General features: G+C 70.7%; 52 protein-coding genes (1 of these 52 cut by a window edge). 27 read left to right on the top strand and 25 right to left on the bottom strand.

Annotated elements, in window-relative coordinates:
- Positions 1-934: acyltransferase family protein (locus tag ABN273_RS29805; RefSeq protein WP_349452367.1), on the top strand; the 934-nt coding region annotated here is incomplete at its 5' end.
- Positions 935-1014: 80 nt separating this feature from the next.
- Complete coding sequence (locus ABN273_RS29810) at positions 1015-2163, top strand: YbfB/YjiJ family MFS transporter (RefSeq protein WP_349452368.1); 1149 nt, start codon at positions 1015-1017, stop codon at positions 2161-2163.
- Between the two features lie 183 nt (positions 2164-2346).
- Here the strand turns inward: ABN273_RS29810 and ABN273_RS29815 are convergent, their stop codons facing one another.
- Positions 2347-4491, bottom strand: a complete 2145-nt coding sequence (locus ABN273_RS29815; RefSeq protein WP_349452369.1) for a BTAD domain-containing putative transcriptional regulator — start codon at positions 4489-4491, stop codon at positions 2347-2349.
- Positions 4492-4560: 69 nt separating this feature from the next.
- Between ABN273_RS29815 and ABN273_RS29820 the strand changes: the two genes are divergently transcribed.
- The 3 genes from ABN273_RS29820 (at position 4561) to ABN273_RS29830 (ending at position 6917) form a co-directional block, all read left to right on the top strand.
- A complete protein-coding gene (locus ABN273_RS29820) occupies positions 4561-5433 on the top strand; it encodes an alpha/beta fold hydrolase (RefSeq protein WP_349452370.1) in 873 nt (290 codons plus the stop codon).
- Between the two features lie 70 nt (positions 5434-5503).
- Positions 5504-6364 (top strand): SDR family NAD(P)-dependent oxidoreductase, encoded by an 861-nt coding sequence (locus ABN273_RS29825; RefSeq protein WP_349452371.1) that lies wholly within the window; start codon positions 5504-5506, stop codon positions 6362-6364.
- Between the two features lie 10 nt (positions 6365-6374).
- Positions 6375-6917 carry a MerR family transcriptional regulator gene (locus ABN273_RS29830; protein ID WP_349452372.1) on the top strand — a complete coding sequence of 181 codons (543 nt, stop codon included), beginning with the start codon at positions 6375-6377 and terminating at the stop codon, positions 6915-6917.
- 211 nt (positions 6918-7128) lie between these two features.
- On the opposite strand, the gene ABN273_RS29835 is transcribed toward ABN273_RS29830, so the two are convergent.
- From ABN273_RS29835 to ltnD, 7 genes are read right to left on the bottom strand one after another with little or no spacing between them, the layout of a single operon-like run.
- Positions 7129-7866, bottom strand: coding sequence for a FadR/GntR family transcriptional regulator (locus ABN273_RS29835; RefSeq protein WP_349452373.1), 738 nt, complete (start codon positions 7864-7866; stop codon positions 7129-7131).
- A gap of 22 nt (positions 7867-7888) precedes the next feature.
- Entirely contained in the window at positions 7889-8905 is a 1017-nt protein-coding gene (denD, locus tag ABN273_RS29840; protein WP_349452374.1) for a D-erythronate dehydrogenase, read from the bottom strand.
- Positions 8902-9693 carry a 2-oxo-tetronate isomerase gene (gene otnI / locus ABN273_RS29845; RefSeq protein WP_349452375.1) on the bottom strand — a complete coding sequence of 264 codons (792 nt, stop codon included), beginning with the start codon at positions 9691-9693 and terminating at the stop codon, positions 8902-8904. The genes denD and otnI overlap by 4 nt, the downstream gene beginning before the upstream one ends.
- A gap of 13 nt (positions 9694-9706) precedes the next feature.
- Entirely contained in the window at positions 9707-11005 is a 1299-nt protein-coding gene (locus ABN273_RS29850; RefSeq protein WP_349452376.1) for an MFS transporter, read from the bottom strand.
- A gap of 34 nt (positions 11006-11039) precedes the next feature.
- The gene (locus tag ABN273_RS29855) at positions 11040-11684 is read right to left on the bottom strand and encodes a class II aldolase/adducin family protein (RefSeq protein ID WP_349452377.1); all 645 of its coding nucleotides are present in this window, start codon (positions 11682-11684) and stop codon (positions 11040-11042) included.
- Positions 11681-12949, bottom strand: a complete 1269-nt coding sequence (gene otnK, locus ABN273_RS29860) for a 3-oxo-tetronate kinase (protein WP_349452378.1) — start codon at positions 12947-12949, stop codon at positions 11681-11683. The genes ABN273_RS29855 and otnK overlap by 4 nt, the downstream gene beginning before the upstream one ends.
- Before the next feature lies 1 nt (position 12950).
- Positions 12951-13868, bottom strand: a complete 918-nt coding sequence (gene ltnD / locus ABN273_RS29865; protein WP_349452379.1) for an L-threonate dehydrogenase — start codon at positions 13866-13868, stop codon at positions 12951-12953.
- 598 nt (positions 13869-14466) lie between these two features.
- Here ltnD and kstD point away from each other — a divergent pair.
- The 3 genes from kstD (at position 14467) to ABN273_RS29880 (ending at position 17365) form a co-directional block, all read left to right on the top strand.
- Positions 14467-16239 (top strand): 3-oxosteroid 1-dehydrogenase, encoded by a 1773-nt coding sequence (gene kstD / locus ABN273_RS29870; RefSeq protein ID WP_349452380.1) that lies wholly within the window; start codon positions 14467-14469, stop codon positions 16237-16239.
- Positions 16240-16280: 41 nt separating this feature from the next.
- Complete coding sequence (locus ABN273_RS29875) at positions 16281-17138, top strand: LLM class flavin-dependent oxidoreductase (RefSeq protein ID WP_349452381.1); 858 nt, start codon at positions 16281-16283, stop codon at positions 17136-17138.
- A 65-nt stretch (positions 17139-17203) separates the two neighbouring features.
- Positions 17204-17365: a hypothetical protein gene (locus ABN273_RS29880; RefSeq protein ID WP_349452382.1), complete on the top strand. Its 162-nt coding sequence runs from the start codon at positions 17204-17206 to the stop codon at positions 17363-17365.
- Positions 17366-17371: 6 nt separating this feature from the next.
- On the opposite strand, the gene ABN273_RS29885 is transcribed toward ABN273_RS29880, so the two are convergent.
- Both ABN273_RS29885 and ABN273_RS29890 read right to left on the bottom strand, forming a co-directional pair.
- The gene (locus ABN273_RS29885) at positions 17372-18259 is read right to left on the bottom strand and encodes a hypothetical protein (protein WP_349452383.1); all 888 of its coding nucleotides are present in this window, start codon (positions 18257-18259) and stop codon (positions 17372-17374) included.
- On the bottom strand, positions 18256-19017 hold the full coding sequence (locus ABN273_RS29890; protein ID WP_349452384.1) for a hypothetical protein: 762 nt from the start codon (positions 19015-19017) through the stop codon (positions 18256-18258). Before ABN273_RS29890 ends, ABN273_RS29885 begins: the two co-directional genes overlap by 4 nt.
- Before the next feature lie 254 nt (positions 19018-19271).
- Between ABN273_RS29890 and ABN273_RS29895 the strand changes: the two genes are divergently transcribed.
- On the top strand, positions 19272-19676 hold the full coding sequence (locus ABN273_RS29895; protein WP_349452385.1) for a hypothetical protein: 405 nt from the start codon (positions 19272-19274) through the stop codon (positions 19674-19676).
- A 3-nt stretch (positions 19677-19679) separates the two neighbouring features.
- A complete protein-coding gene (locus ABN273_RS29900; RefSeq protein WP_349452386.1) occupies positions 19680-20615 on the top strand; it encodes a hypothetical protein in 936 nt (311 codons plus the stop codon).
- A 51-nt stretch (positions 20616-20666) separates the two neighbouring features.
- Here ABN273_RS29900 and ABN273_RS29905 read toward each other — a convergent pair whose 3' ends face one another.
- A complete protein-coding gene (locus ABN273_RS29905; protein WP_349452387.1) occupies positions 20667-24128 on the bottom strand; it encodes a CHAT domain-containing protein in 3462 nt (1153 codons plus the stop codon).
- Between the two features lie 179 nt (positions 24129-24307).
- Here ABN273_RS29905 and ABN273_RS29910 point away from each other — a divergent pair, with 179 nt between their 5' ends.
- The 6 genes from ABN273_RS29910 (at position 24308) to ABN273_RS29935 (ending at position 29799) form a co-directional block, all read left to right on the top strand.
- Positions 24308-25156: a shikimate dehydrogenase gene (locus ABN273_RS29910; RefSeq protein WP_349452388.1), complete on the top strand. Its 849-nt coding sequence runs from the start codon at positions 24308-24310 to the stop codon at positions 25154-25156.
- Positions 25157-25165: 9 nt separating this feature from the next.
- Complete coding sequence (locus tag ABN273_RS29915) at positions 25166-26893, top strand: bifunctional sugar phosphate isomerase/epimerase/4-hydroxyphenylpyruvate dioxygenase family protein (RefSeq protein WP_349452389.1); 1728 nt, start codon at positions 25166-25168, stop codon at positions 26891-26893.
- Between the two features lie 9 nt (positions 26894-26902).
- On the top strand, positions 26903-27550 hold the full coding sequence (locus ABN273_RS29920) for a TetR family transcriptional regulator (RefSeq protein WP_349452390.1): 648 nt from the start codon (positions 26903-26905) through the stop codon (positions 27548-27550).
- Between the two features lie 143 nt (positions 27551-27693).
- Complete coding sequence (locus ABN273_RS29925) at positions 27694-28995, top strand: MFS transporter (protein WP_349452391.1); 1302 nt, start codon at positions 27694-27696, stop codon at positions 28993-28995.
- Positions 28992-29456, top strand: coding sequence for an MBL fold metallo-hydrolase (locus tag ABN273_RS29930; protein ID WP_349452392.1), 465 nt, complete (start codon positions 28992-28994; stop codon positions 29454-29456). Before ABN273_RS29925 ends, ABN273_RS29930 begins: the two co-directional genes overlap by 4 nt.
- A gap of 205 nt (positions 29457-29661) precedes the next feature.
- Positions 29662-29799, top strand: coding sequence for a hypothetical protein (locus ABN273_RS29935; RefSeq protein WP_349452393.1), 138 nt, complete (start codon positions 29662-29664; stop codon positions 29797-29799).
- A 6-nt stretch (positions 29800-29805) separates the two neighbouring features.
- Here the strand turns inward: ABN273_RS29935 and ABN273_RS29940 are convergent, their stop codons facing one another.
- The 4 genes from ABN273_RS29940 to ABN273_RS29955 are packed head-to-tail and all read right to left on the bottom strand — an operon-like array spanning position 29806 to position 34280.
- Positions 29806-30507 (bottom strand): ABC transporter ATP-binding protein, encoded by a 702-nt coding sequence (locus tag ABN273_RS29940; RefSeq protein ID WP_349452394.1) that lies wholly within the window; start codon positions 30505-30507, stop codon positions 29806-29808.
- Positions 30504-32279 carry a branched-chain amino acid ABC transporter ATP-binding protein/permease gene (locus ABN273_RS29945; RefSeq protein WP_349452395.1) on the bottom strand — a complete coding sequence of 592 codons (1776 nt, stop codon included), beginning with the start codon at positions 32277-32279 and terminating at the stop codon, positions 30504-30506. The genes ABN273_RS29940 and ABN273_RS29945 overlap by 4 nt, the downstream gene beginning before the upstream one ends.
- On the bottom strand, positions 32276-33145 hold the full coding sequence (locus ABN273_RS29950) for a branched-chain amino acid ABC transporter permease (protein ID WP_349452396.1): 870 nt from the start codon (positions 33143-33145) through the stop codon (positions 32276-32278). Before ABN273_RS29950 ends, ABN273_RS29945 begins: the two co-directional genes overlap by 4 nt.
- A gap of 1 nt (position 33146) precedes the next feature.
- A complete protein-coding gene (locus ABN273_RS29955) occupies positions 33147-34280 on the bottom strand; it encodes an ABC transporter substrate-binding protein (RefSeq protein ID WP_349452397.1) in 1134 nt (377 codons plus the stop codon).
- A 242-nt stretch (positions 34281-34522) separates the two neighbouring features.
- Here ABN273_RS29955 and ABN273_RS29960 point away from each other — a divergent pair, with 242 nt between their 5' ends.
- Positions 34523-34975: a MarR family winged helix-turn-helix transcriptional regulator gene (locus ABN273_RS29960; RefSeq protein WP_349452398.1), complete on the top strand. Its 453-nt coding sequence runs from the start codon at positions 34523-34525 to the stop codon at positions 34973-34975.
- Between the two features lie 82 nt (positions 34976-35057).
- Here the strand turns inward: ABN273_RS29960 and ABN273_RS29965 are convergent, their stop codons facing one another.
- A complete protein-coding gene (locus tag ABN273_RS29965; protein ID WP_349452399.1) occupies positions 35058-35453 on the bottom strand; it encodes a tautomerase family protein in 396 nt (131 codons plus the stop codon).
- A gap of 21 nt (positions 35454-35474) precedes the next feature.
- The gene (locus tag ABN273_RS29970; RefSeq protein WP_349452549.1) at positions 35475-36032 is read right to left on the bottom strand and encodes a TetR/AcrR family transcriptional regulator; all 558 of its coding nucleotides are present in this window, start codon (positions 36030-36032) and stop codon (positions 35475-35477) included.
- Between the two features lie 135 nt (positions 36033-36167).
- Here ABN273_RS29970 and ABN273_RS29975 point away from each other — a divergent pair, with 135 nt between their 5' ends.
- Positions 36168-37166 carry a zinc-dependent alcohol dehydrogenase family protein gene (locus ABN273_RS29975; RefSeq protein ID WP_349452400.1) on the top strand — a complete coding sequence of 333 codons (999 nt, stop codon included), beginning with the start codon at positions 36168-36170 and terminating at the stop codon, positions 37164-37166.
- 9 nt (positions 37167-37175) lie between these two features.
- Here ABN273_RS29975 and ABN273_RS29980 read toward each other — a convergent pair whose 3' ends face one another.
- Positions 37176-37721 carry a GrpB family protein gene (locus tag ABN273_RS29980; protein WP_349452401.1) on the bottom strand — a complete coding sequence of 182 codons (546 nt, stop codon included), beginning with the start codon at positions 37719-37721 and terminating at the stop codon, positions 37176-37178.
- A gap of 12 nt (positions 37722-37733) precedes the next feature.
- On the bottom strand, positions 37734-38513 hold the full coding sequence (locus ABN273_RS29985; protein ID WP_349452402.1) for a class I SAM-dependent methyltransferase: 780 nt from the start codon (positions 38511-38513) through the stop codon (positions 37734-37736).
- 149 nt (positions 38514-38662) lie between these two features.
- On the opposite strand from ABN273_RS29985, the gene ABN273_RS29990 reads away from it, so the two are divergent.
- Positions 38663-39592: a helix-turn-helix transcriptional regulator gene (locus tag ABN273_RS29990; protein WP_349452403.1), complete on the top strand. Its 930-nt coding sequence runs from the start codon at positions 38663-38665 to the stop codon at positions 39590-39592.
- A 432-nt stretch (positions 39593-40024) separates the two neighbouring features.
- Here ABN273_RS29990 and ABN273_RS29995 read toward each other — a convergent pair whose 3' ends face one another.
- Positions 40025-40399 (bottom strand): aminotransferase class IV, encoded by a 375-nt coding sequence (locus tag ABN273_RS29995; protein WP_349452404.1) that lies wholly within the window; start codon positions 40397-40399, stop codon positions 40025-40027.
- A 38-nt stretch (positions 40400-40437) separates the two neighbouring features.
- Between ABN273_RS29995 and ABN273_RS30000 the strand changes: the two genes are divergently transcribed.
- From ABN273_RS30000 to ABN273_RS30010, 3 genes are all read left to right on the top strand, one after another.
- Positions 40438-40995 carry an aminotransferase class I/II-fold pyridoxal phosphate-dependent enzyme gene (locus ABN273_RS30000; RefSeq protein ID WP_349452405.1) on the top strand — a complete coding sequence of 186 codons (558 nt, stop codon included), beginning with the start codon at positions 40438-40440 and terminating at the stop codon, positions 40993-40995.
- A complete protein-coding gene (locus tag ABN273_RS30005; protein WP_349452406.1) occupies positions 40988-41311 on the top strand; it encodes an aminotransferase class I/II-fold pyridoxal phosphate-dependent enzyme in 324 nt (107 codons plus the stop codon). Before ABN273_RS30000 ends, ABN273_RS30005 begins: the two co-directional genes overlap by 8 nt.
- Positions 41312-41568: 257 nt before the next feature.
- Positions 41569-42276, top strand: a complete 708-nt coding sequence (locus ABN273_RS30010; RefSeq protein WP_349452407.1) for a carbonic anhydrase — start codon at positions 41569-41571, stop codon at positions 42274-42276.
- A 344-nt stretch (positions 42277-42620) separates the two neighbouring features.
- Here ABN273_RS30010 and ABN273_RS30015 read toward each other — a convergent pair whose 3' ends face one another.
- The gene (locus ABN273_RS30015) at positions 42621-43229 is read right to left on the bottom strand and encodes a TetR/AcrR family transcriptional regulator (RefSeq protein WP_349452408.1); all 609 of its coding nucleotides are present in this window, start codon (positions 43227-43229) and stop codon (positions 42621-42623) included.
- Positions 43230-43288: 59 nt separating this feature from the next.
- On the opposite strand from ABN273_RS30015, the gene ABN273_RS30020 reads away from it, so the two are divergent.
- Together ABN273_RS30020 and ABN273_RS30025 are read left to right on the top strand one after the other, a co-directional pair.
- Positions 43289-44434: an FAD-dependent monooxygenase gene (locus ABN273_RS30020; RefSeq protein WP_349452409.1), complete on the top strand. Its 1146-nt coding sequence runs from the start codon at positions 43289-43291 to the stop codon at positions 44432-44434.
- Between the two features lie 212 nt (positions 44435-44646).
- On the top strand, positions 44647-45939 hold the full coding sequence (locus ABN273_RS30025) for a cytochrome P450 family protein (protein WP_349452410.1): 1293 nt from the start codon (positions 44647-44649) through the stop codon (positions 45937-45939).
- A gap of 250 nt (positions 45940-46189) precedes the next feature.
- On the opposite strand, the gene ABN273_RS30030 is transcribed toward ABN273_RS30025, so the two are convergent.
- The gene (locus ABN273_RS30030; protein ID WP_349452411.1) at positions 46190-47413 is read right to left on the bottom strand and encodes an FAD-dependent monooxygenase; all 1224 of its coding nucleotides are present in this window, start codon (positions 47411-47413) and stop codon (positions 46190-46192) included.
- A 123-nt stretch (positions 47414-47536) separates the two neighbouring features.
- On the opposite strand from ABN273_RS30030, the gene ABN273_RS30035 reads away from it, so the two are divergent.
- A complete protein-coding gene (locus ABN273_RS30035) occupies positions 47537-47665 on the top strand; it encodes a hypothetical protein (RefSeq protein ID WP_349452412.1) in 129 nt (42 codons plus the stop codon).
- 51 nt (positions 47666-47716) lie between these two features.
- On the opposite strand, the gene ABN273_RS30040 is transcribed toward ABN273_RS30035, so the two are convergent.
- The gene (locus ABN273_RS30040; RefSeq protein WP_349452413.1) at positions 47717-48247 is read right to left on the bottom strand and encodes a MauE/DoxX family redox-associated membrane protein; all 531 of its coding nucleotides are present in this window, start codon (positions 48245-48247) and stop codon (positions 47717-47719) included.
- Between the two features lie 212 nt (positions 48248-48459).
- Between ABN273_RS30040 and ABN273_RS30045 the strand changes: the two genes are divergently transcribed.
- Positions 48460-48738 (top strand): BTAD domain-containing putative transcriptional regulator, encoded by a 279-nt coding sequence (locus ABN273_RS30045; protein WP_349452414.1) that lies wholly within the window; start codon positions 48460-48462, stop codon positions 48736-48738.
- 12 nt (positions 48739-48750) lie between these two features.
- Complete coding sequence (locus ABN273_RS30050) at positions 48751-49125, top strand: SDR family NAD(P)-dependent oxidoreductase (protein ID WP_349452415.1); 375 nt, start codon at positions 48751-48753, stop codon at positions 49123-49125.
- On the opposite strand, the gene ABN273_RS30055 is transcribed toward ABN273_RS30050, so the two are convergent.
- Both ABN273_RS30055 and ABN273_RS30060 read right to left on the bottom strand, forming a co-directional pair.
- Positions 49110-52391 (bottom strand): Tc toxin subunit A-related protein, encoded by a 3282-nt coding sequence (locus ABN273_RS30055; RefSeq protein WP_349452416.1) that lies wholly within the window; start codon positions 52389-52391, stop codon positions 49110-49112. The genes ABN273_RS30050 and ABN273_RS30055 overlap by 16 nt on opposite strands.
- Positions 52388-57442, bottom strand: the 3' portion of a protein-coding gene (locus tag ABN273_RS30060; RefSeq protein ID WP_349452417.1) for a neuraminidase-like domain-containing protein. The gene runs 1629 nt beyond the window's last position; the window shows 5055 of its 6684 coding nt (coding positions 1630-6684); its start codon lies off the right edge, out of view; the stop codon is at positions 52388-52390. The genes ABN273_RS30055 and ABN273_RS30060 overlap by 4 nt, the downstream gene beginning before the upstream one ends.

Here is a 57442-nt window from a genome sequence, read left to right on the forward strand (position 1 = left end):
CGACCTCGCCCCCGCCTCGTGGATCGTCCAGACCATGGCCGTCTTCGTCCTCGTGGGCGGGCAGATGGCCGCCACAAGCCACACCCGTGCCCACGCCCGCGGGCTCACCTACGTGCAATGGCTCGGCGCCCGCATGTCCCGCCTGTTCCGGCCGGCCGCCGCCGTGCTGGCGGTGTGGGCCGTGGCGGCGAGCGCGATGCTGGCCCTCGGGGCCGACCCGCAGACGGTGAACGCGCTGGCCAAGCTGGTGTGGTCGCCGCTGTGGTTCCTGCTGATCTTCTCGGCGCTGACGGCGGCGACCCCGCTGGTCGCCAGCCTCCACCCGGTGTGGCCGCTCGCCACGGTCGCCGTCATCGACCTCGTCAGGTTCGGGATGGGCGGGCCCGGCTGGGCCGGCTGGGTCAACCTCGCCGCCGGCTGGCTGGTGCCGTACTGCCTGGGCACGGCCTGGGGCCGTGGCCGCCTGCGCAGCCGGGTGACCGGGTGGACGCTGCTGATCGGCGGCGCCGCGGCCGCCGCCGCCCTCGTCCTGTGGGCCGGCTACCCGGCGTCCATGGTGGGCGTGCCCGGCGCCCGCATCTCCAACCAGTCGCCGCCCACCCTCGCGGCCGTCGCCTTCGGCCTCGCCCAGTGCGGGGCGGCGCTGCTGCTGCTCGGGCCGCTGCGCCGGGCGCTTGCCCGCCCCGCCGCCTGGGCGGCCGTGGCCGTGGCCAACCCGTCCGCCATGACGATCTACCTCTGGCATCAGACCGCCATGATCGCGGTCACCGCGCTCGGCCTGCTCGCCGACCGGCCGCTGCCCGGCCTGCACACCGTCCCCGACACCCCGGCCTGGGTCCTCGCCCGGCTGGCCTGGCTGCCGGCGTTCGCGCTGGCCCTGCTGGCCTGTTGCGCCGCCTTCCGCGCCCACGAACGGCGACAGCCCATGTCCTGATCAGGAGATGGTACCGGCCGGTTCGATGAGGTGTTAGCCTATGGCGGATCGTACCGAGCGGTTCTATCTTGGGAGGCGGCATGGCGCAGGACGGCGCGTGGCAGGCGGCGCGGCTGGCGCTCGGCACCGCCTCGGCGCTCGGGCTGGCGCGGTTCGCGTACGGGCTGCTGCTGCCCGCCATGCGCGACGACCTGCACTGGACGCTGGCACAGGCCGGGGCGATGAGCGCCGCCAACGGGCTCGGCTACCTCCTCGGCGCCCTGTTGAGCGCGCCCGCCGCCCGCCGCTGGGGGACCGCGGCCGCCTTCCGCTGGGGGATGGTCCTGACCGCCGTGTCGCTGGGTGCCACCGCCGTGGGGGAGGCGTACGCGGCGTTGCTGCTGGCGCGGTTCGCGGCCGGGGTGGCGGGGGCGGTGGTGTTCATCACCGGCGGGGTGATCGCCTCGCGCGTGGCCGCCCGCACCGGCTCCGGCCTGCCCATCACCGTGTTCTTCGCGGGGACCGGGCTGGGCATCGTGCTCAGCGGCGTGTCGGTCCCGGCGGCGGGCGATCACTGGCGGCCGGCCTGGGTCGGGCTCAGCCTCGCGGCGGGGCTGGCGACGCTGGCCGGCTGGGGCGCCGCGCGAGTGGACGAGCCGGCGCGGGCGGCCGCCGTCGGGCGGGCGCGGGTGGGGCCGCTGTGGGGGGTCGCGCTCGCGTACCTGCTGTTCGCCGCCGGGTACATCACCTACATCACGTTCCTGTCGGCGTACCTGGACGAGCAGAACGCCCCCGCCTGGCAGGTGGCGCTCACCTGGGCGGCGCTGGGCGCGGCGGTCGTGGTGGCGCCCGCGCTGTGGAGCCGGCCCATCGGCCGCTGGCCCGGCACGCGGGCGCTGGCCGTGCTGCTCGGCGTGCTGGCGGGCGGGGCGGGCCTGGCGCTGGTGGCCCCCGCTCCGCCGCTGATCGTCGCCTCGGCGATCGTGTACGGCGCCACGTTCATGAGCGTTCCCGCGGCCGTCACCGCCCTGATCAAGGCCGGCACGCCGCCCGCCGACTGGACGGCCACGCTGGCGGCCTTCACCACGGTGTTCGCCGTCGGCCAGACCGCCGGCCCCTGGCTCGCCGGCCTGGTCGCCGATCGCACCTCGACCGACGCCGTCCTGGCCTGGACCGCGATCCTGTGCGCCGCGGCGGCCCTGATCGCCGCCATCACAGGACGTTCCGGCCGCGTCCCCGTGCCCCGCTGACGATCACCAGGCGCCGGGGAACGCCGCCTGGCCACCGGCCCAGGGCGCCTTGGGCGGTGGCGAGGTCGTGTCTCGGTGCTGCGTCGGGCGGTGGCGAGGGCGCGTCTCGGCGGTGCGTCGGGCGGCAGCGGATGCGCGCTTGCCCTCACCCCCGGCGACGTGGATCAACCGACGGGCCGGATATCAGCGCCGCAGGGCGGCGGCGAGGTCGTCGAGGTAGCGGGCGACCGGTCCCAGGGTGAGCAGGCCGCTGCCCGCCCCGGCCAGCTCCGCCGCCGCGGGCACGAGCGCGGCATGGGCCCGCTCCATCGCCGCCCGGTCGCCGACCGCGACGGCGGCCCGCGCGACCAGGCACCACATGGCCTCCAGCAGCAGGTCACGAGGCGGGTCGGGGATGTGGCGCAGCTTAGCTACGGCCTCATCGCGGCGGCCCTGGGCGAGCAGCACCACGGGACGTGCCCACAACTCGCAGGGTCCGAAGTCGGCGTCCTCGAAAGCCGATCCGGCTTCAGGAGGCGGAGCGGGTCGGGTGTGCAGGCGCAGACACAGCAGCGCGAGGGGCAACAGCCCGTGCTCCAGCCCCGGCATGCCGGCACCGTCGAGCCGCGCGGCGGCGGCCCGATAAGCCGACTCGACCTCCTCCACCGGGGCCCGCCCGGTCGCGTCGAGCCGCAGCGCTCGGTACCACTCGGTGAAGACGCCCACCAACGGCAGCTCGTGCCGCTCGGCCAGGCGGTCGGCGGCGCAGGCGTGGGCGTCGGCTCCGGAGAAGTCCGCAAGTGCGCAGCGGGCTTGCAGGCGGATGAGATGCCCGAGGACCTCGTAGGTGGCCAAGCCGTGCCGCGCCGACAGGGCGACCAGCTCGGCGCCGATCGCATCCCGCCGCGAGGCCAGCCCCGCCCGGTGGAACGTCTGCATGAACACGGCGTTGAGCGCGAACGCCAGCAGCCTCGGATCGTCCAGGCGGCGCGCCAGCCGTTCCGCCTCCCGGGCGGCCTGCGGGCCGCGCGGCGAGCGGGTGCCCCGGGACTCCAGGCCGATTGTGGCCAGCAGCCGAGCCCGCGCCGCATCATGCGCCCCCGATGGGAGGGCGGCGGCGGTGCTGTGCACGCCCGGTACGAGTGCGGCGGCGGTACTGTGCACGCCCGGTAGGAGTGCGGTCAGGGCGCGCTCGGCTGCCGCGATCACGTGCGCCGCCTGGTCCGGGTCGTCGAGGCGGGTCCAGATCGCCGGAACGTCGTAGGCGCCGATGACGCGGGCCGTCAGCTCCGCGTCGCCCAGTTCCTCCGCCGCCGCGATGGCCGCCACCCGGTGCTCGCGAGCCGCCTGAAGGCCGCCGCCCCCGGTCACCGCCAGCCCGCGCATCAGTGCCACCGTCGACTCCAGCCGGGCCCGCGCGCCCGGCGGCGCACTGCGATCGTAGGCGGCGGCCGCCCGCGCCCACACAGTCTCCGCCGCACCCGTCCCGGTCGCACCCGATCCGGCCGCACTTGTCTCAGTCCCACCCGGTCCGGTCGGAGCCGTCCCGGTCGCGGCCTGGGTGAGGTGGTCGGCGTGATGGAGGATGTCGCTCTCCAGGCGGCGCAGCGCCGGTCCCGGGTCCACGCCCAGGTGCTCGGCCAGCAGCGTACGTGCCCGGCGCAGCACGGCGAGCGCGTCGCCCTGGCGGCCGGTACGGTACAGCGCCAGGGCCAGCAGCCGCCAGCCCTCCTCCCGCCACGGATGATCGGCCACGTGCGCGTCCAGATCCGGCACCGCCGCCGCGGCGAGGCCCAGGGCCAGCCGGGCCTCGGCCTGGCGTTCGAGGGCGTGCAGCCGCAGCTCCGTCAGCCGGGAGCGCTCCACACGGGCCCAGGGTTCGTCGGCGAAGTCGGCGTAGGCGGGCCCCCGCCACCACCCCAGCGCCTCCGTCAATCGCTCGAGATCCCCCTCGGGCGGTCCCGCGGCGGCCACCGCCTGTTCGAAGCGCCAGGCGTCCACCGCCTGAGTCTCGGCGCGCAACGCGTACCCCGGCCCCTCGGTGACCAGCAGCCGGGACGGGACGCGCGGCGGGCGCTCCGGCTCCAGCGCCCGGCGCAGCGCCGCCACGAACGTGCGCACCGAGCCGACCGCGCCGGCAGGGGGATCCTCCTCCCACAGGTCCGCCACCAGGAGGGCGACCGGGACCATCCGCCGCCGGGCGACGACCAGCCGGGCCAGCACCGCACGATGCCGCGGCCCCTTCAAGCCGATCGAACGCCCGGCGCCGTCCCAGGCCGCCACCGGCCCCAGCACCCCGAACCCCACCCGCACGTCTCGGTCACCCCCAGGCCACGGTAGCGCGCTCATCGGATGCTCATTCGCGCCCGGCACGCTGGACGCCGACCCCCAACGGACCCCAACGGAAAGAGCGCCATCATGGTCATCGAGGGCTTCACCTACCATCGCGTCCCCGTCGGCGACGGCGTGTCGCTCAGCGCGGCCGTCGCGGGCGAGGGCAGCCCGATCGTGCTGCTGCACGGCTTCCCGCAGACCCACCTCATGTGGCGGCACGTCGCCTCCGAGCTGGCGGCGGACCACACCGTCATCTGCCCCGACCTACGCGGGTACGGCGCCAGCGACAAACCGGCCGAGACCGGTCCCGGCACCTACGCCAAGCGCACCATGGCCGCCGACATCCTCGCCCTGGCCCACGCGCTGGGCCACGAGCGCTTCGCCCTGGCCGGGCACGACCGCGGCGCCCTGGTCGCCTTCCGCGCCGCGCTCGACCATCCCGCGGCGGTCACCCACCTGGCCTGCCTGGACGTGCTGCCCACCCTGGACATGTGGGGGGCGATGCACGGCGCCGCCGCGGCCGTCGGATTCCACCTCTACCTCATGGCCCAGCCGCCCGGCCTGCCCGAGCGGCTGATCGGGGCGGACCCGGACGCCTTCTTCGGCCACTTCCTCGACGCCTGGACCGGCGATCCGCAGGCGATCCCCGCCGGCGTCCGCGCCGCGTACCTGCAGGCCTGCCGCCACGCGATCCCCTCGATCGTCGCCGACTACCGCGCCTCGGCCGGCATCGACATCGAGCACGATCAGGCAGACCGGGACGCCGCGAATCGCCTGCGGATGCCGGTGACGGTGCTCCAGCAGGACTGGGGCGCCGCCCTCGGTTTCGACGCGGCGGCGCTGTGGCGGGACTGGGCCCCCGACCTCCGGCATGTCACCGTCGGCTTCGGCCACTTCATGGCTGAGGAAGCCCCGGCCGACATCGCCAAGGCCCTACGGGAGCTGCTCGAGCGCTGAAAGTGATCTTCCGTGTTCGTGGTTGCGCGGGTTTGCGTTCGAGCGCGCTCGAAGCCATAGCGTCTCCGCCATGACGACACAGACCTGGATCATCACCGGCGCGTCCCGCGGCTTCGGGCGCGCACTGGCGGAGTCGGCGCTCGCGGCAGGCGACAACGTGGTGGCGGCGGTGCGCCGGCCCGAGAGCCTGGCCGACCTGGCGGCCGAGTACCCGGACAACTGCCTGATCGCGAAGTTCGACGCCCGGGACATCGCCGCGGCCGCGGACCTCGTACGGGACACGCTCGACCGCTTCGGTCAGCTCGACGTGCTCGTCAACAACGCGGGCCGGGCCGTGGTCGGAGCGGTCGAGGAGGTCGGTGACGCCCAGTTGCGTGAGCTGATGGATCTGCACCTGTTCGGCCCGGCCGCGCTCGTGCGCGCGGCGCTGCCCGCGATGCGCGCGCGGGGCACCGGGACGATCGTGCAGATGAGCAGCCAGGGCGGGCGGATGTCGTTCCCCGGCGTGTCGACGTACTCCGCGTCGAAGTTCGCCCTCGAAGGCTGGTCCGAGGCCCTGGCCGGGGAGGTCGCGCCGTTCGGGATCCGCGTGATGATCGTCGAGCCCAGCCGGTTCAGGACCGACTTCAACGCGGCCGACGTGCTCGAGTTCGCCGCGGCGTCCGAGACCTACCGCGACCTGCTCGCCCGCGTCCGCGCGGACATGGCCGGAGCCGACGGCCGCCAGGAAGGCGACCCGGTGCGGGCGGCCGAGATCATCGTGTCCCTCGCGCACGGTGACGAGGTGCCGCTGCGGCTGCCGCTCGGGCGCGAGGCGGTCGAGCGTATCTCGGGTGCGTACCGGCGGGGCCTGGACGAGGTCGAGCGGTGGGCCGAGACCGCCCGCAGCGCCGACTTCGAGGGCGTCCCGGCGTCGGTCCGGCCGATCTAAGCTGGCTGTCATGGCCACCGACGATCTGATGACCAGGGCGCTCGAAACGCTCGGGGACGACGGTCCGCTGTCGGTTGAGGCGATCCACCGCCTCACCGACCTGGCCGACGTGCCCGAGTCGATGATGATCAATGAGGTCGCCGACCTCCTCGACATCTCGCCCCACACGCTGCGCTACTACGAGCGGGCCGGGCTGGTCGAGGTGGCCCGCGACAGCAACGGTCATCGCGTCTACGACGCCGAAGCGGTGCGGCGCCTGGTGTTCCTCACCCGGATGCGGCTGTCCGGGATGCCGATGCGCGACCTGCAGCACTACATCTCGCTCGTCGACGCAGGGGAGCAGACGGTGCCCGAGCGGCTCGACATGCTGCTCGAACATCGCGACACCATCCGCCGCCGGATCCGTGAGCTGACCCTTTCCCTCGCGGCGACCGAGTACAAGATCGCCACGTACGGGGGCTCGACCGGGCCGGACGTTCAGGACCTCGACACCGCCACCGACCGCACGACGCTGCCGCACGAGCCGCTGCGACCGGCACTACGCACAAGGTGAGGGACACCGACGCTCGCCGGACCGCCATCGGTGACCCGGCCCGGCGAGCACAGGACGGAGTGCCCTTCCTCCCGTTCTCCAGCGAAAGGCGCCGAGAGCGAAGGACACTCCTCCTGCGGGGGATCTCACCGACACCGTCAGTGGGCAACGACATCCCAGAAGTGATCAACTCTCCCGGCCGACCGGCGAGGAGCGCTGTAGCCAACACTGATCAGGTATCGCTCAGGTCCACGTCGAGATCCTCTGTCTCGGTCCAGAACTCCTTGCCCGCGTCGTGGAGCCGGACTGCGGCATGCGTCATGTGGAGGTGTGCGGCGGCGCGCGCCGCGTCGGCATCGCGGGCCTCGATGGCGGCCAGGATGGCATGGTGCTCCTGCCGCACTGCCTCGGCGAAGTCCCGTCGTCGCGCCTCGTTCGCGCGCGTGACGCGGATGCCGCCGCGTAGCACCTCGCCGAGGTAGCGCACCGTCGCAGCCATCACGGGGTTCCCGGTCGATTCGGCGATCGATCGGTGGAAGGCGAGATCCTCTGTCACTCCGTCGCCGCCGGCCGCGACCGCCGCGTCGATCGCGGCCAGGGCCTGACGGATCCGGGCCAGGTCTGCGGGCGTGGCGCGGATGGCCGCGCGATAGGCCGCCTCGCCCTCTATGGCGCTGCGGACCTCCACGATCTGCAGCACCTTGGACATGGTGTCGCCGACCTCGGCCTCGAGGTCGAGCGGGCGTGTGCGTCGCGGCATGACGAACACGCCGCGGCCTTGACGTGGCTCGACCAGGCCCGCGCTGCGCAGCCTCGACACGGCCTCGCGCACCACCGTGCGGCTGACGCCCAGCTGCTTGACCAGCTCCACCTCGGTGGGCAGCTTGTCGCCCTCGGCCAGCCGCCCGGACTCGATCTCTTCCGAGAGCATCGCGGCGACCTGATCCGCGAGCCGAACGGGACTGTTCACCCTGGGAAACATGGCCTCCAGCCTATCGGTGTGGGTCCGGGGGCACGCCTGCGTAGTTGTCCGCGTACTCCCGCACCACCGATTCGAAGTTCGGATCGGGCTCCAGCCCGAGCGCGGCGGCGCGCGCGTTGTCGAAGACGGCGGGCCATGAGCCCACGATGGCCTCGACGTCATGATCGGGCGCGATCGTCACGAGGTCGGCGACGGCGTCGCCGGCCACCCGCCGCAGGGTGGCCAGCATCGTGGCGACCGAGACCGTGAGTGCAGGAAGATTGACCGGCAACGCGCCGTCGAGCCGGCCGGGTCCGGCGCCGCGTTCTGCCTCCGCGACGCGGAGGATTCCCTCGACCGTGCGCCGCGGCGAGGCCAGGGCCACGCGCAGGTCGGGACGGACGGGGCAGGTCGCAGGGAGTCCGGCGAGCGGCTCGCGGATGATGCCGGACAGGAAGCCGGAGGCCGCCGCGTTCGGCTTGCCCGGCCGCACCGACACGGTCATCAGCCGGGCGACGCGTCCGTCGATGAAGCCTCGGCGGGTGTAGTCGGCGATCATCTGCTCGCAGACCAGCTTCTGTGTCCCGTAGCTCGACCGCGGTGTCGGCAGGGTCGATTCGCTGACCGCCGGCGGCAGCGGCAGTGCCGGGTCGGAACCGTAGACCGCGACGCTGCTGGAGAACGCCATCCGCGGCGTCGGCCCGCCGGCAGCCGACTGTGCCCGGGCAGCTTCGAGCAGCGCGCGGGTGGTGTCGACGTTGGCTCTCATGCCGAGATCGAAGTCGGACTCGCACTCGGCCGAGACTGCGGAGGCGAGGTGGATCAGCGTGTCCACCGATTCGGCGAACACCTCGTCGAGGCGGTCGATCAGGTCGCCCTCCACGATGCTCACAAGTGGGTCGGCGGCCACCGGAGACTCAGGCCGCACGACCCGGTCGGCAAGCACCAATCGGCTGATCGGAGCACCGCGGAAAGTCCGCGTCTCGAGCAGTGCGCGGGCAACCTGCTGCCCGAGAAATCCGAAGCCACCCGTGATGACGATTCTCATGCGCTGTGTCCTCGCAAGTCGTTCAGCCAGCCCAGACCCTCGCTCGTGCCGGAGAGGGGGCGGTACTCGCAGCCGATCCACCCCTCGAAGCCCAACTCGTCGATGATGTCGAACAGGTAGCGGGCGTTGAGCTCGCCCAGATCGGGCTCGTGCCGATCTGGCACGCCCGCGACCTGCAGATGACCGACCCGGCCGGTGGGTATGTCGCGGCGCAGGGTCGCGGTGAGGTCGCCCTCGACGATCTGGCAGTGGTAGAGGTCGAGTTGCACCTTGAGATTGGCAGCTCCCACCTCCTGCACCACGGCGTGGCCATCAGCCTGACGTGTCAGGAAATATCCGGGCATGTCGCGGCTGTTGATCGGCTCGATCATGATCTCGACACCCATTGTGGCGGCCCGTTCGGCGGCCCAGGCGAGGTTGGCCAGGTAGGTGCCGCGACACCTGGCCTGCTCCGTCTGTGGCACCAGTCCGGCCATCACGTGCACTCGCGGGCAACCCAGCGCCGCGGCGTACTCCAGAGCCTGGTCGATCCCGGAACGCGCCTCTTGCTCGCGTCCGGGCAGCGCCGCGAGCCCTCGCTCTCCGGACTCCCACGTCCCTGCAGGCGCGTTGAACAGCACCTGCCGGAGACCGTGGTCGTCGAGCAGGCCACGCAGTACGGCGGCGCTGTACTCATAGGGAAAGAGGTACTCCACGGCCTCGAAGCCGTCGGCTGACGCCGCTGCGAAGCGGTCGAGGAAGTCGTGTTCCGTGTACATCATGGTCAGGTTCGCGGCGAACCTCGGCATGCTGACTCCTGTGTCAGTGGTTGACGACCTGTTTCTTGGTGGTGAGCACCGCTGCGGCGCCGACGATGAGGCAGAGCGCCAGGACGTACATCGGGATGGACGTCGAACCGGTGGCGTCCTTGATCGCTCCGATCATGTAGGGACTGGCGAAGCCGGCGAGATTGCCCACCGAGTTGATCACGGCGAGACCGGCCGCGGCGGCGGTGCCGCTGAGAAACGCGGTGGGGAGCGACCAGAACAGCGGCGCGCAGGTCAGCACCCCGGCCGCGGCGATGGACAGCGCGGCGAGAGACAGCGCTGTTGACCCGGTCCAGCTGGCGGCCAGCGTGAACCCGACGGTGCCCATGAGGGCTGGGACGACCAGGTGCCAGCGGCGCTCGCGGCGCTTGTCCGCCGAACGGCCGAACAGGTTCATCGCGACGAGTGCGGCAACGAACGGCACGGCGCTGAGCACTCCGATCGTGAGGTTGCCCTCGATGCCGGTGGACTTGATGAACGTGGGCATCCAGAAGGTCAGCGCGTACTGGCCCATCACGAAGCAGAAGTAAATGCCGCACATCAGCCATACCTTGGGCTCGCGGAAACCGTCCCAGGCCCGGCCGTGGACCTCCTGGTGTGCGGTGTCCGCAGCGACCGCCCGCTCGACGACCGTCTTCTCCTCCTCGGTGAGCCATTTCGCGCTGCGCACACTGTTGTCGAGGTAGAACAGCGTGATCACGCCGATGAGCAGCGCGGGGATCGCCTCGAGCAGGAACATCCACTGCCAGCCCTGCCAGCCGTTGACGCCCTGGAACGTGTCCATGATCCAGCCGGAGAGCGGGTTGCCGAAGATGCCGGCCACCGGGATCGCCGACATGAACATCGCGATCACCCTGGCGCGACGGTGCGCAGGGAACCAGTAGGTGCAGTAGAGGATCACACCTGGATAGAACCCCGCCTCCGCGGCGCCGAGGAGGAACCTCAGCACGTAGAAGATCGTCTCGTTGGTGACGAACATGAATGACGCTGAGACCAGTCCCCAGCTGATCATGATCCGGGCGATCCAGGTGCGGGCGCCGATGCGTTGCAGCATCAGGTTGGAGGGGACCTCGAAGAAGAAGTAGCCGACGAAGAACAGGCCGGCGCCGAGGCCATACACCCCCTCGCTGAACCCGAGGTCGTCGGACATCTGCAGCTTCGCGAAGCCGACGTTGACCCGATCCAGATAGGAGACGATGTAGCAGAGGACGAGGAAGGGGATGATGCGCCGTACGACCTTGCGGAAGACGGTGTTCTCACGGGCGACGTCTGTCGCCGTGCTGGAAACGGACATGGCAAATACCTTCTTGCGACTCAGGGGGGTTGGGTCACCACGCGGCGCCGAATGTGGACGTCAGTTCGCCCAGGGCGTGCGCGGGGAGTGGCTCGGGTCGACGATCGGTCAGGAGCCAGAGGCGTGCCGTCTCCTCGAGTTCTTCGAGTACGGCGAGTGCGGTGGCCGCGTCCGGACCCCAGACGACAGGGCCGAGCCGATCGAGCAGGACAGCCCTGATCGGCGTGCGGCTCTCGGCGATCCGGGCGGTCACCAGGTCGGCCACGCGGGGGTCACCCGGCCGGTGGTAGGGGATGAGCGGGACGTGCCCGACCTTCATCACGTAGTAGGGGGTGATCGGCGGGAGCACGTCGTCCTGGCTCCACACGCCGGCCAGGGTGAGCGCGACCAGGTGCGTGGAGTGCGTGTGGATGATGAACCGGGCCGTGGGATCAGCGGCATAGATACGGCGATGCAGCGTCAGTGTCTTGCTGGCGCGGTCGCCCGCGATCTGCGCGCCACCGGCGTCGACCAGCGCGAGGCGGTGGGGTTCCAGGAAGCCCAGGGCGGCGTCCGTGGGAGTGATCAGATAGCTGTCGCCGACCTTGCTGCTGATGTTGCCGGCGCTGGCATGGACATAGCCTCGGGCGAACAGGCTCGTCCCCACCCGGACGGTCTCGTCGCGCGCCTCGTCGATCATGAGGCCTCCTCGAATGCGGCGGTGAAGAAGTCAGGGCTGCCGAAGTTGCCGGACTTGAGGGTGATGTGGAGCGTGTCCCCGTCAGGAAGGGCAGCCGCGCACCACGGCACGCCGGTTTCGATCTGCGGTCCGATCCGGAGCTCGGTAATGCCGAGCGCCTGAACGACGGCTCCCGAAGTCTCCCCGCCTGCGACGATGAGCCGGCGGACACCGTGGTCCACGAGCCCTCGTGCGACACGGGCCAGTGTCCGCTCCACGAGCTCACCGGCCTCCGCGGCGCCGAGCCGCCCCTGGACCGCCCGGACCGTGTCGGGCGCCTCGGTGGAATAGACCAGGACCGGCCCTTCCACCAGGTGCGACTCGGCGAAGGTCAGTGCCTGGGCAGCAACGTCCTCGCCGGCCGCGATGCGTACCGGGTCCACGTTGAACGCCGGCCGGCCGCTGCGCAGGAACTCCTGGACCTGGTGGTTCGTGGCGTCCGAGACCGATCCGGATACGATGGCCCGGTAGCCGCCGGTCGGTGGCAACTGCTCGGCGGCCCGGGACGGCGTGAGCCCCCAGTTCGCGGGCAGGCCGATCGCCAGGCCCGAGCCGGCGGTCACCAGGGGCAGCCCCTTGACCGCCGCGCCCAGGGTCAGCAGGTCGTCGTTGGAGACGGCGTCGACGATGGCGATTCCGGAACCCTCCTCGCGTAGCTCGTGAATGCGGGCCCGGATCGCCTCGACGCCGCCGGCGACGACCACGTGGTCGATCAGGCCGACCGGTCGCCTGGTCTGCGCGCCGAGGACGGAGACCAGATTGGGGTCGGTCATCGGCGTGAGCGGGTGGTGACGCATGCCGCTCTCGCTGAGCAGCACGTCGCCGACGAAGAGATGTCCCTTGAAGACCGTGCGTCCGTTGTCAGGGAACGCCGGGGTCGCGATCGTGAAGTCGGCGCCCACCGCCTCCATCAGAGCCTCGGTGACCGGCCCGATGTTGCCGGCGGGCGTCGAGTCGAAGGTGGAGCAGTACTTGAAGTAGATCTGCTCGGCGCCCGCGGACCGCAACCAGGCCAGCGCCCGGAGCGAAGCCTCAACAGCGTCGGCGGCCGGGACGGTCCGCGATTTGAGAGCGATGACCACGGCGTCGGCGTCCACCTGTCCGGCGGCGCCAAGCGGTGGAACGTCGATCAGCTGGACCACGCGCATGCCCGCACGCACCAGGTTGTTTCCCAGGTCTGTTGCACCTGTGGAGTCGTCGGCGATGCACCCGAGCCGGATTCCCACGTCAGATCCCCGCCGCCGTGGGGAGGTCGATTCCCGGGAAGATCTTGATGACCGCGCTGTCGTCCTCGGTGCCCAGCCCGGACGCCGATGCCTGGAGGAACATCTGGTGAGCGGTGGCGGCAAGGGGCAGCGGGAACCTCTCCAGCCGGCCGAAGTCGAGGACGAGCCCCAGGTCCTTGACGAAGATGTCGACCGCGGACAGGGGCGTGTAGTCACCGGCGAGCACGTGCGCCATCCGGTTTTCGAACATCCACGAGTTGCCGGCGCTGTGGGTGATGACGTCATAGAGCGCCTCAGCCGGAACCCCGGCCTTGATGCCCACTGCCATCGCCTCGGCTGCCGCGGCGATGTGCACGCCGGCGAGCAGTTGGTTCACCATCTTCACCGTTGAGCCGAGTCCGGCGCGGTCTCCCAGCCGGTAGACCGTGCTGCTCATCGCCTCGAGCACTGGATCGGCGACCGAGTACGCCGCGGCGGAGCCCGATGTCATCATGGTGAGCTCGCCGGCCGCCGCACGCGCGGCGCCGCCGGAGATGGGGGCGTCCAGGTAGAGCACACCCCTCTCTGCCAGGCGCCCCTCGATCTCGGCGGACCAGCCAGGGTCGACTGTGGAGCACATCACGAACACACCGCCTGGGCCGAGATGGTCGGCCGCCCCGTCCGCGCCGAACAGCACCGACTCGACCTGCGCCGCGTTGACCACCACACTGACCAGGACGTCCACCCTGGCCGCCAGGTCGCGGGCGCGGGCGAATGCCGTCCCGCCGTCGTGGGCGAAGGCCTCGGCCACCTCGGGCCGCAGGTCGTGGACCCCCACGTCGAAACCCGCGTTCCGCAGGCTGCCGGCCATGCCGAGACCCATGGCCCCGAGTCCCACCACGCCCACGCGCCGCCCGACTGAACTGTCCTGATCCTTCATACCCGTCCTTTTCTTCCGGGTCGCCTTGTCGTCGTGTCATATGATGACCTGAGAATGTGATCCAACACACTGTGATGTCCATCACAGTGTGCTTGAACTGGTGGACGCATGGATGAGCGAGCTGATCATCCAGGGTGGCCGTGCGGGCGACCACACCGAGCGGCCGGCGGAGGCGCATGCCGGCCAGGGGCGACCCCCTGGCCGGCACGCGCGCTGCTCAGAACCCGCTGCCCTGGATGCCGGCCGACGCGGCGGTCGCCACCGCCACCACCGTGAACAACGCGACGGTCAGCGCCAGAACGAATCGACGCCAAAGTGTCATGACACGCCTCCTTCCGTGTCGATGGATTGATCCACCTCGTATTCGCCGCACCGGCCCCGGCGGATCATCCCTCAGCGTGGCCGGACGCGGCTGAGCCATCAGTGGCCTCAGGCGTTGGCCCCCAGGCCGGTCAGGGTCTGGTCGAAGACGCATGGCAGCTCCTCCGGGCAAATGCTTGCTTGGTGCGGGCCGTACCGGTCATGGCGCCAGGCATCGGCGGTCGCGTCAATACTCCACGCATTGACAGGCAAAACAACCAAGCGCATGCTTGGCGGCATGGTCGAGTCGAGTAGATCCGCCGCCACGCTGACTCCCGCGGGTCAGAGCCGCCGTACCCTGCTCAAAGGGGCCGCCGTCGCTGGTGGCGCGCTGGTGGCGGGCGCGGCGCTGGGCAGCGCGCCCGCCCGCGCCGACGCCGAGTACGACGTCGTGGTCGTGGGCGCCGGGGCCGCCGGGATGACCGCGGCGCTGACGGCCGCCAAGCGCGGGCTGCGTACGGTCGTGCTCGAGAAGGCCCCGACGTTCGGCGGCTCGGCCGCCCGGTCGGGCGCGGGCATCTGGATCCCGTGCAACGAGGTCGTCCTCGCCGCCGGGGTGCCGGACACCCCGGCCAAGGCCGCCGCCTACCTCGCCCGCGTCGTCGGCGACACGGTGCCCGTCGAGCGGCAGCGGGCGTTCCTGGCCGCGGGACCGGCGATGATCTCGTTCGTGATGCGCAACAGCCCGCTGCGCTTCCGCTTCATGGAGGGCTACTCCGACTACTATCCGGAGTTCCCCGGCGGGATGCCGAACGGGCGCTCCATCGAGCCCGCCCAGCTCGACGGCAACCTCCTCGGCGCCGAACTGGCCCACCTCAACGGCTCCTACATGCCCACCCCGGCCGGCCTGGTGGTCTACAGCGCCGACTACAAGTGGTTGACGCTCGCCGCCGTCAACCCCAAGGGCCTCGCGGTGAGCGCCGCGTGCCTGGCGCGGGGCACCGAGGCCGCGCTGCGCGGCGAGCAGCCGCTCACCATGGGACAGGCCCTGGCCGGCGGCCTGCGCGCCGGGCTGCTCGCGGCCGGCGTCCCGGTGCTGCTGAACACCCCGCTCCTTGACCTGATCATCGAGTCCGGCCGGGTCACGGGCGTCCGCACGCCCGGCGGCGCGGTCAGGGCCCGGCGCGGGGTGATCGTCGGCTCCGGCGGGTTCGAGCACAGCGCGGCCATGCGCGCGGAGTTTCAGCGCCAGCCCATCGGCACGAGCTGGACCATCGGCGCCAAGGAGAACACGGGTGACGGCATCGAGGCCGGCGAGCGCGCCGGGGCCGCGCTCGACCTGATGGACGACGCCTGGTGGGGGCCGGTGATCCCGCTGCCCGACCAGCCGTACTTCTGCCTGGCCGAACGCACCCTGCCCGGCTGCGTCCTGGTCAACGGCAACGGCGTGCGCTTCGTCAACGAGGCCGCGCCCTACAGCGACGTCGTCCACGTCATGTACGACCGCAACACCCCGGCTGCGCCGCACATCCCCGCCTGGCTGATCGTCGACCAGAACTACCGCGACAAGTACCTGTTCCGGGACGTCGCGCCGCTGCTGCCGCTGCCGGACGCCTGGTTCGGCAGCGGCGCCGCGTACCAGGCGTGGACGATCGAGCAGCTGGCCCAGAAGATCGGCGTCCCGCAGGCCGCGCTGCGCGGCACGATCAACCGGTTCAACGGGTTCGCGGCGACCGGCAAGGACCTCGACTTCCACCGCGGCGACAGCGCCTACGACCGCTACTACGCCGACCCGCTGGTCAAGCCGAACCCGTGCCTGGCGCCGCTGTGGTTGCCGCCGTTCTACGCGTTCAAGATCGTCCCTGGGGACCTCGGCACCAAGGGCGGGATGCGCACGGACGCCCGCGCGCGGGTGCTGCGGGCGGACGGCTCGGTCATCCCCGGCCTGTACGCCGCCGGCAACGCCAGCGGAGCCGTCATGGGCCACAGCTACGCCGGCTCCGGCTCCACTCTCGGGCCCGCCATGACCTTCGGCTACGTCGCCGCCAACGATATCGCCGACACCCTCTAAAGCGATTGCCGTGGCTGGCCGCGGCCGAGCACCATGGCGGGATGCGCTTCTCGATCAACATCCCGAACTTCGGGGACTTCGCCGACCCCAGGACCGTCGCCTCGCTGGCCGTGGCGGCGGAGCAGGCGGGCTGGGACGCCCTGTTCGTCTGGGATCACGTCGTCCACGTCAAGAGCCGGCGGCGCGCGTTCGGCGACCCCTGGATGCTGCTCACGGCGGCGGCCATGGCGACCACCCGGATCAAGCTCGGCACCCTGGTCACCCCGGTCGCCCGGCGGCGGCCACAGCAGCTCGCCCGCCAGGTCGCCACGCTCGACGTGCTCAGCGGCGGGCGGGTGATCTTCGGTGCGGGGCTGGGCGGGCCGATCGAGGACGAGTACGGCAGCTTCGGCGAGCCCACCGACCCGGTGGAGCTCTCGGAGCGCCTCGACGAGGGGCTGGACCTGCTGGCCCGCTACTGGACCGGCGAGCCGGTCACCCACCACGGACGGCACTACCGGGCCGAGGACGTCGCCCTGCTGCCCCCGACCGTGCAGCGCCCCCGCCCGCCGGTCTGGATCGCCGGGTTCTGGCCGAACCGCAAGCCGATGCGCCGGGCCGCCCGCTGGGACGGCGCCGTCCCGCTGTTCGGCCCGGGCTCGCACGGCTACGGCCCGCCCGCCGACCAGGTCCGCGAGCTGGTGTCGTACGTCCGTGAGCATCGCCAGGACGACAGCCCCTTCGAGATCGTCGTCGGCGGCGCCAGCCCCGCCGGCGGCGCCAAGGCCCGCGACCTGCTCGGGCCGCTGCAGGAGGCCGGGGCCACCTGGTGGGACGAGCGGCAGCCCATCGACAGCCCCGACAACGAACGGCTCACACCCGTGCTGCGCCGCGTCGAGCAGGGCCCGCCGGCGGTCTAGGAAGTCTCAGCGGTCTGCCATGATTCAAGCGCAGTTAGTGATCACCGCTTGAAGGAGCTCCCCCCTTGGACCGCAGGCGCTTCCGCGGCGAGCTGCCGCCGCAGGCCTGCCCGGTGGCGGCCGCGCCTGACGAGGTGGCCGAGCTGGCCTGGCTCACCCTCGAGGAGGCCGAAGCGCACCCCGTCTGCCCGCCGTGGGTGCTGCGGAGCCTGCGACGCATGGCTTGACGCCCTCTACGGGCAGTCCGGCTCTGGATGGACGATGGCGAACTCGAGCCTGAGCGAATCGTCGGCGGGGAGGGCGATCGCCCGGGCCTCCGGGTTCGTCGCCCAGCAGTCGGGCAGCAGGAAGTAGCGCCGGTTCGAATGAAGCAGCAGGCGCAGGCCGAAGTACCGGTAACGGAACGTCGCGTTCGGGTCCGGCAGGGTGGTCTCGGTGATCCCCGGGCCCTCCAGGTAAAGACGCCGCGGCGCATAGACCACCGTGCTCGGCAGCATCCCCGGGTCCGCCCTGTACTGGTCGGCCACCTCTTGTCCCCGGCGCTGCGCGAAGTCGGCGACCGCCCACAACAGCAGGACCAGGAGAAGTGTCACGCAGACCGTGCGCTGGAGGATCTGGCCCGCGGGGGAGATGGTTTGCCGCGGGTTGAACCTGACGTACAGAGAGAAGGCGTACACCAGCACGAAGACGCCGAGTCCCAGGCAGATGGGCATGAAGATGGGCGGCAGTTCCCTCCAGCCGGCGATCCACATGATGCCTGCCCCGGCACAGGCGGCTCCGAGCACGGCCATCACCACAAGCGTCCGGGTCGTGGCGGTGCGATGACCGGCGAAGAAGCGGACCAGCCCCGCGTGCACCCAGGGCGCGACCAGGACCGCAAGCAGGACCCACACCAGCGGTTCGATGGCCAAGGAGGGGCTGCTCTGCACGTAGTCCTGGACGGACAGGCCCAGCATGCTCTGGTGCACGCCGAGGCGCCCGTACAGGGTGTTCCGGTACACCGCGCCGAAATACATCATGATCGCCGCGACGAGCGTGGTCGGCGCCACGATCTGGGCGAGGATGCCCCACACGCGAGCGAGGTCCTGACCGGCCTCGCCACCGTCGCCCGCGGATCTCACGACTCTCTCGAGGTGGGACCGCCGTTTTCCGGGTCCGGCGGCTCGGAGGTCCCTTCGTCAGGTGACCCGGTGGAGGTGCTGTCCTCCGTCGGCTTGGTGCCGGACTCCTCGGGCTGAGGCGTGGGTGTCTCCTGCTCGCCCGGCGGGGACCCGGTCGTGGTGGCCGTCGCGCACTCCGGGAGAGCACCGGGGTCGGGCGCCACCGCGCACGCGTCCCTGATGTAGTCGCTCGGAACGTGCCCGAGCTCCGTGAGGTGGTCAAGGGCCTCTCGCGCCCTGCTGGTGTCGCCTACGGCCATGGCGCTGACGAACTCCGTGTGGTACAGGAGATCCAGTGTTGGCGCGCGCAGCTCGGGGGGAAGAGCGTCGATCTCGCCCTTCGCCTCGTCCGTGAGACCGAGCGCCTTGCGGTGCCTTCCCAAGTTCGCGGTGGCCGCCGCCTCGCAGACCCGCGCGATGGCTCTTTCGCCGTCCGTGCTGCCGCGGTCGGACGCCACTTTCCCCATCTTGCCGGCTGCGGACTCGAATTGGCGGTTTCTGAGCATCGTCTGGCAGTCCACGCCCACCCGAGCCTCAGCCTTGGGGAAGTCCCCGCTGCCCTCGGTCTTGAGTGGCTGCATCGTGATGTCCGGGTTCGCCGGCGAGGCCGTCCTCGGGCCCGGCCCGACCTGGCCGGAGCCGGACCCGCCGGGTCCGCCGCTGCAACCGCCCGCCAGCGCCGCGGCGGCCGTGAGCACCGCCACCAAGGCCCTCGCCACCGGCTCCCCCCGATCCCTCGCTGGGGTCGTCATACCGCGCCGGGGCCCGCCCCACTCCGGGGCAACCTACGGATCACCGTGACCTGGCGAATTCTTGCCCGGGACGCGCCAGGGTGCTGACGCCGCACCGTGCCGAACTGCTCCAGCCGGTCGGCAAGCGACACCACCACACCGCCCTCGACGCACTCTCGCTAGACTCTCCTTCTCTTCGGAGCCAGGCAGCTGGAATCTCAGACGGCATGGGAGGGCAGAGCATGGCCGTGGCACCGGACGACGCCGCAGAGCGCGCCGCCGAAGGGCTGGCCATCGTGTGCGCGCACGTGGAGGAGATCCGCGCCGACCTCCGGAGCGGTTCACGCGGGGACGACGCCCCGCTGGAGCGCGTGCTGGCCACCGCACGGGCCGGCGAGGACATCGCCGGTCCACTCGACGCCCTGCACCTCGCCCTCCGAGCCGACGGAGACGCACTCGGCCTCAACGGGTACGACGAGGGCGGGACGCGCGCCATCCAGGCGGCCGGCATCACCGTCACCGACCCGGGCGAGGTGGTGTACCTGTGCCCGGACGGGCGGTGCGTCCGATACTGGTGGCCGGCGGGCGGCACGCCCGTTCCCCGGTGCACGATCAGTGGCGACGCCCTGCGCCGGGATCGGCTGTAGCAGGTGGTCGCCGACTTCCTGTCCGAGTTCGGCAAGAAGCTGGCCGAGCGGTGGTTCTCCCTGCTCGTGCTGCCCGGCGCGCTGTTCCTGGCCGTCGCCGTCGCGGCCCGCACCCTCGGCCACGCCCACGCCACCGACCTGCCCCGCTTGGCCGGCCAGGTCACCGCCTGGGCCGCCGGCCCGGCCGCCGGCGGCTGGCGCCAGGTCGTGCTGCTGGCCGCCATCCTGGCGGCCGCCGCGATGGCCGGGCTCGCCGCGCAGGGGCTGGGCGCCCTGGTCGAGCGGCTCACCTTGGCGGCCGGATGGCACAACTGGCCGGCTCCCTTACGGCTTTGCGCCGCCCGCCTCGTCGCCCGGCGCCTGCGCCGTTGGAACGCCGCCGCCACGCGGTGGCACCGCCTGCGGGAGGAGGCCGCCCGAGCGCGGGCACGAGGCCGGCGCGCCGACCCGGCCGCGCGCCGCGCCGCTCGCCGGGCCATGACGCGGGTCGCGCTCGAGCCGCCCGACCGGCCCACCTGGTGCGGCGACCGGCTCAACGCCGTGGCCGTCCGCCTGGAACGGGATCTGCACGTCGATGCGTCCGTCTGCTGGCCCCACCTGTGGCTGATCCTGCCGGACGCCACCCGCGCGGAGATCACCACCGCCCGCCAGGCACTCACCCGCGCCACCACGCTCACGGCCTGGGCCGCGCTGTACCTGACGCTGACCTGGTGGTGGTGGCCGGCCGCGGCGATCGGCGGCGTCCTCGCTCTCGCCGGCTGGCGCCGCGCCCGCGCCGCGGCCGACGCCTACGCCGTGCTGCTGGAGGCCGCCGCCCGTCTCCACATCCGCGACCTCGCCAACCAGCTCGGCCTGGACGCCGCCGCCTCGCCCGCGGACGCCGGCGAGGCACTCACCCGCTTCCTGGAGTCACCGCCACCCGCCGCCGGGAAGCCGTGAGGGACCGGCGCCCAGGCACGTGACGGGACAGGCCCCCGAGGACGACGCCGCTCATGGACCGGTGTGTACGAAGGGCGCCCACAGGCTGGGCCGGGCGCGATCCCTGTCCCGCAGTGCGCGTACGGCGTGGTGCAGTGCCAGCGCGGCCGTGTCAGGGCTGAAGGCGCCGTCGGTGAGCTGGTGCTGGCGGCTGTAGAAGTTCCTGGTGATGTCCGCCGCCGCGGCGTCCCACACCGCCCACAGCGTGCCGATGACGTGCCGCCAGCCGGCGTGGTGCAGCGCGGCGACCGTGGATATCGCTTCGTCGACGAGCGCGACGCCGCCCACGGCCGTCCAGCAGGCGGACACGAAGGCGAACTCGCCGTGGCCGGTGTGCTCCTGACCCAGCTCCGCGATCGTGAGAAACCCGTCCGCCAGGAGGAGCCCGCCCCGGAAGGGGTCCGTCAGATCCTGGGTGCCATGGCAGGCGACGTGCGCCCATCGGCAGGAGCCGAGCGCGTCGCGCACCGCCCGGCGCGACGCCTCCCTGCTCTGCAGGACGGTGAGCGCCTCCGCGCCGAACAGCCGCGCCAGCAGGTCGCGCTCCCGCAGGACGTGCGGCAGCGGCGCCTGGCCCGGCGTCGTGGGCATGGCCACCATCAGCAGGCCGTCGACCGCCGGTCGCGCCTGGGACGGGCGGGCGGCGCGGGCCCGCGTGAGCGCCCGGAGGGTCGGGGCGTACGACGAGACGACCCGGTCCATCACGCTGCAGACCGCGCCCGCATCGCCGCGATCGTGGTAGCCGGCCGCGTGCAGCGGCAGGAACGCCAGCGGGCCGGTCGGGCTCCACCACACCCGCGGCCAGTCTTCTCCTTCGGCCGGCGCGTGGGTGTGCCCCAGCGCGGTGAGGACCGGTTCGGCGACGGCGTCCCACAGCCACTCCAACGTGGCGGTGATGGTCCGCTCGAACTCCGCCCGCGCGGCCCGGTCCTGGTGCGCCTGCTCATGGCGCCGCAACGCCGTCAAGTAGCCGTTGGCTCGTTCGACCGTGTCCTCGGCGGTGAGCGAGGGCAGCGGAACGACACGAACGCCCTCGGCGGTGACGGCCAGCGCGTCGCAGCGCCACGGGCTCACGTTGATCACCACTACCGGCCCGTCCGACCCGGCGGCGGGGAGCCGGTCCGCGCCGCGGTGCCGGAGGAAGTCCTCGGACCCGGGCAGCGTCCGGGCCTGGGCCACCAGGTCCTCCCACTCCTGGGCCAGGGCCAGTTGCCGGTCGACCGCCCGGTCCGACCACGCCGGGGCCACGCCGGCGACGCCGGCTCCATCCCCGAACCGGTCAGCGACGCCCGCTCCGTCCCCGAACCTGCCGGCGGCGCCGGCAGGGGCGTCCAGCGCTGCTCTGACCTCTTGAAGCCGCCGGGCGAGGTCCGGAACGCTCGTGGCCAGCGCCGACAGGTCGGTGTGCGTCTGCAGCAGCTGCGACCACAGCACCCCACGGCCCTGTTCCAGCAGATCGAGGGCCTGCTGGGGCTGTCCGGCGGCGATCGCGCAGGCGGCCGCCGCGCTGCCCAGCCCGTTCCACTCGGCCAGGAAGTGCTCCCGGTCGGTGCGGCCCGCCCCGCGCCAGGCCACCAGCGGCAGCAGTTCCACGGCCGTCGAGTGGGCGGCCAGCGCCTCGGGCCAGCGTTCCAGCGAGGCCGCGAACGTGCCCCAGTTGCCGGCCGCCGCGATCCGGTCCGACAAGGGGGCCACGCCCGCGCAGGCGACCTCGCGCCACAAGCTGATCGCCGCTTCGGCGTCGGCGGGGACGTCGGTGCGCCGGAACCGGATGGCCAGCGCTTCCCCCAGGAGGCCCCGGGCCGGCGCCCAGTGCGGCGTGCCTTCCCGCGCCAGCCGCGCCGCCTCCTCGAGGATCCGGACGGCTTCGTCGCAGCGGTCCGGAGCGTCGTCGAACTGCAGCCCCCGTATCAGCGCTCCGGCGAGATTGGCCAGCATCACGACACGCTCGGCGTGGTCGGCAGGGCAGGCGGCGATCGCCTGCCGGAGAAGGTCGATGGCGCGCTCGAGATCGGCCCGGTCGCGGCGGTGGTCGAACCGCGTCAGCAGGGTGGAGGCGAGGTGCTGCTGGTAGATCATCCGCTTCGGGCGGTCGGCGATGACCCGCAACGACTCCAGCGCGGTCACCAGCGCCTCATCCAGATCCTCCGCTCGCCTGGCCAGGCGAAACCGGGCGACCAGTGCGATGGAGAGGTTGTGCAGGAAATCAACCTTGGCGGCGTTGGCGTCCGGCGTGGTGTGCACCGCCTGCCGCAGGGCGTCGATCGCCTCGTCCAGGTCGGCCGACGCGCCCGTCCTGGAGAGCCGGCCGGCGGTGTGGTCGAACCGGCTGCGCAGCGCGTTGGCCAGGTCGGACAGGTACCGGGGTTTGCCCGGATGGTCGTCCTCGATGTCGTCGAGGGCCGCGCGCAGTTCCTGGATGGCCTCGTTCAGGTCGTCCAGCTCTTCTGCCCATATGAAGCGGTGGCGCAGCGCGTTCCCCAGGTTCCGGCGCGCTTCCATGCGTGGGAATTCTTCGGAGTCGGTCGCCACGGCCGCCCGAGCGGCGGCTACGGCGTCGTTCATGTCCGCTTCGACGCCGAGCCGCTCGAACCGCCGGGTCAGCGCGTAGCTCAGGTTGTACGACAGCACGCACCGCTCGGGATGCCCGGTTGGAATGATCGCCGACGCCTCCTGGAGCAGGCCGACGGCCTGCTCGAGATCTTCCAGATCGTCGAGCCAGTCGTAGCGGCGGTTGAGGAACAAGGCGAGGTTGCTCTGCATGAAGGCCCGTTGGACGTCGTCCCTGGAGGCCCGCACCGCCTCTTCGGCGGTCCGCACGGCCAGGTGGAGGTCGTTGACGTCGCTGGAGACCTCGAAACGCACCGCCAGGTCGTTGCAGAGGCCGGCCAGGATGTCCGCGCGGTCCGGGTGTCCCTCCGGCATGGCCTGGACGACCAGTCGAAGGATCTCGATGGCCTCGCTCTGATGCGCCGTGTCGCCGGTGCGGATGCCCAGAGCGCGTAATGCGCGGCTGAGGCCGACAAGGAGTTCCGTGCGGCGCGGGTGGTCCGGCGGAAGGGCGGCCAGACCCTCGCGGCCGGCACGGACGCCCTGGTCCAGGTCGTCCAGGTCGTCGGTTCGCTCGAACCGCGTGAGCAGCGTCACATGGAGATTCAGCAGCACCCCCGGCCGGTCGGGATGGGCCGGCCGGACGGTCCGCGCCGCTTCTCCCGCCGCCCATACCGCCTGGTCCAGATCGTCGGCCTCACCGGTGTTCCCGAAACGGTGGAGCAGCAGGGTGCACAGGCCGGCCAGGATCTCGATGCGGTAGTCGTCACCGGGGGGAAGCCGGTCGACCTCGCGGCGCATCATGGTGATCACCGAGCCGAGGACCATCGGGTCCTTCAACTGCTCGGTGATGTCCGGCGGAAGCCCCGACTCTTGGACCTCCAACCGCGGGCGCTCCTTGTTCCTGGCACGTCGCCACCGCATGGGCACACCCCCGCTCCGGTCGAGTGGATACCGCAGTCAAGCACGGCGGATCGGCGTTCCGCAGGCGTCTCGCCCGATGTTCTGCGTCGACTCTCCGGACAGGCCCGTCTAGCCAGGTAACTCACTAGTACGTACATTAGAGGCGCGGCGCACCTGTCCCATCTGCTGGAGAGGAAGAAATGATGGCCTCGTTCCTGACCGGGCTGGTCGGCTCGGGCATCGGCCCCTCGCTCAGCCCGCCGCTGCACGAGCGGGAGGCCGTCCACCACGGGCTGCACTACGTCTACCGGCTGCTCGACATCGACCGGCTCGGGCTGGACGTGGGGGAGCTGGTACGCACCGCGCGCCGCCTCGGCTACGACGGGCTCAACATCACCCACCCGTGCAAGCAGACCGTCATCCCGCATTTGGACGACCTGTCGCCGGACGCCCGCATGCTCGGCGCGGTCAACACCGTCGTCTTCGACGGCGAGCGCGCCATCGGGCACAACACCGACTGGACGGGGTTCGCCGAGTCGTTCGCCCGCGGCCTGCCCGAAGCCCCCACCCGCCGGGTGGCGCAGCTCGGCGCGGGCGGCGCCGGCGCGGCTGTGGCGCACGCGCTGCTCACCCTGGGCGCCGACCGGGTCACGGTCGTCGACGCCGACCACGCCCGGGCGGTGCGGCTGGCGGCCGAGCTGGCCGCCCGCTTCGGCGCCGGGCGGGCGCGCGCCGCCACCCGCGACGACCTGCCGTCGCTGCTGGCCGAGGCCGACGGGCTGGTGCACGCCACGCCCACCGGCATGGCACACCATCCCGGGCTGCCGCTGCCCGCGTCGCTGCTGCATCCCGGTCTGTGGGTGGCGGACATCGTGTACCGGCCGCTGGAGACCGAGCTGCTCAAGCAGGCGCGGGCGCTGGGCTGCCGGACGCTGGACGGCGGCGGCATGGTCGTCTTCCAGGCTGCGCACGCCTTCCGCCTGTTCACCGGCCGCGAGCCCGACGCCGAACGCATGCTGGCCCACCTGACCGACCTGGTGACCGTCTGAGGAGGAGACGTGCGCAAGTCCATCGCCACCGTGTCGGTGAGCGGCACCCTGACCGAGAAGCTCGACGCCATCGCCGCCGCCGGGTTCGACGGCGTGGAGATCTTCGAGAACGACCTGCTCACCTGCCCGCTGCCACCCGAGGAGATCCGGGCCCGCGCCGCCGGCCTCGGGCTCGGCATCGACCTCTACCAGCCGTTCCGCGACTTCGAGGCGGTCCCGGCCGACCTGCTGGCACGCAACCTGCGCCGGGCCGAGCACAAGTTCCGCGTCATGGAGCGCCTCGGCGCCGACCTGCTGCTGGTCTGCTCCAACGTCTCGCCCCAGGCGATCGGCGACGACGAACTCGCGGCCGCCCAGTTGCGGCTGCTGGCCGAACGGGCCGCCGAGCACGGGATCCGCATCGCGTACGAGGCCCTGGCCTGGGGGCGGCACGTCAACGAGTACCTGCACGCCTGGCGCCTCGTCCGCATGGCCGACCACCCGAACCTGGGCACCTGCCTGGACAGCTTCCACATCCTCTCGCGCGGCTCCGACCCGATCGGCATCGAGGCCGTCCCCGGCGAGAAGATCTTCTTTCTCCAGCTCGCCGACGCGCCGCTGCTGGCCATGGACGTGCTGCAGTGGAGCCGCCACTACCGCTGCTTCCCCGGCCAGGGCAACTTCGACGTGGCCGGGCTGGTGCGCCACGCGCTGAACGCCGGCTACGCCGGGCCGCTGTCGCTGGAGGTGTTCAACGACCACTTCCGCCAGGCCGACACCGGGCGCACGGCCCGCGACGGCATGCGCTCGCTGCTCGCCCTGGAAGACACCCTGTACGGGGCCGCGCACCCGGCCGTGCCCACCGGCTTCGCCTTCGCCGAACTGGCCGACACCGGGGCACTTCCCGGCGTGCTGACCGCGCTCGGCTTCGCGCGTACCGGGACACATCCCACGAAACCGGTCGAGCTGTGGGAGCAGGGCGGTGCGCGGCTGCTGCTCAACGCCACCGGTGGGGACCCCGCGCTCGTCGCCATCGGGCTCGACAGCCCCGACCCCGGCGGGGCGGTCAAGCACGCCGAGTTGCTGCTGTCGCCCGTGCTGCCACGCGAGCGCGCCCCCAGGGAAGCGCGCCTGGACGCCGTCGCCGCCCCCGACGGCACCCAGATCTTCTTCTGCGACTCGGCCTGGCTCGACGACTTCGCCCCCTCGGGGCCGGTTCCCGGCGAGATCAACGGGATCGACCACGTGGCGCTGACCCAGCCGTGGCACCAGTTCGACGAGGCGGAGCTGTTCTACCGCAGCGTGCTCGGGCTGAGCCCGCAGGAGAGCCTGGAGGTGCCCGACCCGTACGGGCTGCTGCGCAGCAAGGCCATGTCCGACCCCGACGGGCGCGTACGGATGGTCATCAACCTCGCCCAGGTCGGCGCGAAAGACCTCCCCTGGCAGCACGTCGCGCTCGCCTGCGCCGACGTCGTGGCCATCGCCCGCCGCCTGCGCGCCGAGCACCCGGACCTGCTGCTGCCCATCCCCGCCAACTACTACGACGACCTGCAGGCCCGCCACGACGACGTCGATCCCGAGCTCAGAGAGCTGGGCGTGCTGTACGACCGCGACGAGCACGGCGAGTTCCTGCACCTGTACACCGTCACCGTGGGCCGCGTCTTCTTCGAGATCGTCCAGCGCACGGGCGGCTACCAGGGATACGGCGCCGCGAACGCCCCCATCCGCCTCGCCATCCAGCACGCCGGACCTCACTAAGATGACCGAATGACCTCCCAACCCGTCGCCTCGGAACGCCAGCGGGACGCCGACCGCACCAAGGCGGAGATCCTCAAGGTGGCTCAGCAGGAGTTCGCGCGGCACGGGTACGCGGGCGCGCGCGTGGACGAGATCGCCGCGCAGATGCGCACCACCAAGCGCATGATCTACTACTACTTCGGCAGCAAGGAACGCCTCTACATCGCGGTCCTGGAGAAGGCCTACACCGAGGTGCGCGCGATGGAGCGCACGATCGACGTCGAGCACCTGGCCCCGGTGGAGGCCATCCGCACCCTGGCCGAGCTGACCTTCGACCACCACGACGCGCACCGCGACTTCATCAAGCTCGTCGCCATCGAGAACGTCCACCAGGCCGAGCACATCCGCAAGTCCGAGGTCCTGGCCAACCTCGGCACGCCGGTGCTCGACGTCATCTCGCGCATCCTGGACGCCGGGCAGGCATCCGGGGAGTTCGTGACCGACGCGGACGCGATCGACGTGCACATGATGATCAGCTCGTTCTGCTTCTTCCGCGTGGCCAACCAGCACACCTTCGGCGCGCTGTTCGGGCGCGACATGACCGCGCCGGAGCACCGCGCCAGGCTGCGCCGGATGGTGGGGGAGATGATCGTCGCCTACCTGCGCGGCCCTGCCTGATTACCGGGCCTGACCATCGGGCCTGACCACTGGGCCTGGGCGCCGTCCTGCCGGTAACCGATTGGCAACGCCCTTGTAATGTACGAACCAGTGAGTTAGTTTCCTGCCACTGCTCTATCCCATTCCCCCGTGAGGAGCATATCGTGACGGTGCAGGGCAAACCTCGCAAAGCGGCCATTGCTGCCTGGATCGGCAGTGCCTTGGAGTACTACGACTTCTTCATCTACGGCACCGCCGCCGCCCTGGTGTTCAGCAAGATCTTCTTCCCGTCCAGCTCGCCGGCCACGGGGACGCTGCTGGCGCTGGCCACCTTCGGCGTCGGCTACCTGGCCAGGCCGGTCGGAGCCTTCGTCCTCGGGCACGTGGGCGACAAGTTCGGCCGCAAGAAGGTCCTGGTCGCCACGCTCGTCATGATGGGCGCCTCGACGTTCCTGGTGGGCTGCCTGCCCACGTACGACCAGGTCGGCCTGCTCGCGCCGGTCCTGCTCGTGGTCCTTCGCCTGATGCAGGGCTTCTCGGTCTCCGGCGAGCAGGCGGGCGCGAACTCCATGACGCTCGAGCACGCCCCCGAGACCCGCCGGGCCTACTACACCAGCTTCACGCTCAACGGCACCCAGGCCGGGCAGATCATCGCCACCGCGATCTTCCTCCCGATCGCCGCGCTGCCCGAGGAGCAGCTGCTGAGCTGGGGCTGGCGGGTGCCGTTCTGGCTGAGCATCGTGGTGGCCGCGGTGGGGCTGGTCATCCGGCGCACGCTCGAGGAGACGCCCGCCTTCGAGCAGGAGGTGGCGACCAACAACGTGGCCAGGATGCCGCTGGCCGTGCTCTTCCGCGAGCAGTGGCGGGATGTGCTGCGGGTGGTCGTGGCCGCGGTCATCGCCTCGGTCAGCACGATCTTCACCGTCCACGCCCTGTCGTACGCCGTCAACACCATGCACCTGGAGCGCGGGCCGATGCTCTGGGTGGGCGTGCTGGCCAACGTCGCCGCCGTGATCACCATCCCGTTGTGGGGTTCCCTGTCGGACCGGATCGGCCGCAAGCCGGTCTTCATCGGCGGCTCGCTGGGCTGCGCGGTGCTGATGTTCGGCTACCTGTGGTCGATCTCCATCGGCAGCTACGCCCTGATCTTCGTCGCGGGCATCCTGATGTTCGGCGTCGTGCACAGCGCCACCAGCGGCGTCTGGCCGTCCTTCTATGGCGAGATGTTCACCACCCGGGTCCGCCTGTCGGGCATGGCGATCGGCACCCAGATCGGCTTCGCCATCGCCGGCTTCGCGCCGACCGTGGCCACCGCGGTGGCGGGCACGGGCCCGGAGAGCTGGCTGGGCGTGTCGCTCATCACCGCCGTGCTGTGCCTGGTCAACGTGGCCGCCGTGGCGACTGCCCGGGAGACCTACCGGGTGCCCACCGAGCAGCTCGGGCTCAAGGACCGGGTGCCGGCGTGACCGGCTTCCGCGTGTACGCCCTGCGTTACGCCGAGCGCGACGCCCGGCGCGGCGAGCACTTCCACGGCCACGACACCAGGGGAGCGGAGCCGCATCCCACCGCCTACTACATCTGGCTGGCCGTCAACGACGAGCACACGGTCGTCATCGACACCGGCATCGCCCGGGCGCGGGCCGAGCGCGCCCCGGGACTGCGCTACCTGTCCTCGCCCGTGGCGGCGCTGGCCCGGCTGGACGTGGCCCCGGACGCCGTCGACCACGTGGTACTCACCCACCTGCACTACGACCACACCGGCACCGCCAAGGAGTTCACCTCGGCCCGCTACGTGCTCCAGCGCGCCGAGCTCGACTACTGGACGGGCCCCTGGGCCGAGCGCATCGAGGGTGCCTTTGACCGTAACTTCTTGCACTCACTCGGCCACTGTGGGTATGGTTCGAGTGATCGAACGGGAAGGCGATAGCCAAGCCCATCGGGAGATCGTGTCCTTGTCGGTACAGCTAGGCCGCCGGAACGGCGGTGACAGCGCGTGGAGACTCGGGGTTGCCCGGGTCGGTGAAGCGCGAACCCCCGCACTTCAGGGTGACGGGAAGAACCTCCACTGTTAACGGTGGAGAGGAGTTCAAGAGAACATCGAGGGCGACCGCCCCTTCCCGATCCTGCACAGCATGACCGGCATGTACGGCGCGTTCGACCGGATCAAGGAGCTGGCCGACGGCCCTGACCTGGTGGTCGCCGGCCACGACCCGGAGGTGCTCAAGCGCTTCCCCCTGCTGGAGCCCGGCATCGCGGTGATCGCCGGCTGACGCCCCTCACAGGCCGAGGTAGATGTGCCGGACCTGGGGATCGTCGCGGAGCTCGGCCGAGGTGCCGGTGGCGGCGATCTCGCCGTTCTCCATCACCAGGCAGGTCGTGGTGACATCGAACGTCAGCTTGGCGTTCTGCTCGACCAGCAGGATGGCCAGCCCGTCGGCGTTGAGCCGCTTGAGCACGCCGGCGATCTCGGCCACGAGGATCGGCGACAGGCCCATCGAGGGCTCGTCAAGCAGCATCACCTTGGGACGGCACATCAGCGCCCGCCCCACGGCCAGCATCTGCTGCTGGCCGCCGGACAGCGCGCCGGCCAGCCGCCGGCGCATCTCGCGCAGCACCGGGAAGACCTCGTACACCTCGTCGAGGGGCGTGCGCTTCCAATGAGTGGTGTACGCGCCGAGCAGCAGGTTCTTCTCCACGCTCAGACCGGGGAAGATGTGCCGCCCCTCGGGCACGTAGCCGATGCCGTGCCGCACCAGGGTGTGGGCGGGTGCGCGCAGGAGGTCGTGCTCGCCGAAGCGGATGGCGCCGGCCTGCCTGGGCGCGAGGCCCATGATGGCCTTGAGCGTGGAGGTCTTGCCCGCGCCGTTGGCGCCGATGACGCCGAGCGACTGGCCCGGTTCGACGGTGAAGGAGACGTTGTGGGCGGCCCGTACGCCGCCGTAGTGGACCGAGAGGTTCTCGACGGTGAGCGTGCTCATCGGGAGGCCTCCTCAGCGGTGGGGGCGGTCATCGAGTCGCCGAGGTAGGCGGCGACGACGTCGGGGTGCACGGCCACGTCGGCCGGCGGGCCGTCGGCGATGACGCGGCCCCCTGACAGGACGGTGACCTGTTCGCACAGCGACATGACCAGGCCCATGTTGTGTTCGATGATCACGACGGTCACTCCGGAGTCCCTGATGGAGCGGACGATCTCGCCCAGCCGGCGCACCTCCTCGCCGTTGAGCCCGGCGGCCGGCTCGTCCAGCAGGAGCAGGTTCGGGGCCATGGCCATGGCCCGGGCCAGCTCGATGCGCCGCTGGATGCCGTACGGCAGCGAGCGCGGCTCGGCGTCGGCGACCTCGGCGAGCCCGAACCGATCGACGATCTCCTCGGCCCGGGCGCGCAGCGCCCGCTCGTAGCCCAGCACCTTCCAGGGCAGGCCGGGGTAGCGCCAGATCCAGGCGGTCGGGGTGCGGTCCAGGCCGACGAGGAGGTTCTCGCGCACGCTGAGGTCTTCGAAGAGGCGCAGGTTCTGAAAGGTTCTCGCCACGCCGAGCTGCGACAGCCGGTACGGCGCCGCCCCCGTCACATCGTGCCCCCGCAGCCGCACCGAGCCCTGGGTGGGCGGGTAGAAGCCGCTGATCACGTTGAACAGCGTGGTCTTGCCCGAGCCGTTGGGCCCCACGATGCCGCGGATCTGCCCGGCCGGCACGGTCAGCGACACCCCGTCGAGCGCGACCAGCCCCTTGAAGCGCCTGGTGACCTCCCGGACCTCCAGCACGTCCCCCTCCGACGCGACAGCCGCGGCCTCGTACGGGCGGAAGGCGCCGAGCTGGGCACGCGAGCCGTCACGCCGCCGCCGCAGGAGCTGCCGGGGCAGGCCCGCCAGGCCCTTGGGCGCGAACACCACCACGAGCACGACCACCAGGCCGTAGCCGAGCTGGGCGTAGGCGGAGGCGTCCAGCAGCGCCTCCCTGACCAGGGCGAGCGCGACCGCGCCGACGACGCAGCCGAGGATGCTGCTGCGGCCGCCGATGATCACCATGGCCAGGAGGAGGAACATGTTGGCGATGTTGAACGACTCGGGCGCGACGAAGCGGATGAGCCCGGCGTACAGGACGCCCGCGACGCCGCCGTACAGGCCGGACAGCACGAAGGCGGTCATGCGCAGCAGCGGGATCTCCGCGCCCAGCGCGCCGGCGGCCAGGTCGTCGTCGCGCATGGCGCGTAGCCTGCGGCCCAGCGGCGAGTGGGTGACCAGCAGGGCGAAGGCCAGGGCGAGGGCGAAGACGATCAGTTCGACGTAGTAGAAGAGGTAGCCGCTGGACAGGTCGATGCCGAACATGGGCGGCACCGGGATGTCGCTGATGCCCTCGGCCCGGCCCGCGACGGTGGCGTTGGTGACCCAGTTGGTGAAGGCCAGCGCCAGGCCGAGCGTCACGATGCCCAGGTAGTGCGACTGCATGCGCAGTGCGGGAACCCCCACGAGCGCGCCGAACACCACGGCGGCCAGCACCGCCAGGAGCGCCGCGGTCCAGAAGCCGAGCCCGGCCTGCGTGGTGAGGATGGCGACGGTGTAGGCGCCGACGCCGAAGAAGGCGACCTGGGCCAGGTTGATCTGCCCGGCCACGCCCATGGTGAGCCCGAGGCCGATGGCCAGGATCGCGAAGATGATCGCCACGTCGGTGACGTGCATCGAGTAGCCGCCCAGGCCGTAGGGCAGCAGCCAGGCGGCCACGGCGACCGGGACGAGCCAGGCCAGACGTCTCATGCGCGGTTCACCGTCGCCTCTCCGAAGATGCCGGTCGGGCGGATCATCACCACGACGGCGAACACCAGGAACGTCACCAGCTCCGAATACTCCTGGAAGTTGCCCGCGGCGAAGGAGTCGAGCAGTCCGAAGGCCAGGCCGCCGACGATCGCGCCCGGCATGCTGCCGAAGCCGCCGAGCATGGCCGCGGCGAAGCCTTTGATGCCCAGGGTGCCGCCCATGGTCGGGTTGACGTACAGCATGGGCCCGACCAGGCTGCCGGCCAGCGCCGCCAGGCCGGCGCCGATGGCGAAGGCCATGGCGTTGCTGCGGCCGACGTGGATGCCGACCGCGGTGGCCGCCTCGTGGTCCATGGCGACCGCCTGCATGGCCGCGCCGCGCTTGGTGCGCTGCAGGAACAGCGCGAGCAGCCCGGTCGCGGCCGCCGCGACCGCGATCACCAGCACGTTGTAGGTGGGGATGCGGACGCCGGCCAGGTCGATCGGCTCGGTGGCGACGGGGGAGGGCACGGCGTGGCCGGTGGCGCCCCAGACGAGGACCGCCCCCGCCTCGAGCACGGCGCCGAAGCCGATCGTGCCGATGAGCATCAGCGTGAAGTCCTTGTTCTCCAGCGGGCGCAGGAAGCGCTCGATCACCAGGCCGATGAGCCCGGTGACCGCGATGGCCACGACGATCGCGACCGCGAAGGGCAGCTCGGTGGCCAGGTAGAAGGTGGAGGCGGCGTACGCGCCGATCATCACGACGCTGCCGTGGGCGAAGTTGACCAGGCCCATCGTGCGGTAGACGATCGAGAACCCCATCGCCACCAGCGCGTACACCGCTCCGAACGTGACCCCGCCGATCAGGGTCTGGAGGAATACCTGCACGTCAGCTCGCGGCCTCGGGCACGACCTTGCCGTCCTTGACCAGGCCGATCTTGGTGGTGTGGATGCCGACGCCGTTGGCGTCGTAGTCGTAGTCGCCCAGCAGCCCGGCGCGCTTGACGCCGCGGATGGCGTCGGCGAGCTTCTGCCCGCCCTGGCCGTCGGTCTGCTTGAGCGCCTCGATGAGGATCGACGCCCCGTCGTACGCCTTGGCGACGTGCATGCGGGCCTCCTCGTTGTAGGCGGCCTTGTACTTGGCGGCGAACGCCTTGATCGCGTCGCTGGCCTCGTTGCTCAGGTAGGGAGAGCTGACGACGGAGCCCTCGGCGTTCTTCGGCCCGGCCGTGGTGGCGTAGACGTCGGTGCCGATGGGGGCGCCGCCCGCGAAGACCGCCTTGAGTCCCAGCTCGCGGGCCTGCTTGGCGATCAGCCCCGACTGCACTTCCTCGGCGCCGATGAACAGCACCTCCGGGTCCTTCTCGCGGATCTTGGCGAGGTTGGCGTTGAAGTCCTTCTGGTCGGGGGTGACCACCTCGTCGGCCAGCGGGGTGACGTTCCTGGTCTTGAGGGCGTTGCGGAATGCGTCGTGCTCGCCGCTGCCGTACGCGCCGTTGTTGCTGATCAGCGCGATCTTCTTCTGCCCCTTGTCGTCGACGAGGTACTTGGCGAGCGTCTCGTCGAAGGTGACGCTGGTCGGCGCGTTGAGGAACAGGAACGGGCTCTTCAGCTCGGCGAGCTTGGGCGACTGGCCCGAGGTGATGTTCGGGATCTCGGCGTCCTTGAGTATGGGGGCCATGGCCAGGGTGACGGCGCTCTCCGCGGTGCCGAGCATGGCGAGGTAGCCCTCGCCGGCGATCTTCCTGGCCAGGTTGGTGCCGACGGTGGGGTCGCCCTGGCTGTCGAACAGGTCGAGCTGGATCTGCCGCCCGTTGACGCCGCCGGCCTTGTTGGCCTCGTCGATGGCCAGCTTCACGCCCTTGTGCTCCCACTGGCCGAGCGAGCTGAGCTGGCCGCTCTGGGCGTTGACGTTCGCGATCTTGAAGGGGCCCGTGGCGCCTGCTCCGGATTCGGCCTGCTGTCCGGGCGGGGCACAGGCGGCGAGCAGGATGAACGCGGCCGCGACGGCGGGAAATCGCACGATTCACCTCGGGGGGTAGGTGAGAGTTAATTCACGGACTAGTACGTTCGTTATAGCCCCCCGCCGGTGGCCGAGGAAATACCGAACGCACAACGTTTTCAGTCGGAGAACAGCCCCTGATGGATGTCCTTGATGTTCCAGTGCCCGGGGTCGGCACCGGTTCGTTCACCATCGGGACGTCGATGACGGTGGGCCGCCGATGCCCATAAGCATCTTATATAAGTCGCGATATAATTCGCGGAGTGAACGACATCCCTGACGAGCTGGACGTGGACGCCTTCGCCACGGCGATCGAGAACTTCAACCGCTTCTACATCCGCCTCCCGACACTGGAGAAGTTGTCGTTCACGACGCTGTCGGTGCTGGACACCCTCGCCTCCGGCGGCAGCCCGATGCGGCTGACCGACCTGACCAAGACCGAGCAGGTCAGCCAGCCCGCCATCACCCAGCTGGTCACCCGGCTGGAGCGGGACGGGCTGGTGGAGCGCCGCCCCGACCCGAGCGACGGGCGCGCCGTCCTCATCCACATCACCGAGGCCGGCCGCCGGATCGGCCGCTCCCGCTACGACGACCGCATCCGCCACCTGGCCCCGCTGGTCGCCCAGCTGACCGCCGATCAGCGACGGGCGATCGCCGACGCGCTGCCCGCCCTGACCCGCCTCGCCGAGCTCGGACGCGCCCAGCGGTCCGGCTGACTCCCTCGGCAGGCGCGCGGCGCCGTCTAGTCCCCGTACGCCGGTGACCGGTACGTCGAGCTGCCTCGGTGATCCACCGCCGTCATAGGTCGGCCTCGGCGTACTGCGCCACGCCCTCGCCGAATGACCAGTCGATCGACTGGTTCTCGCTGATCGAGACGAACACGTTCCGCGGCTCGGTGCCCGCGTACTCCTCGGCGAGATCGGCGATCCTGCGGTAGAGAGCCTGCTTCTGGGCCGCCGTACGTCCGGAGCGCATGGTGATGGCGACGAACACGAGGTCGTCGTCCCGGTGCACGCCGAGGTAGCCGGCGTCGTAGCGGAGCAGGTGATGCGTGCCGTCGTGGCTGGTGAGCACCTGGAACCTGTCGTCCTGCGGAATGCCGATGGCGTCGACCAGGGCGTCGTGTACGGCCCGGCCCAGGGCGTCCAACCGCTTCTCGTCTGCCCGGACCGCGTCAATACGAACAAAGGGCATTATTTCGTCCTTTCGAGTGATTCAGCGAACATGTCCGGCGAGCAGGCCGAGCGCGCCGTCAACGGCCTGCGCGTACACCTCCGCGTCGCCGGCGGCGCGGGCCAGCACGTACCCGCCCTGCAGCACGGCGACGAGCGCGGTGGCGGTGGCCGCCGGGTCGAGCGCGGTGTGCACCTCGCCCTCGGCCCGTGCTTCCGCGAGGACCCCGGCGAGCCGGGTGCGCAACCAGGCGAAGGTCTCCTCGACCGGACGGCGCAGCTCGGCATCGGCCATCACGTCCGGGTCCTGGGTGAGGCGGCCGACCGGGCAGCCACGCAGGGCGTCCCGTTCCCGGCGCAGGTAAGCGGTGATCCGCTGGATGGGGGTCCCGGAGCCGGAGAACTCCGCCTCCGCGCGGGCGCGCATGTCGTCGGCGCTGCGGGCGATCGCGGCCAGCGCCAGTTCGGGCTTGCCGCGGAAGTGGTGGTACATGCTGCCCTGGCCCGCCCCGGAGCGCTGCTGGATCGCCTTGGGCGAGGTGCCTACGTATCCGCGCTCCCACAGCAGCTCGCGGGTGCTCTCGATCAGCCGTTCTCTCATGTCCACGATCACGAGCGTACATACTAGTAGGTACAGAGGCAACCTCGAGATAGTACGACAGGCATCGAAGTTTGACAACGATCGTCCTATGCGCTTCAGTAGGTCGCGTTCACAGGCGAGCGAAGGATGGGTGGCATGGCAAGGACCGTGCGGTTCCACGAGATCGGCGGGCCCGGGGTGATGCGGCTGGAGGACCTGGAGACGGGCGAGCCGGGGCCGGGCGAGGTGCGGATCCGGGTGGACGCGATCGGGGTCAACAGGGCGGAGGCGCTCTTCCGGAGCGGCCACTACATCGAGCCGGTCAAGGAACTGCCCGCCAGGCTCGGCTCCGAGGCTGCCGGGGTGATCGAGGCGGTCGGCCCGGAGGTGACCGGGTTCGAGGTGGGGCAGGCGGTCAGTGTCGTGCCGTCCTTCTCGTACAACGACTACGGCATGTACGCCGAACGGGCGATCGCGCCGGCGTCCGCGCTCCTGCATCGCCCCGACGAGGTGGACGCGGTGTCCGGCGCGGCGGTGTGGATGCCCTACCTCACCGCGTACGGCGCGATGGTCGAGGTGGGCGGGATGCGGGCGGGCGACGTGGCGGTGCTGAACGCGGCCTCAAGCAGCGTCGGCCTGGCCGCGATCCACACGGCCAACCGCGTGGGCGCCACGCCGATCGCCGTCACCCGCACCCGCGCCAAGAGGCAGCGGCTGCTCGAGGAGGGCGCGGCCGAGGTCATCGTCTCCGAGGAGGAGGACGTGGCGGGACGCGTGCTGGCGCTGACCGGCGGCAGAGGAGCCGAGTACGTCTTCGACGCCGTCGCCGGGCCGGGCGTGGTGGATCTGGCCCGGGCCGTGGCCCCCGATGGGACGTTGTTCCTGTGGGGTGCGCAGAGCGGGCAGCCGACGCCTTATCCGGGGTTCGAGCTGGGCATGCCCGCCCTGAACATGCGCACGTACACGGTGCACGAGATCACCAAGGATCCCGAGCGGATGCGCCGCGCCGCGGCGTCCGTCGCCTCGGGCCTGCGTGCCGGGGCGTTCCGTCCCGTGGTGGATCGCCTGTTCCCGCTGGAGGAGATCGTGCGGGCACACCGGCACATGGAGTCCAACACCCAGTTCGGCAAGATCGTGGTCACCGTGGCCCACTGATCACTGCGCTCACTCATCACTCTGACCCGGTCTCCAGCCAAGCCTCTGGGCCCACGCGTCAGCGCGGCGAAGAATGTCCCAGACGTACGGCTCCTTGGCCTCGACGTACTTCTGGCGCTCGTCGCGGGACTCCTCCGCACACCGCCGTTTCACCCTCGCGAACTCGGCCGTGTCGCCTGGGTGGGCACGCAGAAAGTCGCGCATCAGCAGGGGCAACTGCTGCGAGAAACTCCCATGTTCGCGCACGTGGACATGGGTCCGGCGGGTGCCGGGCGCCTCTCGGAAGTAACGCTTGGTCAACTCGGGATTGCCCGCTCGGTACACCAGGCCGAGGTGTTCCAGCGGGGTCCTGAACGCTTCGAGCGGGTCGAAGGAGCGCACCGCGATCTGAATGTCGATCACCGGCTTGGCGGCCAGGCCGGGAACCGAGGTCGACCCGATGTGATCGATCCGGACCGCGACGTCGCCGAGCGCCGCACGCAACGCCTCACCCAGCCGGGCGAACTCCATCGGCCAGCCCGGGTCGTAGTCCACGATCTCGACGAGGTCTCCCATACGCCAATTGTGCTAGATGTTCTTTCGGGCTATGAGCACTTGCAGAGCCACCGGTTCGACGAATCGCCCACTCGGGTCGGCTGCCAGCAGGGCGTCGATGATCTCTCGTTCGAAGGCGGGCCGTCGAGCGCCGAGCAGCCGCCGCAGCGGGAGCGACGTCGAATACAGGTAGCCGATGATCTGGTCCGCCGTCCACGACCGCTCGAACTCATGGACCACCCGGGACACGTCCATGAAGGGTGACTGAGCCAGCACCGTTTCATGCGGCGTGTCCGGCGTCCCGGCACCGGCCTGGGGGAGCGGGCCCAGGAAGCGGTGCTGCACTTCCTCGATGGCGTGCTGCCACGGCGTGACCGGTCGCGCCAGGCAACCGTCATTGGCGATCACCACGCCGCCCTCGTCCGCCACCATGCCGGCCAGCGCCCCCAGGACCTGCTCGCGATCCATCCAGTGGAACGAGCGCCCCATGGTCACCAGCCGGAACCGGCCCAACCCGCCTGGCAGGTCCGCCGAACTGCCGCGTACCCAGGTCACGTTGCCGATCCCGGCGGCGAGTGCCTGCTGGGCGGCCTCGGCGAGCATGTCCGGCTCGGGATCGACACCGACCGCCTCCGCGACGTGCCCGGCGAGCGGAATGGTCAGTTGGCCGGTGCCGCAGCCCAGGTCAAGCAGGCGTCCAGAGCCGTCGAGCCCGAAGCGCCGGACCAGATCGTCGAAGAACGCCCTCGGATAGCCCGGACGGAAGCGCGCGTAGAACACACCTGTCCCGGCGAACAGTCCACCACTCGACACCGCGCCACCCTACCCACTCGAACATGGATCCAGCTGCCGTCCAGGAGGCACCGGGGCCGGTTTAGGACAATAAGTAAGATCGTCCCCTTGTGGACTGTGTCCGCAATGGGAAAGATCGTCATGTGTCTCCTGTACTGTCCGGACTTGGTATGCCCGAAGGGGCCGAGGCGATCTACCTGTCCTTGCTGGAGCGGCACACCGCTACGACGGCCGATCTCGTGGCCGAGTCAGGAAGGGCCGCGGAGGAGGTGTCGGACCTGCTCGCCTGGCTGCGGGCGCGGGAGCTGGTGCTCCGCGCCGACAATCTGGCCGTCTCCGGCGGGGCGGACGTGTGGGCGGCGGCCGACCCCGCGCACGCGCTGCACGAGCTCTTACGCCAGCGCGAGGACGAGCTGCACCGGATCCGCGGCGTGCTCCCCGACCTGCGGGAACGCTTCCACCGGTCGCGGGAGCACGACGGGGCCGGGGGAATGCTCGAGTATCTGGACAGCGGGGAGGAGATCGGCAACCGCTACCACCAGATGCTGCAGGAGGCGCGGCAGGAAGTGCTGATGTGGGACCACGCGCCGTACGTCGCCGGAGCGAACGCGCCCACGGAGTCCGCCGCGCTGGAGCGCGGGGTGCACTTCCGCCTGCTGTGCGATCCGCAGGACCTGCCCGCCGAGCTGGGCGCGGAGTTCGCCGCGCTCCGCGGCCTGCAGGCCAGGCTCCATCCCGACCTGCCCTTTCGCGGCGCGCTCGCGGACCGCCAGTCATGCGTCATCACGATGGACCGCGAGTCGAAGAACGCCAGGGCGCTGCTCGTCCGGCCGTCGCCGCTCCTTGACGGCCTGGTCATGCTCTTCGAGACCTGCTGGAGCCGGGCCGTGCCCATGAAAGGCCAGCCGGTCAGCCTCGACCAGCCAGAGCGTGAGGTGCTCACGCTGCTGGCCGCCGGGCTGAAGGACGACGTGATCGCCCGCCAGCTCGACATCACCACTCGCACGGTACGGCGCCGCGTGCAGGCGGTGCTGATCGCGTTGAACGCCAAGAGCCGCTTCCATGCGGGCGTCGAAGCGATCCGCCGCGGCTGGGTCTGACTCCGAAGCCGCTGGCAACGAGCGCTGACACAGGATGCGGAACAGACCTCGCCGCCTCCTCAGCACGCGCCAGGTTCGCTGTGGTCGCGGCTTCCAGTGGCTCCAGGGGCGTGACCACGCGGGGCAGGGCACCCCAGGCGGCGAGGCCGTCTTCGGTGAGGACATGGTCGCGTCGGTCACCACTGCCCCGTGTAGCGGCCCGTCGCGGCCGAGAGCGGCGGGATCCAGGGCGTTGATCAATCCGGCGAGGCCACGGGCCAGTCCGGTCGCGGTGCGGCCGATGGCGGCCCGGACGGTCGGATCTGTGTGGGCACGGGCGAGGGCCTGCTCCGCGTACGTGCGTGGGTCGCGGGGTCGGGGATCGCCGAATTTCAGGATCTTCGGGAGGACCTTGCCTGGCCGAATGCAGCCCACCCCACGTGCCGAACCCTTTCAGCCTCCGCTCGGCACCGGGGTCAACCATGAGTGGTATCGGGAATCCTCGCCCCGCACCGCGGCTTGGTAGACGGCGCTCAGCTTCGAGGTCACCGGGCCCGGCCCGTTCAGTTCGCGACCGTCGACGAGGGCGACAGGCGCGATCTCCGCGGCGGTCCCGCACACGAACACCTCGTCGGCCGCGTACAGCTCGGAGCGCGGCAGATTACGCCGCTCCACGGCGATTCCGAGGTCGGTGGCCAGCCGTACCACGGTGTCCTGGGTGATCCCGTCCAGGGCGCCTGCGCTCACAGGTGGCGTGGCGAGCACCCCATCGCGGACCACGAAGAGGTTGGCCGCCGTGCACTCGCTGATGTGGCCGGCGGTGTGCACCTTCGGGACACGCCTACGACGCCCAGGGCGACCCGCGGTTGCGTGCGCTGCTCGGCGGCGACGTGCTCATCACCACCGGGGCTCAGCAAGGGATCGACCTGGCCGCACGAGCGCTGCTGCGGCCCGGTGACCGAGTGCTGGTCGGGGATCCGACGTACGGCGGCGCGCTGGGCGTCTTCCGGCGGGCGGGAGCGGTGGCGGTGCCGGTCGACCTGAGCGACAAGCGGGCGGTAGCAGCTGCCATCGAACGCCACCAGCCGGCCCTGGTGTTCGCGGTGAGCGTCGACAACCCCACTGGCGCGGTGCCCGACCTGCGGCCGCTCGCCGCGCTCGCCGCCGCCGGCGAGGTGACGCTGCTCGAGGATCGCACGCTCGCATCACTGGTCTTCGATGACCGCCCGCCCGCACCACTGGCCGAGATCCACCCGTACGGCACAGTCACGGTCGGCTCGCTGTCCAAGGTGCTGTGGGGCGGGCTACGAGTGGGCTGGCTGCACGCCGCGCCGCCGTTGCTGGCGCGGCTGGCCCGAGCAGAAACTGGACGCCGACCTGGCGGGCAGCGCAGTCTCCCAACGGCTGGCGGCCGAGTTGCTTGAACGCAATCCGGTCGGGCCGTGGTTGGCCGAGCTGGCGCGCCGCCGTGATCACCTGTCGGTCGCGCTGGCCACCGCGCTGCCGGAGTGGAGTTGGACAACGCCAAGAGGCGGGCTGTCGCTGTGGGTGCGCCTGCCCGGAACCGACACCACACACTTCGCGAACATCGCCCGCGAGCACGGGGTGGCCGTGGCACCGGGCACGATGTTCTCCCCTGACGGACGTCACCGCGATCGGATAAGGATCAGCTTCGCCCTGCCGCCCGCCCTCCTCGACCAGGCGGTGTCCCTGCTCACCCGCGCTTGGTCCGCTCGCTAGGGATCTGTCTTCTGGATCACGGAGCGGGCTGCCTCAACGTTTTTCCCGCGCGCATCACCTGCCGCGGCGGTGGTCGGTCTCGCGTCGGTGACGCTGGCCGGGCGCCACCGCTGCCGCGGTCGCCTTCGCCCTCGCCGGGCTCGGCGCCCACTGCGCCGTCTGGCGATGACGACGTGCAACATCAGATGTGATGAGCGCTACACCATCTGGCGCGTCGGCACGAGCACGGCGCATACTCCTGTTCCATGTCAAGTCAAATGATCAATCGGCGGGCCCTCCTGCGCGCCGGCATCGTCGCCGGAGGCCTCCTGACCGGTGCGGCATCGGCGGGCACCGCCGTATTCGCCCGCACCGCTCAGCCGTCGAACGGGAGCGCGCCGGACCAGCGTCCCGCCACCCCGGACCAGGCGTGGGCGACCCTGCGCGAGGGCAACCGCCGATGGGTGGCCGGCACCGCGACCCACCCGCACCAGGACGCCGCCCGGCGCAGGGAGGTGGCGCAGAAGCAGAACCCGTTCGCGGTCGTCTTCTCGTGCATCGACTCGCGGGTCTCGCCCGAGTTAGTCTTTGACGCCGGACTGGGCGACCTGTTCGTGGTACGGACTGCCGGGCAGACCATTGACCCGCTGGTGACCGGCGCCGCCGAGTACGGCCCAGCCGAGCTCGGCACCCCGCTCGTCGTCGTGCTCGGCCATCAGCGCTGTGGTGCCGTCACGGCCGCCGCGGAATCACTGCACGAGCACAAGAAGCTGCCCGGCGAGCTGAACACGATCGCTTCCTCGCTGCATTCGGCATACACGCGGTCGGGCGGCGACGTCGACAAGATGATCCGCATCAACACCGTCGACGTGGTGAACCAGCTCAAGAAGGACAAGCTCTTCGCTCCTCGCATCGCCAAGGGCGCGCTCAAAGTGATCGGCGCGTACTACTCGATCGACACCGGCGAAGTCACCCGCCTCCTCTGACACGTATGCACGGCTGTTGATCGTCGGGGGCGGCGTCGGTCCCGCCACCACCTGGAACACCCGTCCGGCGTTCGGCGAGCCGGTCATCGGCTCGCACGCCGGCTTCACCACCGGCCAGACGGCCAGCTGGACGTCTCGGCGGCCGTCAAAGCTGGTGGCACGTACGCGTTCGCTCGCACCGGGACCGATGCCACCACGACCGTCTTGATGTCCTCACGCGAGAGCGGGAACCGGGGACCGAAACTCACGGTCACCTACACCTGGGGAACCGGAGGTGGGGTCGACGCTGGACGGGTCGTCGGCGCAGGCGAAGTCGTGAGGCGCAGGTTGAGTACATGTTGCGCTCAGAAACAGGAGGGCGGCCCCGGGCGGCTGCTACCGGGTACGGCACAGCCGTGCACCATGACCTGAACCACCTGCCGGACCACGTCCCTGCTGACACTGCCTGGCGGCGCGGCGACCAGGGTGATCAGCGCACCCCCGTAGAGCGCGATCAGGGCGGGGATCATCTCGCGCTGGATGGTGAGGCCGAGCTTGTCGTGGTGCGCGGCGGTGATCTGCGACGACGTGTCCTGCAGGCCCGCGAGCACCGAGGCGAGCACCGGCCGGCGTGCGGCCTCCAGTTGCAGTTCGAAAATCGCCAGATAGCGGTTGCGCAGCGTGGTCGCCGCTGTGAGCAGCGATTCCGTCCACAGGTCGACCAGCGTCGTGGGCTGCTCGGCGGCCCGGTCAGTGGCCCGGTCGGTGTCGGCGTGATGCAGCTCGGCGATGCGCTCCGCGGCGGCCACCAGCAGCGCTTCCCGGCTGCGGAAGTAATTGGAGGCCGTTCCCGGCGGTAGGTCCGCCTGCTTCTCCACCGCGCGGTGGGTCAGCCCATGCACGCCCGAGGACGCCAGCAACTCGATGGCGGCATCGGTCAGGGCTCGGCGACGGGCCGGATTGGTGGGCGGCATGCGGCCATGCTACCAATAGCCGTACTAGTACGATCGTAGTGAATCGGCGAGGAGGTCTCATGAGGATCGTGGTGGTCGGTGCCGGTCTCGGAGGAGTCGCGGCCGCGGTGGGGCTGCATCGCCTCGGCCACGAGGTGACGCTCTTCGAACGGGACGCAGAGCTCAGGGAGGCGGGCACCGGGATCGCGGTCATGCCGAACGGGCAGCGCGCGCTGGACGCGCTGGGGCTGGCCGGAGACGTTCGCGCGCATGCCATGCAGGCCGGCCGCGCGGGATTACGGGACTGGCGCGGCCGGCCGCTGCTGGTCACCGACGCGGTCCAGGCGCAGCAGGAAGTCGGGACGGTGGCCATCATCGAACGGGCGCGCCTGCATCGGGGGCTACGCGCTCCGCTGCCCGCCGAACTGGTGCGAACCGCGACCCCGGTCGATCGCCTGGAGCCCGACTCCACCGGAGTGACGGTGATCAGCGGCGGCAGGCCCGTCGCGAGAGCGGACGCCGTGATCGCGGCCGACGGCATCGGCAGCAAGCTGCGCGCGCAGCTCTTCCCCGGCCACCCAGGGCTGCGCCGGACGGGCCGGATGGACCTGCGCGGCATGCTGCCCCGTCCTCCGGGCCTGGCCACGGACCTGCTCGCCAGCCAGCTGGTCGACCGTCGCAGCGGAGCGATGTTCGGCCTGTTCCCCGTCGGCGAGGACCGCCTGTACTGGTTCACCGACTCCGTCCTGCATGGCACGCCGCCCGGCGCGGACGAGGCACGCCGGCAGATGCTGTCACTGATGGCCGACTGGCACCCTCTCGTCACGGCGCTGATCGAGGCCACCCCGCCCGCCGACATCTACGTCGATCCGGTCGCCCGCCTGGCCGAACCGCTGCCCTCGTACGCGGCCGGCCGGATCGCGCTCCTCGGCGACGCCGCGCACGCCATGCCGCCCGACCTCGGCCAGGGCGCCAGCCAGGCCTTCGAGGACGCGGCCGCGCTGACCCGCCACCTGACCGGCGCGGAGCCGGCAGACGCCGCCCAGCGGCTCCTGCGCTACGACGCCGAGCGCAGGCCTCGTGCCAACCGCATCATGCAGGCGGCGTCCCTGCAGTCGCGGCTGACCTCCCAGACCGGCGCCGCCGCCTGGGTTCGTGACGCGTTGCTCCGTGCCATCCCGTCCCGGCTGGCCACCCGGCAGCTTGCCGCCCTCTGGCACGCCTAGAGGGTGTGATCAAAGCGCCGGACGATCACCATTTCGAGGGCGCTGGCCGTCAACCACTTCCCCGACCCACCGGAGTACCCGCTGGAGGCCCTGCGCCAGGCACTCGGCCTGAGTCCGCGCACGCCACTGGTAGTGTGCGACGCCCGAGCCCCCACCTCCGCCCGCGCCGCGCTCATCGCGCCGGTGGAGCACATCAGAGAGCTGGTGCTGTCATGAGCATGCGCTATCTGCCCGACGCCGGCCGCCTGTACGGACCGCAGTATGCCAGGGACCCGCAGGCCGTCTATGCAGACCTACGCCGGCAGCACGGCGCTGTCGCACCCGTGGAGATCGCCCCCGGCATCAACGCCCACCTGGTGATCGGATACGGGGCCGCCCTAGAGGTGCTCACCAACGTCGGCGGCCTCTGGAGCAAGAACCCCAGCGCCTGGCAGGCGCGGCTCCCTGACACCCCGGAGGTCGCGGGCACGCTCGCCATGCTTGGCTATCGGCCCACCGCGCTGTTCTCCGACGGGGCCGAGCACGCCCGCTACCGGAAGGTGATCTCCGACTGCTTCCAGCTGGTCCAGCCGCACAAGCTGCGCCGAATGGTGAGCGAGGTGGCCGACTCTCTCATCGCTCAGTTCGCCGCGAAGGGCGAGGCCGACCTGGCCACCGATTTCGCCCGGCCCATCCCGGTGCGCGTCTTCAACCTGCTCTTCGGGCGGCCGGACTCCGACAGCGTCGAATTGAGCGAGGCTCTGTCGGCCATGATGGAGGCCACCGGCGAGGCGGGCGCGCGGGGCAGCGACGCGTTCAGCCGCTACATGAATGAGCTGGTTCAGAGCAAGTACGCCCAGCGGGGCGACGACCTCACGTCCTGGATCATCGACCATCCGGCCGGTCTGCAGAACGAAGAGCTGACGCAGGCGATCGTGCTCGTGGTGGCCGCCAGCTTCGACCCCATGGCCAACCTGATCTCCAACACGATCTCGCGGATGGTCAGCGACGACCGCTACTACAGCTCGCTCACCAACGGCGCGCTCAGCACGTACGACGCCCTGATGGAAGCCCTGCGCGTCGAACCCGCCATAGCCAACTTCGGCCCGTACTTCGTGCGCCAGCCCGTGCACTTCCACGGCACCTGGATCCAGCCGGCCGAGCTGGTCCTCGTCTCCTACGCCGCGGCCAACACCGAGCCCACCAACATACCGGAGGAGATGCGCTCCGACGGCGGCGCGTACCTCGGCTTCGGCGCCGGGCCGCACCGATGCCCGGCCAGTGACCCGGCCGTGCTCATCGCCATGACCGCGATCGAGCGCCTGACCTCTCACCTGTGCGACCTCGAACTCACCGTGCCACGAGAGGAACTGCCCTGGCGGCCCGGCCCGTTCCACCGATCGCTGGAGCGGCTGCCGGTGCGCTTCACCCCCATCCGCCCGGATCAGCCAGGAGATTCGCCTTGGGCGGTGCACCCCTCGCCGCCCTCGACCCCGTCGGCGACCTCGGGCCCCTGGTCTTCGTAGAGCTCGTGGGAGGCGTGCCGGCTTAGGTCGGCCGCACATGGGTGCGGACCAGGCGAGCAGATCATCGACTCGGAACCGCAGCACCGGCGGCGCCACGTTAGCAGCCGCAACAGGCGGGTGTCGCCGGTGTTCAGGCGGTGCGCCAGTGGGAGTTCCAGCCCCGCGCGGATCAGCAGCGGGGCTGGGGGTGCGGCAGCACGGTGGCGGGGCCGGCGGTGATGCGGGTGACGCTCGTTCGTGCTCGAGACGGTCACACGGCGGCGACGTCGAGCTCTTTGTTCTTCATGTCTGGGCCAGGCATTATCCGGCCCATGGCCGACCCGATCACCGGCGCCTGCATGAGGCGGAGCATCACGGTGCGCATGATCTGTTCCTTGCGGTCGTGAGGGGTGAAGAGCGTACGCATGACCAGTGCGTTGTTCTGCTCCGCGTGGATGAACGGCCGCATCCGGGCCTCCCACTCCCGCAACGCGCCGGGCAGGTCTCCGGGGTGGCGCTGCAGCATGGTGCCCAGCAGTTCGCCTCCGGCGATGGCACTGGAGGCTCCCATGCCCGCGTACAGGGTCACGCACCAGGCGGCATCGCCGACGAGGACGACCCGGCCATGGTGCCAGCGCGGCATCTTGACCTGGTGCACGGAGTCGAACAGGTACTGCGGGGCCTGCTCGAACCGGGTGAACAAGTTCTCCAGCAGAGGGCCGGCGGGCTGCGGGCCGAAGGCGGCGCGGATGGACTCGATCGCCGGACGCGAGAACTCGGCGTTGACGTCGTCGGTGCGATAGGAGAACAGCAGGCTCGGGGCGTGGCGGTGGAAAGGGAAGGTCCAGGCTGAGCGTCCAGGCTCGGCGAGGGTCAGGCCCTCATGCAGGCCGAAGCCCTCGATCGGCGCATCCAGCGCGGTGACGCCGATCATGTAGTTCAACGCATGCAGGTAGTCCTCGCTGCCGAAGGCCAGCTTGCGCACGGTTGAGCGCATCCCGTCGGCACCTACCACCAGGTCGAAGCGCTCGGTGACGGTGGCCCCCGAGGCGATGTCGTGCAGGGTGACCTCTGCTGCGGAGTCGTCCTGGGTGATGCGGGTGGGCACGGTGGAGTAGCGGATCTCCACATCGGCCGGTAGCGCGGAGAACAGTCCCTGTTCTATGTCGCCACGCAGCAACTGCCGGGGTCTGGTGACCAGGTTGGGGAGTTCGCCCGGAGCCACGCCGGGAGTGCGACGCCCGGTCCGGTTCACCTCGTAGACAGCGAGCTGCGGATGGGTGCGGTCGCCGATCGCCTCCAGCACGCCCAGCCGCCGCGCGGAGGCGATGCCAGTGCCGAACAGCACAATGAAGTATCCGCTTGAGCGGCGCGCGGCCGCCCGCTCAACCAGCACCGGCTCCCAGCCCGCCTGCCGTAACCGCACCGCGGTGGCGATGCCCGCGATCCCGAGCCCGACTACCAGCGCACGGCCACGCCCGGCGGCGTCCTTCATGATGGCTCCCTTCCTGATCATATTGCGATCACCATACCGAACCAACCGACCACATTGGGTTATAACGGTCAGCCGATAAGGGCCCATGGAGGAACTCAAAGCCCACGTGGTCCTGGGTACGAGGTGGCCGAGCTGTTCCTGACAGCGCACAAGGGCAAGAAGGACGAGATCGCTTCGACCGCCACCGCGCTGCGCTCCCAGGTGTCCGGCCGCAGCTACCGCCGGGTCAACGACCCGAGACCACCACTGTGACCCTCGGCGACAGAGGAGGTGACGAGGCGATCAGTAACGCCATGTTCCTCCTTATCTTGACGGCCGGCTGGTCGCTGTCGTCGGGGCGAACAGGTCGATCAGGTCGTCGAGCCGGGTGACGAGGGTGGCCAGGACGACGGCGGCCACGGCGGCGACTGCGATGCCTCCTGGGTGCGCGGGATTTCCTGGCCCGAGGGCCGCCCCTGTGGCGGAGACGGCGATGAGTGCGGCGTTGCGGATGACGTGCTGCGTTCCGAGGGGAGCGGTGGAGGCGCCGAAGCATCGGCAGGAGGTGCGTACGCCTCGCCGCAGCGCGGCCGCGATGGCGATGGCGAAGGCGGTGAGCAGTGTTGCGGCGAGCCCGAAGCCGGCGAGTGTCGTGGCCGGTAGGGCGAGCAGCACCGGCACGGCGAATTCGGCGGCCAGCGCGGGGAGCGCGAGTCTGCGGCCGTGGCGGGGCAGGAGCGTCGTGGTCGACTTGGCGAACTCCTGGTACGCCTGCCTGCCGCGTATTTTGCTGAGTGCCGAGATGGCGAAGATCAGGCCGATCAGGCAGCGGCAGGCGATGGCCAGGTAGTCCACAGGTTCTCCGCTCGGGCTGGCGGCGCCACCGCTCACCGATGCGGTGGCGCCGGGTTCGGTTCGGGGATGGGGTGATGGGCGTGCTGGAACACGGGACGTTGGCAAGATCGCACGCTCTTGCGGATCGGTCAATATTGGCGATCGATCACGGTGTGTGCTCGGCGAGCAAGTGGTGATCATTCTTGCTCGGCAGGGAGCATAGGGTTGCTGCCATGGAGACCGAAGGAGGCCCGCCTCACGTGCTGGCAGCCGGGGATCATGGTGGTGCCGCCCGGCTCCTGGGCGAGGCTTTGGGATTGTGGCGGGGGCCGGCGCTGGCGGACGTCATCGATGCGCCGTTCGCGGGGGAGCGGGCCGCCAGGCTGGAGGAGTTGCGGGTCGTCGTACTCGAAGACCTGGTCGAGGCGCGGTTGGCGCGCGGTGAGCACCGCGACCTGGCGGCGGAGCTGCCGGAGCTCCCTGCCAGCCTCGTGGTCATCGCTCATCACTGACAGGAGACCGACATGACGGGTCTGAAGGGCAAGACCGCGCTGGTGACCGGCGCTTCACGAGGAATGGGCCGGGCCATCGCCCGGCGGCTGGCCGCGGACGGCGCGCTGGTGGCGGTGCACTACAGCCGCAACGCCGACGCGGCCAAGGAGACGGTGGCCGCGATCAAGCAGGCCGGTGGCGAAGCCTTCCCGGTCCAGGCGGAGTTCGGACGACGCCCGCTGGATCACCGGCAACGTGCTCGACGCCACCGGCGGCGCGCATCTCGGCCCCAGCTCGGCACGTTAGTCTCCCACCGCACCCAAGGCAGTCGCACCGCGGCTGTGGTGCCCGTGTACGGGAAGGAAAGCACTGCCGGCTCACTCCCGGGTTCTCAGGTCAGCGAATAACGAAGCAGCAGGAAGACCTCCGCTGACTCGTCGCGGACCAGCATCGTGTGATCGGCGGGAATTCTGAGCTTGGTCTTGCGTTCATCGTGCAGATCTTCCGTCATCGTTTCGAGGTCAAGGGAGGAGGCCGCGGCGAAGAGGAGGTCATCGCCGTGCAGCCGGTACAGTCCCGCCTCGTCGATCTGGATTCGCATGGCCTGCGCGAGATACGGGAAGTGCGAGAGCCCGATGGTCGTGGTGAAGTCTCCTGTGCCGGTGGCGAAGGCGTACCAGTCCGAGGGGAAGTCGTACCGCAGGCTGAACAACCGGACCAATCGCGCGGAGCCGGCGGACTTCATCGCCTCCTTGACGGTGGCCACGGCTGCCTCGCGGAGCGGGGCTCCACCTTCTCGAGCGGTGTACCGGATGTGCAGCACGATGTCGGAGATGGTCTGGTAGTCGAACGAGCGAAGGGCAGCCGGAAGCTCGACCCGCCAGGTCGTCTCCGCTCCCGCGCCTTCGAACGGCAGATAGCGCTCGTCGTGCAGGTTCGTCTCGAACAGCCCGGAGTCGGTGTTCCCACCGCTGGTGACGATGGACTGGACCGTGCCGGTGTAGTCGACGAACCGCTGATCCTCGGTGCCCTGCCTGGCATACCCGCTCGGACCGAGCGCAGGCGAACGGCGCAGGGTGCTCTTCAGCAGCGCCAGCGTGCAATGAACGCTGGTGTAGGGGCCGGCGACCGCCGGGATGGACATGCTGACGTTCTTGATCCGCCGCAGGTAATGCCCTGGGCAGTTGAGGTCATAGAGCCACTCGGGCACGGTGATCTCGCATCGTCCGGTGGCCTTGAGCCGCAGCAGGTCGAGGGGGTCCAGCTGAGCCAGTGAGACGTGCGTGGTCAGCTCGTACTCCCGCCTGTTGTGGTCGTGGTAGACGAGCTCCATGCGCTTGACGTCGAGGTAGAGCGCCTCCCCGGCGAGCAGCCCCTTGCGGCCGCCGTCGAAATGGTCGAACCGGACGAAGTCCGTGGCGTCCAACTCGGGGCGCATCAACTCGTGCTTCATGCTCTGCTCAGCCTTACGAGCGACGTCGAATGCCATGCGGTAGCACTCGTAGTACAGCCGGGAGAGCTCGGCCTGCATCCACGTGTGCAACTCGGCGCCGGTGAACTTGCGGCGGAGGAACGCCTCGACGGCCAGGGACTGCGCGATCGCCTGGTGGTGGTTGTCGTATTCGTGCCGGGTCAGTTGCTCGCGGATCAGGGCGGCGAGTATCTGTCTGCCGTTGTGCATGAGGTCGTGCGCGGCGAGGTCGCTCTGCAGGGCGTAGTCATGGGTGCGGCGCTCGTAGCCGCCGACTTTGGCCGCCCTGCCTCCCGCGTAGTTCTCCTGGTCGGCGAGCCCGCGTTCCTTGCCGGAGAGGATGCGGCCCACCGCGGCGAACGAGGGCCCGCCGAACTCCAGATGCCCGCCCAGCCCCCAGAAGTGGAAATCGAGCCCGAAGTTGGGCAGCATCGCGAGGACGCCGGTGGCGGTGTCGATGGCGCCGGCGCCCTCCATCCGCTCGCGGGCGGCGGGCAGGTGCACGTTGAGCTCGGCGGCCTCCTGCGTGCTCAACCCGAGGTCGCCGGTGCCCTGGGCGCCGGCCTGGGCTGCCGGGCTCGCGACGCCGGCTCCGGCCGGCGGGGTGGCGGCTTGCAGGGGGATGCCGCCGGCGTAGGCCGCCACCAGCTGCCGGTAGAGCTCGTCGAAGTCCTTTTCGGTCATCCGGTCGCGCCTCAGGGTGATGCTCTTCAACGGCGCCAGCTCGCTGTCGTTGCGCCCCAGCAGCAGCTGATAGTGGCGGTAACGGGTGAAGGCGCCCTCTCGGGCGCGCAGCAGCCCCTCGGTGGCTTCCTCGGCTTCTTTCCGCTGCAGGAACTTCACATCCTGCGCCAGCTGCAGGATCTTGGTCTCGTGGCCCTGCCGCAGCAGGAACAGCGCTTCGGCGTCCTTCTTCTCCAGGGCCGCGAGCAGGGCGGCGCCCAGCGCGCGCACCTCTGCGCAGATCTCCAGGGCCTTGTGAATCAGCAGGCTCGCGCGGACCGGCGTCGACGGCTGGTTGCGGCCGCTGACGAGGCTGCTGACGTCGATTCCGGCGGCTGCCGCCTTGACCAGCATGCCAGGATCGAGCGGTGGCTCGAACAGCGGCAGTTGCCGGACGACCCCCTCGATGGTCATGCAGTGCCGGATCTTGAAGAGCCGGTCGGCGACCAGATCCCAGTAGCCGAGCAGCTTGTCGTTGCGCGGAACGCAGAAGTAGAGCGTGCGGGCGAGCCCGAGCAGCGGCTGCGGATCGGTGTTCCGCCGGGTGTTCGGCAGCGCCAGGTTGAACGGGAACCGTCCTTCCAACTCCACGAGCGCGTTGCCGAACGGGTCGATGCCCGACTTCTTCAGCTGGGCGTAGGTCTTCGGCCGTACGGTTCCGCGGGGTGGCACCTCCTGCGGGCGGGGCCCGAGGATGTTGGCGGCCAGGACGTAGAGCTGCGTCGCCTCGTTGATCGACTCCGCGGTGTCCTGGCTGAACAGGCTGTCGCCCCAGGCGATGAGGTTGTCGAGGTACTTCATGACGACGGCGTACTGGTAGGCCGGCGCCCGGGTGCGGGCCACCGCGTGCGGCTGGAACGGGTCGGCCCGCGCCGCCTCGTAACCGGCCAGCGCCAGTCTCTTGCGTTCCAGCTCCTCTGGTGTGCATTCGACGTCGGGCTTGCTCAGCAGGGCGAGCAGGTCGTCGATCTGGTAGATCTGGTGTTCTTGGCGGAAGCCGAGGAACCTCCAGTACCGCTCGGGCGCCTCGACGGTCTGATCGTCGCTGGTGGGGTCGAAGATGTAGTGAAACCAGCGCTGCGCCTCGGCGAAGCGCTGGTGTTTGCTGAGATGCACCGCGATGGTGAACGGCGCGTGGAAGCCGAGCTCCCAGTTGTAGTTGGAGTATCCGCCGCCCGGGTCGAGGTCGATCCGCTTGGGGAAGTGGCGCACCTCGGAGGCTTCGTCCGGCGGGGGCGGAGCGTAGGTCTGGGCGAAGAAGTCCTTGACCAGGCTCGCCTGGAAGTTCACATCGAGCAGTCCTTCGACGGAGGTCAGGTTCAGCCGCCGCACCAGCTCCGTCACGAAGGGGTGGAAGTGGTGGTGGAAGGTGTAGGTGAACCGGCCGGGCTGCCACTCCAGCTTCGCGAGCACGTCCGAGGCGCGCTCGCGCGAGGTGTAGTGGTGGAATCCGCCGATGTCGGTCGACTGGGTCATCATGCGGTCCTTGGCGTTGAACTGGATCGGGCGGTCCCGCGCGGGCCGATCGGCACTCCGTCGAAGACGAAGATCTCGCCGCTGGCCAGCACCTTGTTGATGGTGTCGGCGGACGTGTCGAGCTCGGCATCGTCCAGGTCCATGCCGTACACCGTGGCGGGAGAGGGCGGCCAGGCACATGGCACGGAGGCGATCCGCGGCCTGGACAGGATCACCGGCAGGGGGAAGGCGGCGGGTGACCTCGCTTGGATGCCGAAGTCGGTGAGGCCGCGCAGGGGGCGGAAGGCGTCCACCGATCGGACCGGCCTGACGAAGAACACATGTCGGCTGTCTTGCACGAAGAACGGCGCCTCGAAGTGATTGCGCATGTCGTGCATGGGTGCGGTTAGCTGGTATGCAGACATGCCCGCGGTCAGCAGCGTGTGCCTGAAAGCATGTACCGGAGCTGGGGGCTCCTGCACGTAGAAGCCCACCTTGAGCCCGCGCCAGAGGTCGAAATACCGTGATACCGGTTCCGGCTCCGGGCCCAGCGGGAATTCAGTTTCGTCCTTGTCGTGCCCTGGCACGCCGTGCAGGCTGTGCAGGATGAAATAGCGATAGCGTTCCTCCACGATCCGGAGATAGACCCGGAGTACGTCGTTCTTGATCTGGGAGGAGAGCGGATGTCCCCGGCCCGAGTCGAGAGGCCCGCTCGATGAGACATCGAGCGGGCGAGCGATGTCGGAGGTGCGGGGCTGTTGCCAGCGGCCGTTCCAGTACTCGCTCCAGTGCAGGTTGGTCCTCGTCGTCGCGGCGACGTTGGCGTTGATGCTGCCCACCTGGAGGTCGGCCAGACTCCCGCTGGCCCCTTGGATCGCGAGCCGATCGGTGGGTGCCTGCTTGTTGGCGCTCAACCAGAACAGCACCAGCCGCCCGTGCCACATCACCGGCAGTATCCGCCGGCCGGAGACGCTGACGGTGATCGGCTCCCATGGCGTCCATGACCCGTAGGCGTAGCGCCGGTAGAAGTGCCTTCGGTTCGCACCGCCCGTGGTATGTCCCACGACATGCACGATGTCGTCGGCGGTCGTGGTCTGCCGGTTCTCGTCGACGCACATGCCAGAGATCTCCAGCATGGCCACGTCGTTCAGCTTCTCCAGGTAGCCGCCGAAGGCACGAACGGCTGCGTCGTCGGTGATGTCGGCGGTGAGCAGCTCGCTTTCGAGGTCGCGGAAGAACGGTGACTTGTCGTCGCGCAGTTCGGGCTCGATCCAGTTCTCCGGCCACAGGTAGACCTTGCGGCCGGCCTCCCACAGGCGATACCGCTTGATCAGCTCCCATCGCCTGGCATCGATCGAGGACGCCTCCACCCGGTCCTCGAGGTTGAGCTGGCAGCGCTGGACGAACGTCTGGACCGTGGAGATCGCCTGTTTGACCCGCGAGGTCTGCATGCACGGATCCATGGCGACATCGATGAGGAGGTGCTCGAAGAGCTTGTCCGGCGTGTCGATGTGCGCGGTCGCGGGGCGGCCGGCGAACGCGTGCAGCACGAACGCCACCAGGGCGTCCCGCCGGCGGCCGCGCAACTCGTCGTTGACCGGCCTGATGGCCTCGTGCCAGGCGTTCTCGTCTCCGGCGTAGCGGACTCGCACCACCCTGCGGAGAGCGTCGACCCGAGCCTCGTCCGGGTCGTGCGTCACCACGGCGAGCGCCGTAGCGGCACCGCCGCCGATCGCCCGCACGACGTCGAACATCTCCTTCACCCGCACCAGGACCCCGATGCCGGCCAGCGCGGAGGGCGGCCGCAGCAGGTGCCCGAGCAGGACCTTGAGATCGGCGTCAGGCCACCCGGTCACCCGGGTCAGACGGCCGTCCTTGGCCGCCGCCGCCGGGTCCCGGAGCACGTCCACGAGGTCGTCGCCGCGAGCGCCGAGCTCCTCGCGCAGGTCGGCGTAGCGGATGAGATCGCCGACGACGCCGAAGAGCGAGCGCACCGTCGCCTCCGCCGGGGCGCCGTCTTCGGCGGGCAGGGCGTTCAGCCATCCTTGCCCGGCGATCTGGTGTCGTCCGGCGCCCCCGGAGAAGTGCACGAGCTCGGTCTGGGACAGCCCGATGGCCTCGGCGAGCGCGCATGCTTTGAGCAGCCGCAGATGGGTGCGGGCGAACCGGGTGAGAGGCACGGTGGGGTAGAGGGCCGAGGCGGGGACCACGGCGCGCGCCACACCGGTGCTCTCCCAGCGCAGCGAGAGCCGGTGGCGGACTTTGCGCACGACCAGCCTGATCGGCTGGGGGACGCCGGCCGCCAGCTCGATCGGCCGGCTGCGCCAAATTCCGCCCTGCTCCACGAGCTGGGCCTCGACGCCTGCCAGGTCGAGCTTGACCTGGGCGCCGGTGTCGGCGGTGATGGAGAAAATGTAGTCGCCGGTCGCGGGAGCCTCGACATGGCCGCTCCACACGCCGCTGATCGGCGCCCCCGGGAACAGCACAGAGTCAGGCAGTGTCGCGCCGCCTGGCCCGTAGTCCACGACCACGGCGTCATCGGTGCGGTCCGGAGCGCCGCTCAGGGTGGGGAAGGAGAAGTACGCCGCAGTCAGCCCTGCCTGCTCCAGGCCGAGGTAGGCGTCGACGGCCGGCCTGCTCGGGTCGCCGGAGACGTGCAGCAGCGCACGGTCATCGAGCAGCGCCGCGGCCTCGGCGGGGGTGCTGTTGATCTCGGTGGCCACCGCCTGGTGGACGAGTTGCCGTTTGAGCGCCTGGCGAATGTTGGCCAGCAGGACGGCCAGCAGCGCCGCCATCCGGACCGGCAGCGGTTCGCCCGAGTCGGCGAAGGCGATGTAGAGCCCGCGGAGGTCGGGGTGGCGTTCGAAGAACGGGCCGAAGGCCGTCTGGCCGGCGGTGTGCAGGGCCGTGACGGCATGCGCCAGCTCCGGCGTGAGCCCGGCAGCCGCGAGCAGGGCGCCGCGGACCCTGTCGGTCATCATGCCGCGGTAGGTGAGGCGTCCTGCGGGGTGGTCGTAGCCGAGCGCCGGCGCGATCGCCTGAATCGCCGCGGGCAACTCCGCCTGCGCCTGGCGGTAGTCCGTCTCGACGGTCGTGGCGCCGCACAACAGGCCGAAGAGGGTGTCGGCCGCTTCGTTGCCGTAGACCAGGGCCGTCCTGGCCCGGGCGACATCGCCGGTGGGGTCGTCGGCGACGGAGTACTCGGCCTCGATCCGCCGGATCCCGTCACGTAGCGTCCTGGCCAGCGCGATCGTCTCCATCAGGTGTGGCCCGGCCTGGCCGGTCGGGTCCTCACCGGCGAGGAAATAGGCCAGCTGGGGAATCGGCACCCGCCGCGTGCGGTGAGCGAGCTCGATGAAGCGAGTGAAGTGCGGTTGGGCCATGGCCAGAGCGCTGAACGGATCGAGGCCGGACAGCCGCTCGAGCGTCTGGAACTCGGCGGTGCTCAGCCCCAGCCGGCGGGCGAGCCATGACCGGTCGGCCCCGTCAGCGGCGAAGCCGGCCAACAGCCGGTCGAGGTTGTCGGGGCGCAGGTCCAGATCGCGCATGGCCTGGACTAGGTGGCCCAGCGCCAGCAGGACGGCGCTGAATCCCTCGTGCTGCTTGCGGGCCGCCTCCGCCGGGCTGTCGGCGGGGGAGGGGAGCTGGTCCGCGGGCCACAGTGCGGTGACCGCGGCGTCGGCCTGGCCGATCGTCCAGCCGAGCCGGCGCCACAGCCGGACGAATCTCAGCAGGAGCAGCAGCTCCCCGGCCGAGACACGGTTTGCGGCGTGGTCGGGCAGCGCATGCCGGAGCTCCAGTTTCCCGACGTCGCACACGCCCGCCTGACCGGTCGGGTCGGACAGCACCATCAGGTTCATGATGCGGTCGTGGTTGACGGTCACCCACTGGACCACATCACCGCCGTAGGGGGTGGGATCGAGACCCGCGGGCAGCAGCGCGGCGAACTGCGCCGCGGTCAGCTGCCCGTCGTGGAACTTCTTGATCGTCGCGAAGTCCACGCCGAGCCGCTGCAACAGGGGCAGCAGGTGGACATGAGGGTTGACGGTTCGGGTGTTCAGCAGCTCGATCAGCTCGGCGTAGGTGATGCCCAGCCGCCGGGTGAGGTTTTTCGCCTTGGACACCTCGGCGACGAAGGCCGGCACGCCGATGGCGTCGGGCGAAAAGCCGTACGCGTCGCGGGGATCCAGGTCCGGCGACGTGAGGATCCGGTGCTCCTGCGGAGTGATCCCGAGACGTTCCCGCAGGATGTCGCGCCAGGCGTACTCGATGACGAAGCGAAGGTCCTCGTCGAGAGGGTCCGGGGGAGGAGGTGGGTCGAGGCCGTCGCTGTTCCGCATTTTCTCCATGGCCTCCGCCAGCGGGAGCGCGAACCGGTCCAGGTACCGCCGCATCGTCTCCAGCTGAGGGTGGAAGGGCAGCGCGAGCGGGAAACGGGCCGCTTTGAGCGTGCTGTAGGCGGCGTGGTCGACAAACTGCGGGCTGGCCAGCAACTCGGCGCTGGTCGCGGTATCGGGCACGTCGTGGCCGGTGTAGTCCGCGAGGGACAACCCGTGGACCACCAGGTGCTCGAGGATTTCATTGACCAGATCGATCGCCGGCAGCGCGATGTTGGTGTTCGCGCAGGTCAGCTGGAGATGCGCCAGATCGGGGCGACGCTCGAGCAGGACGTCGAGCGGGTTCTCGCCGCTGAAGGCCACCGGCGGTCTCGGGCCGTTCTCGTCGGACCGGGACAGGTCGAGGAACTCCAGCAGGTCCACCAGGTAGGCCGCCGGGCTCAACACCGATCGGCAGTGCTCGCACGCACAGTAGTCCAGCTCGCCGAACAGCTCCTCCAGCTGTGCCGCGTCCACCCGGCCGGTGACGGCGTCCGCCGAGGCGCCGCCTCGTTCGCGCAGCGGCGCGGCGAGCACGTGCAGTGGCGGCGCGGCGCGGCCGGTGAGGTAGCCGGTGGCGAGGGCGAGCACCGCGTGCTGGACCTGGCTCGCCTTGGCGTAGATGAGCCTGGCCTGGTCGTCGCCGCCCAGGTCGGCGCCGAACCGGGCGACGAACTCGCGTTCGCTGTACTGGGTGCA

The organism is Nonomuraea sp. B19D2 (genome assembly GCF_040137845.1).
Lineage (GTDB): Bacteria > Actinomycetota > Actinomycetes > Streptosporangiales > Streptosporangiaceae > Nonomuraea.

Bases quoted from the DNA above. Each gene is read 5' to 3' on its own strand.
- ABN273_RS29965 (WP_349452399.1), bottom strand. From the start codon at position 35,453: ATGCCCTTTGTTCGTATTGACGCGGTCCGGGCAGACGAGAAGCGGTTG.
- ABN273_RS30020 (WP_349452409.1), top strand. From the start codon at position 43,289: ATGAGGATCGTGGTGGTCGGTGCCGGTCTCGGAGGAGTCGCGGCCGCG.
- ABN273_RS30010 (WP_349452407.1), top strand. From the start codon at position 41,569: ATGATCAATCGGCGGGCCCTCCTGCGCGCCGGCATCGTCGCCGGAGGC.
- ltnD (WP_349452379.1), bottom strand. From the start codon at position 13,868: ATGAAGGATCAGGACAGTTCAGTCGGGCGGCGCGTGGGCGTGGTGGGA.
- ABN273_RS30025 (WP_349452410.1), top strand. From the start codon at position 44,647: ATGAGCATGCGCTATCTGCCCGACGCCGGCCGCCTGTACGGACCGCAG.
- ABN273_RS29815 (WP_349452369.1), bottom strand. From the start codon at position 4,491: ATGAGCGCGCTACCGTGGCCTGGGGGTGACCGAGACGTGCGGGTGGGG.
- ABN273_RS30045 (WP_349452414.1), top strand. From the start codon at position 48,460: ATGGAGACCGAAGGAGGCCCGCCTCACGTGCTGGCAGCCGGGGATCAT.
- ABN273_RS29970 (WP_349452549.1), bottom strand. From the start codon at position 36,032: ATGAGAGAACGGCTGATCGAGAGCACCCGCGAGCTGCTGTGGGAGCGC.
- ABN273_RS29895 (WP_349452385.1), top strand. From the start codon at position 19,272: ATGGCCGTGGCACCGGACGACGCCGCAGAGCGCGCCGCCGAAGGGCTG.
- ABN273_RS29945 (WP_349452395.1), bottom strand. From the start codon at position 32,279: ATGAGACGTCTGGCCTGGCTCGTCCCGGTCGCCGTGGCCGCCTGGCTG.
- ABN273_RS29830 (WP_349452372.1), top strand. From the start codon at position 6,375: ATGGCCACCGACGATCTGATGACCAGGGCGCTCGAAACGCTCGGGGAC.
- ABN273_RS29935 (WP_349452393.1), top strand. From the start codon at position 29,662: ATGACCGGCATGTACGGCGCGTTCGACCGGATCAAGGAGCTGGCCGAC.
- ABN273_RS29990 (WP_349452403.1), top strand. From the start codon at position 38,663: ATGCCCGAAGGGGCCGAGGCGATCTACCTGTCCTTGCTGGAGCGGCAC.
- ABN273_RS29850 (WP_349452376.1), bottom strand. From the start codon at position 11,005: ATGTCCGTTTCCAGCACGGCGACAGACGTCGCCCGTGAGAACACCGTC.
- ABN273_RS29920 (WP_349452390.1), top strand. From the start codon at position 26,903: ATGACCTCCCAACCCGTCGCCTCGGAACGCCAGCGGGACGCCGACCGC.
- ABN273_RS29825 (WP_349452371.1), top strand. From the start codon at position 5,504: ATGACGACACAGACCTGGATCATCACCGGCGCGTCCCGCGGCTTCGGG.
- denD (WP_349452374.1), bottom strand. From the start codon at position 8,905: ATGAGAATCGTCATCACGGGTGGCTTCGGATTTCTCGGGCAGCAGGTT.
- ABN273_RS29975 (WP_349452400.1), top strand. From the start codon at position 36,168: ATGGCAAGGACCGTGCGGTTCCACGAGATCGGCGGGCCCGGGGTGATG.
- otnI (WP_349452375.1), bottom strand. From the start codon at position 9,693: ATGCCGAGGTTCGCCGCGAACCTGACCATGATGTACACGGAACACGAC.
- ABN273_RS29855 (WP_349452377.1), bottom strand. From the start codon at position 11,684: ATGATCGACGAGGCGCGCGACGAGACCGTCCGGGTGGGGACGAGCCTG.
- ABN273_RS29910 (WP_349452388.1), top strand. From the start codon at position 24,308: ATGATGGCCTCGTTCCTGACCGGGCTGGTCGGCTCGGGCATCGGCCCC.
- ABN273_RS30015 (WP_349452408.1), bottom strand. From the start codon at position 43,229: ATGCCGCCCACCAATCCGGCCCGTCGCCGAGCCCTGACCGATGCCGCC.
- ABN273_RS29905 (WP_349452387.1), bottom strand. From the start codon at position 24,128: ATGCGGTGGCGACGTGCCAGGAACAAGGAGCGCCCGCGGTTGGAGGTC.
- ABN273_RS29820 (WP_349452370.1), top strand. From the start codon at position 4,561: ATGGTCATCGAGGGCTTCACCTACCATCGCGTCCCCGTCGGCGACGGC.
- ABN273_RS29980 (WP_349452401.1), bottom strand. From the start codon at position 37,721: ATGGGAGACCTCGTCGAGATCGTGGACTACGACCCGGGCTGGCCGATG.
- ABN273_RS29940 (WP_349452394.1), bottom strand. From the start codon at position 30,507: ATGAGCACGCTCACCGTCGAGAACCTCTCGGTCCACTACGGCGGCGTA.
- ABN273_RS29810 (WP_349452368.1), top strand. From the start codon at position 1,015: ATGGCGCAGGACGGCGCGTGGCAGGCGGCGCGGCTGGCGCTCGGCACC.
- ABN273_RS30055 (WP_349452416.1), bottom strand. From the start codon at position 52,391: ATGATGACCCAGTCGACCGACATCGGCGGATTCCACCACTACACCTCG.
- kstD (WP_349452380.1), top strand. From the start codon at position 14,467: ATGGTCGAGTCGAGTAGATCCGCCGCCACGCTGACTCCCGCGGGTCAG.
- ABN273_RS30050 (WP_349452415.1), top strand. From the start codon at position 48,751: ATGACGGGTCTGAAGGGCAAGACCGCGCTGGTGACCGGCGCTTCACGA.
- ABN273_RS30030 (WP_349452411.1), bottom strand. From the start codon at position 47,413: ATGAAGGACGCCGCCGGGCGTGGCCGTGCGCTGGTAGTCGGGCTCGGG.
- ABN273_RS29875 (WP_349452381.1), top strand. From the start codon at position 16,281: ATGCGCTTCTCGATCAACATCCCGAACTTCGGGGACTTCGCCGACCCC.